44 protein-coding genes and 1 pseudogene (2 of these 45 running past the window's edge) are annotated in these 57,671 nt (G+C 45.3%); 28 read left to right on the top strand and 17 right to left on the bottom strand.

Features of this window, described 5'->3' with window-relative positions; translation table 11 throughout:
* Positions 1-73: the end of a DUF1456 family protein gene (locus HC752_RS11960; protein ID WP_190335350.1), read on the top strand. Its footprint begins 407 nt before the window's first position; only the last 73 of its 480 coding nucleotides appear in the window; the start codon falls outside the window, past its left edge; its stop codon occupies positions 71-73.
* Between the two features lie 122 nt (positions 74-195).
* Here HC752_RS11960 and HC752_RS11955 read toward each other — a convergent pair whose 3' ends face one another.
* The 3 genes from HC752_RS11955 to HC752_RS11945 form a co-directional block, all read right to left on the bottom strand.
* Positions 196-375 (bottom strand): hypothetical protein, encoded by a 180-nt coding sequence (locus HC752_RS11955; RefSeq protein WP_190335349.1) that lies wholly within the window; start codon positions 373-375, stop codon positions 196-198.
* A 1,145-nt stretch (positions 376-1,520) separates the two neighbouring features.
* Entirely contained in the window at positions 1,521-2,180 is a 660-nt protein-coding gene (locus HC752_RS11950) for an HAD family hydrolase (protein WP_190335348.1), read from the bottom strand.
* 100 nt (positions 2,181-2,280) lie between these two features.
* Complete coding sequence (locus tag HC752_RS11945; protein WP_190335347.1) at positions 2,281-2,949, bottom strand: GntR family transcriptional regulator; 669 nt, start codon at positions 2,947-2,949, stop codon at positions 2,281-2,283.
* A 286-nt stretch (positions 2,950-3,235) separates the two neighbouring features.
* Between HC752_RS11945 and HC752_RS11940 the strand changes: the two genes are divergently transcribed.
* The 5 genes from HC752_RS11940 to HC752_RS11920 all read left to right on the top strand — a co-directional run bounded on the left by HC752_RS11940 (position 3,236) and on the right by HC752_RS11920 (position 8,190).
* Complete coding sequence (locus tag HC752_RS11940) at positions 3,236-4,552, top strand: extracellular solute-binding protein (RefSeq protein WP_190335346.1); 1,317 nt, start codon at positions 3,236-3,238, stop codon at positions 4,550-4,552.
* 68 nt (positions 4,553-4,620) lie between these two features.
* Entirely contained in the window at positions 4,621-5,502 is an 882-nt protein-coding gene (locus tag HC752_RS11935; protein WP_190335345.1) for a carbohydrate ABC transporter permease, read from the top strand.
* The gene (locus HC752_RS11930) at positions 5,499-6,314 is read left to right on the top strand and encodes a carbohydrate ABC transporter permease (RefSeq protein WP_190335344.1); all 816 of its coding nucleotides are present in this window, start codon (positions 5,499-5,501) and stop codon (positions 6,312-6,314) included. Before HC752_RS11935 ends, HC752_RS11930 begins: the two co-directional genes overlap by 4 nt.
* 4 nt (positions 6,315-6,318) lie before the next feature.
* On the top strand, positions 6,319-7,041 hold the full coding sequence (locus HC752_RS11925; protein WP_190335343.1) for an N-acetylmannosamine-6-phosphate 2-epimerase: 723 nt from the start codon (positions 6,319-6,321) through the stop codon (positions 7,039-7,041).
* Between the two features lie 45 nt (positions 7,042-7,086).
* On the top strand, positions 7,087-8,190 hold the full coding sequence (locus tag HC752_RS11920; RefSeq protein ID WP_190335342.1) for an ABC transporter ATP-binding protein: 1,104 nt from the start codon (positions 7,087-7,089) through the stop codon (positions 8,188-8,190).
* A gap of 138 nt (positions 8,191-8,328) precedes the next feature.
* On the opposite strand, the gene HC752_RS11915 is transcribed toward HC752_RS11920, so the two are convergent.
* Together HC752_RS11915 and HC752_RS11910 are read right to left on the bottom strand one after the other, a co-directional pair.
* Positions 8,329-9,174, bottom strand: coding sequence for a pirin family protein (locus tag HC752_RS11915; RefSeq protein ID WP_190335341.1), 846 nt, complete (start codon positions 9,172-9,174; stop codon positions 8,329-8,331).
* A gap of 141 nt (positions 9,175-9,315) precedes the next feature.
* Positions 9,316-10,221 carry a DMT family transporter gene (locus tag HC752_RS11910; RefSeq protein ID WP_190335340.1) on the bottom strand — a complete coding sequence of 302 codons (906 nt, stop codon included), beginning with the start codon at positions 10,219-10,221 and terminating at the stop codon, positions 9,316-9,318.
* 467 nt (positions 10,222-10,688) lie between these two features.
* Between HC752_RS11910 and bluB the strand changes: the two genes are divergently transcribed.
* Positions 10,689-11,333, top strand: coding sequence for a 5,6-dimethylbenzimidazole synthase (gene bluB / locus HC752_RS11905; protein ID WP_190335339.1), 645 nt, complete (start codon positions 10,689-10,691; stop codon positions 11,331-11,333).
* 302 nt (positions 11,334-11,635) lie between these two features.
* Here the strand turns inward: bluB and HC752_RS11900 are convergent, their stop codons facing one another.
* Positions 11,636-12,574 (bottom strand): substrate-binding periplasmic protein, encoded by a 939-nt coding sequence (locus HC752_RS11900; protein WP_190335338.1) that lies wholly within the window; start codon positions 12,572-12,574, stop codon positions 11,636-11,638.
* Positions 12,575-12,843: 269 nt separating this feature from the next.
* Here HC752_RS11900 and HC752_RS11895 point away from each other — a divergent pair, with 269 nt between their 5' ends.
* From HC752_RS11895 to HC752_RS11885, 3 genes are all read left to right on the top strand, one after another.
* Positions 12,844-13,293 (top strand): DUF3429 domain-containing protein, encoded by a 450-nt coding sequence (locus HC752_RS11895; RefSeq protein ID WP_190335337.1) that lies wholly within the window; start codon positions 12,844-12,846, stop codon positions 13,291-13,293.
* Between the two features lie 203 nt (positions 13,294-13,496).
* Positions 13,497-14,774 (top strand): condensation domain-containing protein, encoded by a 1,278-nt coding sequence (locus HC752_RS11890; protein ID WP_190335336.1) that lies wholly within the window; start codon positions 13,497-13,499, stop codon positions 14,772-14,774.
* A 457-nt stretch (positions 14,775-15,231) separates the two neighbouring features.
* Positions 15,232-17,310 carry a TonB-dependent receptor domain-containing protein gene (locus tag HC752_RS11885; RefSeq protein ID WP_190335335.1) on the top strand — a complete coding sequence of 693 codons (2,079 nt, stop codon included), beginning with the start codon at positions 15,232-15,234 and terminating at the stop codon, positions 17,308-17,310.
* A 109-nt stretch (positions 17,311-17,419) separates the two neighbouring features.
* Here the strand turns inward: HC752_RS11885 and HC752_RS11880 are convergent, their stop codons facing one another.
* The gene (locus HC752_RS11880) at positions 17,420-17,662 is read right to left on the bottom strand and encodes a phosphopantetheine-binding protein (protein WP_238930503.1); all 243 of its coding nucleotides are present in this window, start codon (positions 17,660-17,662) and stop codon (positions 17,420-17,422) included.
* Between the two features lie 207 nt (positions 17,663-17,869).
* Between HC752_RS11880 and HC752_RS11875 the strand changes: the two genes are divergently transcribed.
* From HC752_RS11875 to HC752_RS11860, 4 genes are all read left to right on the top strand, one after another.
* A complete protein-coding gene (locus tag HC752_RS11875; RefSeq protein WP_190335333.1) occupies positions 17,870-19,525 on the top strand; it encodes a (2,3-dihydroxybenzoyl)adenylate synthase in 1,656 nt (551 codons plus the stop codon).
* Positions 19,526-19,725: 200 nt separating this feature from the next.
* Positions 19,726-20,067 carry an isochorismate lyase gene (locus tag HC752_RS11870; protein WP_190335332.1) on the top strand — a complete coding sequence of 114 codons (342 nt, stop codon included), beginning with the start codon at positions 19,726-19,728 and terminating at the stop codon, positions 20,065-20,067.
* Positions 20,068-20,224: 157 nt separating this feature from the next.
* Complete coding sequence (locus HC752_RS11865) at positions 20,225-21,118, top strand: isochorismatase family protein (protein WP_190335331.1); 894 nt, start codon at positions 20,225-20,227, stop codon at positions 21,116-21,118.
* Positions 21,119-21,173: 55 nt separating this feature from the next.
* Positions 21,174-21,989 carry a siderophore-interacting protein gene (locus tag HC752_RS11860; RefSeq protein ID WP_190335330.1) on the top strand — a complete coding sequence of 272 codons (816 nt, stop codon included), beginning with the start codon at positions 21,174-21,176 and terminating at the stop codon, positions 21,987-21,989.
* Between the two features lie 79 nt (positions 21,990-22,068).
* Here HC752_RS11860 and HC752_RS11855 read toward each other — a convergent pair whose 3' ends face one another.
* Both HC752_RS11855 and HC752_RS11850 read right to left on the bottom strand, forming a co-directional pair.
* Positions 22,069-23,697 carry a (2,3-dihydroxybenzoyl)adenylate synthase gene (locus HC752_RS11855; protein ID WP_190335329.1) on the bottom strand — a complete coding sequence of 543 codons (1,629 nt, stop codon included), beginning with the start codon at positions 23,695-23,697 and terminating at the stop codon, positions 22,069-22,071.
* A gap of 8 nt (positions 23,698-23,705) precedes the next feature.
* Positions 23,706-24,887: an isochorismate synthase gene (locus HC752_RS11850; RefSeq protein ID WP_190335328.1), complete on the bottom strand. Its 1,182-nt coding sequence runs from the start codon at positions 24,885-24,887 to the stop codon at positions 23,706-23,708.
* A 271-nt stretch (positions 24,888-25,158) separates the two neighbouring features.
* Here HC752_RS11850 and HC752_RS11845 point away from each other — a divergent pair, with 271 nt between their 5' ends.
* Entirely contained in the window at positions 25,159-25,944 is a 786-nt protein-coding gene (locus tag HC752_RS11845; RefSeq protein WP_190335327.1) for a 2,3-dihydro-2,3-dihydroxybenzoate dehydrogenase, read from the top strand.
* A gap of 155 nt (positions 25,945-26,099) precedes the next feature.
* Here HC752_RS11845 and HC752_RS11840 read toward each other — a convergent pair whose 3' ends face one another.
* Entirely contained in the window at positions 26,100-27,170 is a 1,071-nt protein-coding gene (locus HC752_RS11840; protein WP_190335326.1) for a 3-deoxy-7-phosphoheptulonate synthase, read from the bottom strand.
* Positions 27,171-27,642: 472 nt separating this feature from the next.
* Here HC752_RS11840 and HC752_RS11835 point away from each other — a divergent pair, with 472 nt between their 5' ends.
* The 5 genes and pseudogenes from HC752_RS11835 (at position 27,643) to HC752_RS11815 (ending at position 38,130) form a co-directional block, all read left to right on the top strand.
* Positions 27,643-32,235: an amino acid adenylation domain-containing protein gene (locus HC752_RS11835; protein WP_194717348.1), complete on the top strand. Its 4,593-nt coding sequence runs from the start codon at positions 27,643-27,645 to the stop codon at positions 32,233-32,235.
* A 416-nt stretch (positions 32,236-32,651) separates the two neighbouring features.
* Positions 32,652-35,867, top strand: coding sequence for a condensation domain-containing protein (locus HC752_RS25440; protein ID WP_190335325.1), 3,216 nt, complete (start codon positions 32,652-32,654; stop codon positions 35,865-35,867).
* Positions 35,868-36,139: 272 nt separating this feature from the next.
* Positions 36,140-36,337, top strand: a pseudogene (locus HC752_RS11825) (ATP-binding cassette domain-containing protein); the annotation flags it as partial.
* A gap of 4 nt (positions 36,338-36,341) precedes the next feature.
* Positions 36,342-37,046, top strand: a complete 705-nt coding sequence (locus HC752_RS11820) for a 4'-phosphopantetheinyl transferase family protein (protein ID WP_190335323.1) — start codon at positions 36,342-36,344, stop codon at positions 37,044-37,046.
* Positions 37,047-37,236: 190 nt separating this feature from the next.
* The gene (locus HC752_RS11815) at positions 37,237-38,130 is read left to right on the top strand and encodes a patatin-like phospholipase family protein (protein WP_190335322.1); all 894 of its coding nucleotides are present in this window, start codon (positions 37,237-37,239) and stop codon (positions 38,128-38,130) included.
* Positions 38,131-38,220: 90 nt separating this feature from the next.
* On the opposite strand, the gene HC752_RS11810 is transcribed toward HC752_RS11815, so the two are convergent.
* Positions 38,221-38,724, bottom strand: a complete 504-nt coding sequence (locus HC752_RS11810; RefSeq protein ID WP_190335321.1) for a GNAT family N-acetyltransferase — start codon at positions 38,722-38,724, stop codon at positions 38,221-38,223.
* Positions 38,725-38,824: 100 nt separating this feature from the next.
* Positions 38,825-39,766, bottom strand: coding sequence for an endonuclease/exonuclease/phosphatase family protein (locus HC752_RS11805; protein WP_190335320.1), 942 nt, complete (start codon positions 39,764-39,766; stop codon positions 38,825-38,827).
* 110 nt (positions 39,767-39,876) lie between these two features.
* Between HC752_RS11805 and HC752_RS11800 the strand changes: the two genes are divergently transcribed.
* A complete protein-coding gene (locus HC752_RS11800; RefSeq protein ID WP_190335319.1) occupies positions 39,877-41,070 on the top strand; it encodes an MFS transporter in 1,194 nt (397 codons plus the stop codon).
* A 305-nt stretch (positions 41,071-41,375) separates the two neighbouring features.
* Here the strand turns inward: HC752_RS11800 and HC752_RS11795 are convergent, their stop codons facing one another.
* A complete protein-coding gene (locus HC752_RS11795) occupies positions 41,376-41,978 on the bottom strand; it encodes a methyltransferase domain-containing protein (RefSeq protein WP_190335318.1) in 603 nt (200 codons plus the stop codon).
* A 285-nt stretch (positions 41,979-42,263) separates the two neighbouring features.
* Between HC752_RS11795 and HC752_RS11790 the strand changes: the two genes are divergently transcribed.
* Positions 42,264-42,446 (top strand): hypothetical protein, encoded by a 183-nt coding sequence (locus tag HC752_RS11790; protein WP_190335317.1) that lies wholly within the window; start codon positions 42,264-42,266, stop codon positions 42,444-42,446.
* Here the strand turns inward: HC752_RS11790 and HC752_RS11785 are convergent.
* On the bottom strand, positions 42,443-43,957 hold the full coding sequence (locus tag HC752_RS11785) for a GGDEF domain-containing protein (RefSeq protein WP_190335316.1): 1,515 nt from the start codon (positions 43,955-43,957) through the stop codon (positions 42,443-42,445). The genes HC752_RS11790 and HC752_RS11785 overlap by 4 nt on opposite strands.
* Positions 43,958-44,269: 312 nt before the next feature.
* Positions 44,270-45,106, bottom strand: a complete 837-nt coding sequence (kduI, locus tag HC752_RS11780; protein WP_190335315.1) for a 5-dehydro-4-deoxy-D-glucuronate isomerase — start codon at positions 45,104-45,106, stop codon at positions 44,270-44,272.
* Between the two features lie 425 nt (positions 45,107-45,531).
* On the opposite strand from kduI, the gene HC752_RS11775 reads away from it, so the two are divergent.
* The 3 genes from HC752_RS11775 to kduD all read left to right on the top strand — a co-directional run bounded on the left by HC752_RS11775 (position 45,532) and on the right by kduD (position 49,300).
* A complete protein-coding gene (locus HC752_RS11775; RefSeq protein WP_190335314.1) occupies positions 45,532-47,196 on the top strand; it encodes a SulP family inorganic anion transporter in 1,665 nt (554 codons plus the stop codon).
* Between the two features lie 21 nt (positions 47,197-47,217).
* Positions 47,218-48,264, top strand: a complete 1,047-nt coding sequence (locus HC752_RS11770) for a UDP-glucose--hexose-1-phosphate uridylyltransferase (RefSeq protein WP_446751439.1) — start codon at positions 47,218-47,220, stop codon at positions 48,262-48,264.
* Positions 48,265-48,538: 274 nt separating this feature from the next.
* Positions 48,539-49,300: a 2-dehydro-3-deoxy-D-gluconate 5-dehydrogenase KduD gene (gene kduD, locus HC752_RS11765; RefSeq protein ID WP_190335312.1), complete on the top strand. Its 762-nt coding sequence runs from the start codon at positions 48,539-48,541 to the stop codon at positions 49,298-49,300.
* A gap of 129 nt (positions 49,301-49,429) precedes the next feature.
* Here the strand turns inward: kduD and HC752_RS11760 are convergent, their stop codons facing one another.
* Positions 49,430-50,302, bottom strand: a complete 873-nt coding sequence (locus HC752_RS11760) for an aldose 1-epimerase (RefSeq protein WP_190335311.1) — start codon at positions 50,300-50,302, stop codon at positions 49,430-49,432.
* Between the two features lie 421 nt (positions 50,303-50,723).
* On the opposite strand from HC752_RS11760, the gene HC752_RS11755 reads away from it, so the two are divergent.
* The 3 genes from HC752_RS11755 to HC752_RS11745 all read left to right on the top strand — a co-directional run bounded on the left by HC752_RS11755 (position 50,724) and on the right by HC752_RS11745 (position 56,737).
* The gene (locus HC752_RS11755; protein ID WP_190335310.1) at positions 50,724-51,893 is read left to right on the top strand and encodes a glycoside hydrolase family 88 protein; all 1,170 of its coding nucleotides are present in this window, start codon (positions 50,724-50,726) and stop codon (positions 51,891-51,893) included.
* A gap of 150 nt (positions 51,894-52,043) precedes the next feature.
* Positions 52,044-54,227 carry a 1,3-beta-galactosyl-N-acetylhexosamine phosphorylase gene (gene gnpA, locus HC752_RS11750; RefSeq protein WP_190335368.1) on the top strand — a complete coding sequence of 728 codons (2,184 nt, stop codon included), beginning with the start codon at positions 52,044-52,046 and terminating at the stop codon, positions 54,225-54,227.
* Positions 54,228-54,661: 434 nt separating this feature from the next.
* Complete coding sequence (locus HC752_RS11745; RefSeq protein WP_190335309.1) at positions 54,662-56,737, top strand: polysaccharide lyase 8 family protein; 2,076 nt, start codon at positions 54,662-54,664, stop codon at positions 56,735-56,737.
* A 137-nt stretch (positions 56,738-56,874) separates the two neighbouring features.
* Here HC752_RS11745 and HC752_RS11740 read toward each other — a convergent pair whose 3' ends face one another.
* Positions 56,875-57,671, bottom strand: partial view of a beta-N-acetylhexosaminidase gene (locus tag HC752_RS11740; protein ID WP_238930502.1) — the end only. Its footprint extends 1,825 nt past the window's final position; the window shows 797 of its 2,622 coding nt (coding positions 1,826-2,622); its start codon lies off the right edge, out of view — the gene reads right to left on this strand; it ends in the stop codon at positions 56,875-56,877.

Here is a 57,671-nt window from a genome sequence, read left to right as displayed (position 1 = left end):
CCAAGTACTTCGAAATTTCTTGCTTGGCCTTCAACGTCAATTGCGCCCAAGTGGTGACGAGCCTGAATCATAACAAACGCTTCAAGCGGACTGCCAACGTGAGGCATTTGTATTGCATTGGCAGCAGCTTAATCGGGCGTTATGAAGCATCTAGAAAAATCCAGTAAAATTATGGGAAATGTTCTTTAATTGAATTTAATGCCTTCGCTGTTTTGAAATGATCTTTGCCAGAAAGTCCGTTGTGTTCTTTTGGTGAAATGCCGTTTTAGGTTCATCGAAAGGCAAATCGGCTGTTTGGTTACTTTTGCCAACTTGCCAACCAATTTTTCTAGCCGCCATTTGCTTTGCCGTTACTTTTTTGGGGCGGTAGGGCATCGAGAAACTCCAAACTTGGTGGGTATTTCAAGTCAACTTGTGGTGGGTTTATCGTGTAGCTGCCAATATTTTGTGAAATGGCTCTGGCCTTCGGCTTCTGTAATTTGCTGGAAAACTGAAGGTGTCGTAAATTCCATCCATAAAAAGTAATTCAAGCAGACCAAAAACACTTGGCATTTGTAGTGATAATTGTGTTTAAATCGTAATGCAGGGGCTTGTTTTTTGTATTGTCTGTGGTTTAAGCGAGCGCAATACGTAGTGAGAGTATGAAGAGATTTTTAATAGTAGCAACACTGCTTCAACTAACTCTACTGAGTTTTTCGAAATATTATGGCTCTATTGCGAATGATTCGCTTAAAAACGCAGTAGAAATGCACGGCTCTAATCTTCTACCTTTACTTGATAAGTTCCAGTATTACAGTAACCTAGATGATTATTTAGGCTATGTTTCCGCAACAATCTGGGTGATGGTGGTAGTGGTTACAAAACTTAAAAATGTACAAAGCACCAATATGGCTAATTTGGTTATTTATTCATCGTTGTTGTTTCATGTGATTTTGATGGGAATTTAGTACCAAGCTGGTGTGATTAAATAATAAGTAGCAATGATCGTGAAATCCAAGGGGAATAACATGGAGTACATACCCAAACTATTAGCTAGTAAATTTAAATGGGCTATTACTTCATCCATACTGAAGTTGTGGTTTATATGTGTCTGTTTTGTTTTTTTGATGCCTTTATTAGCACCAATACTCATACGTATAAGTGATTATTTTGTTTTGTTAATGCTGAGCGCTTATTTGATATTTTTATTAGGAATATTTTCCGCTAAATATTACTCTAGAACATATGTATTGTTAGATACACCGATATCAAAAAATAATAAGCTGCATTTTGTATTCCTAACGGTATTCTATTTGAAGTCAAGCTTTGCTATTCTTTTGGCTATTTCCCCACTTTTTTTTAGTGATTAGGTTTTGGGCAGTCACCTAACAAAAGACTATGGTGTCAATAGCTAATTTTTGGCGCTCGCTTTATCCCATATCGCCTACCTTGGATCATCGGCTTCCCTTTAAGACAAATAGCCGAGCATTAAAGTAAAAGGTGATTTGGCTTGAGAAAGATGCGCTTATACAGACCTGAGGTTATCTGCTCAAGGTTTTTAAATAGGCGAGAACATCGCTCAATGATGGCATGATGTGGTGCCCCATAGCCGTCACTTCCGAGCAAGGCTGTACTAGATCCGGAATTTGGAAAGTATTCATATTGGCTCCAACCGCAGACCGAACACCGTTGTTAGAATCTTCAAATGCGAGACAGTGCCTAGGATCAACGGCGATACGGTTCGCTGCCAATAGGTAAATCTCCGGATCTGGCTTACCATTTTTCACTTCACAGCCTGTCGTGACGCTGTCGAAGTAGGCATCTAATCCCGCCAAACGCAGTTTGATTTGCGCGACTGCTCTGCCCGTCGATGTTGCAACGGCCAACTTAACCCCTTGGCTTTGAAACCACTCTAAAAGGTCAACAACCCCTTCTTTTACGGGAACGGCTTGATGAAGGACAATGTCGTCGTAGCGTTTTTTCCATTCGCCATGCAACTTGCCATATTCGATATATGGGTCATAGGCAGCCCGCAACGTTTGTTCAATACCCGCTGAATTTCGGCCAATGATAGAAGGATAAACATCATCCAGAAACGGTACATTCAATGTGTCACACGTCTGTTTGAAAATGGACATACAGACACGCTCCGTATCGAGAAGGAGCCCATCCATATCGAAGATTGCCGCTTGGTATTTCATATACGATTGAGTTAGCTGGGGTTGTCATCACATTGTGACACATATCAGTACAAAAGTGACACATATCAGTACAAAACATCAGGGATATTTCGATTCATCATTAGCCCGGACGACGTATTTGCACTTCAAACTTGTATTTATCGGCTCGGTAGAGTGTCTTACAAAACTCTATGGGTGTGTGAGTGGCTGCCATCATTCTTCGTTCTATCAGTAAACCAGCGCTGTATGGGGCAACGTTTAACAGAGCCGCTTCTTTAGGTTCTACGACGGTTGCTTCAATAAACTGATCCGCTTGATTGAGGGATAACTGATAGTCGCGCTCCAAAATGGTATAGAGCGATTCGGATGAAAGGCGTTCAGGGTCAAAATTAGGGAGAAGTTGGCAGGGAAGGAAGACCGTCTCCATTGCCATGGGTTGGTCATTCGCATAACGAATTCGCACGATTTTATAGACCAGTTCTGAAGGCGAAACATTGAGCATTTGGCTGGTTTTTGCACCTGCAGACATCGTTTCGGCTGAAATGATTCGGCTTGACGGCTTCAGCCCTTTCGACCGCATTTCTTCCGAGAACGAACGCAGTGATAACTGTTTTGTTTCGGGTCTGTCTGCCACAAAGTTTCCAGCGCCGAGCTTTCGCACAATCCGACCTTCTGCTTCCAGCTCTAACAGGCAGCGCCTTAATGTCTCCCTTGCTACATCGAAACGTTTACTTAGCTCACGCTCGGAAGGCAGCCGCATCCCTGGGGAACTGTCGGCGATAAACTTCATGAGTTCCTTTTTAACCTTCGCTCTTTTTGTCATCATCTTTCCTGAAAATCGGTATAGACCAATAATGCTATCGTAGTGAACATTTGTGCATGCCTCAACCCAATTCAGTCATTATTTTGCGAAAATACTATTTAATGTTTCATTTATGAAACATTAATAAGCTGTAAAGGGATTGTAAAAATAGACCATATGATCTAATTCTATAGATGGCGTATTGAGGGGATGTGTTAAGCAGAGCTCGATATGCAACCTACAATTAGGGTTATGGACGAAAGGGAGAATGGACATGATTCGTCAATCAGTAATGAAAAGCGCCACACTTTCTCTGGCTGTTATGTGGACCAGCCAGGTCGCTGCAACGGTCACAGTGCTGGGATGGCCAGGTGGACCAGAGGAAACGGCGTTAAGAAAAGCCATTGAAATGTATAACGCACAGAACGGCGTGAGTGAAGATGACAAAGTGGAAGCGTTATTCTTCAACCGTGAAGGATTCTGGGATAAGTTGCAATCCGATCTGGCGGCTGGAACAACAGAGTTTGATATTAACCTTACCGCGACCTATTCACTCGGTCGTTACTCACCGTATATGGAACCGATTACGCTGACCAAAAACGAAGCATACGACGATAAAGTCCTTGCAACGATGCAATACGAAGGCAAGCAGTTCGGTGTGCCTACGGATTTATCGCTTCACTTTATGTACTACCGCTCAGACTTAATTGACACCTTGCTTTCGAATGAAAGTTGGAAAGAAAAATATCGAGCACTTGCCAAAGAAGAGTTTGGAAAGGAAATGGATCCTGTTTCACCGCAGGACTGGACGTGGGACGACTATAAAGTCACCGCGCTATTTTTTGCCAAAAGGCAGAATGCTAAGAGCCCAGTTCGCTACGGTACGGTTTTGCAAATGAAAAACTTATTGTTCAACATGATGGTTTGGCATTCCGCAGCAAAAGCGTACGGCGGCGATTGGTTAGACGCCGATGGGAAAGTGGTGGTGAACTCTACAGGGTATCGCAGTGCGCTTGAGCTATACCGAGACCTTTACGATGCAAGTACCTCTCCGAAAGATTCATTGTCTTATGAATACGCAGAAGCCAATGCCGCCTTCGGTGCTGGTCAAGCGGCAACCATGCTCCAATGGAATGCAGCGGCAGGCGATTTAACCGATGCCAGTAAAAACCCAGCCATTGCACGCAAAGTGGGCATTGCTCCACCACCGAAAGGACCCAATGGGCGATTTACCCATGTTCATGGTCTTGGCTTTGGTTTGAACAAAGCCTCCACCAACAAGCCTGGTGCACTGAAGTTCTTGAACTGGCTTGCTACGGCAGAAGCCGCAAAAGCCTACGCGCTGGCAGGGGGGAACCCTGCGCTTAAAGAAAACGTTGTTAACGACATCGCTACGCAAAGACCAGACCTGAAAACTTTGGGTGAATACGCGGGAAGTTACGGCTTTGTCATGAATGGCGGTACATCCGGAAATGCGCTTACGATTTATGAAGTGCAGGCAAGGGAGTTTACGGGGTATTGGGCTGGTCAACAAAGCCTAGATCAAGCGTTAGAGAATACCGAAAAAGCCATGAAAGAGCTGCTTAAGTAAGACCGATAAGTAGCGAAGAATCGGAGGCAGGTCATGTTGCACTGCCTTCAAGAATAAGAGTGGATAGTATGCTTCAAGCCCCTAATCACGATAAACAAAGCCGACTGTTTACGTTGCCTTTGGTGTTGTTCCTGATTTTATTTCTGGGATTTCCTTTGGTTGCCGACCTCGTATACAGCGTGTCGAGAGTCACATTTGAAAACCTTCGTTCCCCCGAATTACAAGGTTTTAAGAATTTTGTTGATGTTGTTAATGATCCGCTGTTTTGGAAGGCAACCCATTTTTCATTCAAGTTTGGCTTTGTCACCGCCTTAATTGAATGCAGTTTAGGTTTATTTCTTGCTGTGTATTTAGCCCCGCTGCTGAAAAAGCACCCTTGGCTAATGGCCGTACTCATGATGCCGATGATGGCGGCGCCTGCTTTAGTTGGCTTGATGTATCGTCTAGTTTTGCATGAGTTTGTTGGTCCCGTTCCGTTTTACCTGTGGGATTGGTTTGGCGACAGCCCAGCATTTTTAGATGCCAACAACGCCATTTACACGTTAATGACGATTGAAATCCTGCAATGGACGCCTTTTGCTGTTCTTCTGTTCCATGTGGCGTATCAAGCCATTCCTGAGGATGTCCGAAAAGCCGCCACATTGGATGGTGCTCATGGTCTGACATTGTTTTGGCATATCGAATTGCCCTTTATGAAGCTTGCGTTGTTTACTGCGTTGTTTGTTCGCTTTATTGACGGGTTTCGGGTGTTCGATAATGTGTATGTGCTAACGGGCAGTGGGGCCGGTGGGTCAACCACTAGCCTCTCTATTTATGTTTATCTTGCGTTCTTTAAGCAAGGCAACATTGGGAAAGCGGTGGCGGCGTCGATGTTGCTGTTGTTTGTGACCTTTGCCGTGCTTTTTGCACTGAACTTCTTCTCTTCGAAGAAGAAAGGAGCGCTGCAATGATAGGTCGTTGGATTGTTTTTATCGTCGCCGCGTTGCTAATGAATTTCCCCGTATTGGTGACCTTGCTGACATCGTTCAAGTCAAATGCAGAAATCGCAAGCAATGCCAGCCTTTGGGTGGAAAGTTGGACATTGGAAAACTACGTTCAGGTGTTTGCCATTTCCGATCGCTTTGATGTGATGGCTTATTTAATGAACAGCGTGGTGGTGGCCACCATTGGGGCGGTACTGCCGTTATTGTTTTGCTTTCCAGCCGCCTACGTAATGGTTCGAAAAGGCTATGGCACCCGTATTCTTATGCCTGCTGTGATTAATCTGAGAGCGGTACCGCTCATTATTTTCGCGATTCCACTTTATATGATGTACCAACCTTTGCACTTGCTCGACAGCAAGTTGGGTTTGGGCTTAATACTGGCGATTGTGAACTTGCCTTTGGCGCTGATGATGTCGATCAATGCCGTTCATGATATTCCAGCCGAACTCGATAAAGCCTCCTTGGTGGATGGGGCAAGTCCGTTTACCTTCCTTAAAAGCGTTGCCATTCCTATGTCTAAGCCTGTACTGGCGACCACGTTAATTTTTGGCTTTATTACGGCATGGAATGAGTTTCTGTTTGGCTTAATGCTAACAACCAAGGATGCCGTGCCATTAACGGTGGGTGCCTCCTTTTTCTTTGCTGCCGGAGGCGGTGGCGTTCAATGGGGAGTGGCCGCGGCGGTTATGGTGATGGGTACTTTGCCTCCAACGCTATTGGGGCTTTTGATTTACAGGCAAATTGGTCAGTCCGTTATGGGCGGCGCAGTGAAAGGATAACAATATGAAAAAGGATCACAAAGAAGCAGTACCTGTTATTAATGCGCTGCGGGGTGGGTTGGTCGTATCTTGTCAGCCAGTTGAAGACAGCCCAATGGATCGCAATGACATTGTGCTTGCCTACGCCGAAACAGCGATCTTGAGTGGGGCGAGTGGGTTGCGAATCGAAGGTGTTAGCCGTCTTGAGTTCGTGCGCCCTCATGTCGAGGTACCTATTATCGGGATTGTTAAACGCGATTTTAAACAGTATCCAGTGAGAATTACCGCATTGGAAGAAGATGTACTTGGTTTGATCAAGGCGGGAGCGGACATCGTTGCGATAGATGCAACATTGCGTGAGCGTCCCGTTCCGTTTGCTGACTTGGTTACGTTAGTTCAATCGCAAGGTAAGTGCGTAATGGCAGATTGCTCAACCTTCGAAGAAGGCGTCATCGCAGCGGAATTGGGGTGTGATCTCATTGGCACCACGTTGTCTGGATACACCACAGACATGGTTCCTCATGACCCCGATATTGCCCTTGTAGAACGGTTGGTAGAGCAAGGGGTTAGAGTGATGGCCGAAGGGCGTTATCACTCTCCTGTTTCGGTTGAAAACGCATTAAAAGCAGGGGCATGGAGTTGCACTGTTGGGACGGCAATTACTCGGCCGGAGCTGGTGACAGAATGGTTTGTTGCGCATGCCCAATCAGGGTTCGAGAAACGATGTAAGCTGTCAAAAATTAGGTAGCCGATAGAACAAGCCGCGAATAAAAAGAAGCAAAAGGAAAACACGATGTCATCACTTCGATTGCAGCAAATAAGAAAAACGTACCCCAACGCCGAGCAGGAAACGCTTAAAGGGATCAACATCGCCATAGAATCGGGGGAGTTTCTTATTCTGGTTGGTCCTTCTGGTTGCGGAAAATCCACCTTGATGAATACGATCGCGGGGTTGGAATCCATCAGCTCTGGCGAAATTTTTATTGATGAGCAGGAAGTGAGTGCGGTTGAGCCGAAAGATCGCGATATTGCCATGGTTTTCCAGTCGTATGCGCTTTATCCCAATATGACGGTGTTTGATAACATTGCGTTCGGGCTCAAAATTCGAAAGTGGGAAAAAAGCCGAATAGAGACCGAAGTTCGACGTGTTGCCGATATGCTGCAAATCGAACATTTGTTGGATCGCAAACCCGCTCATCTCTCGGGCGGGCAGCGTCAACGCGTTGCCATGGGGCGCGCACTCGCACGTAAACCTAAGCTCTATCTCTTCGATGAACCCTTATCAAACCTTGACGCCAAACTTCGTGTTGATATGCGTACGCAAATTAAGCGCTTACATCAGCAGCTTCAAACCACCATCGTGTATGTGACACACGATCAAATTGAGGCCATGACGCTCGCCGATCGCATTGCGGTAATGAAAGACGGCGAAGTACAGCAGTTAGGGACACCTAAGGAAATCTATACGCAACCTAACAACCTCTTTGTGGCTGGGTTTATGGGGTCGCCGTCAATGAACTTTATTGAGATCACGGTAGAACTGGATTCGTCGAATAACCCTTTGTGCAAGCTCAATGGTGCGCAAAGCAGTGACAATCACGTCTCATTGCCTATTGGGCTTCGAAAGTACGATGGAGAAACGCTCATTATGGGTGTGCGCCCTGAGGACATACTGGCTGTGGAATCCGATACCGAAAAGGCGTTATCGCTAAGGGCAGAAGTGCTAGAACCAACAGGCCCCGATGTGTTGGTCACATCTAGGATTAATGAGATGGAAATCATTGCACGTTGTCCAGCGGAAGCGGAATTAGAAATGGGAGGGGTATTTTCCGCCATATTAGATATCAGTAAAGCGGCGTTTTTCGACAAAGCGACTGAATTGAGAATTGAAACCTAAGGGGGCATACGATACGTACCAGTCTCTTGAGCAAGAATGTCCAAGAGACCAGAATAGGTAAAGGGCCAGAATATTCAAGAGCATATTGACGTCTTATCTGCACATGCCTTAGTGCGTACCGAATTCGTGTGTACCGAGTTAGTATGTATCGAACAACCCTGATTGATAATCTCGGATAGTTTGTTCAATTTCGTCCATCGAATTCATCACAAATGGACCATAATGAACAATGGGCTCATCAATAGGTTGCCCTGCAAAAATTAAAGATCCTGTTTGCCCGTCCGAGTGTATTTCCACGGATTCTCCAGCCGACAGCAATGCCATGTCACCTTGTTTAATCAGGCGTTCACCGACAGTAATCCCCCCTTTGTAGGCATAGATCATCATGTTAAATTCAGCCGGTGTTGCCAACGTGACTGAAGCGTGCTGTGGCGCCCGCCAATCTGCTACCGTAGCAGGTACCCCCGTTTTGCTGAGTGGTCCTTGTAAGGTCTCGCCATTCACGATCAAATCTCCAGCAAGTAACCGGATCAAGCTTCCATTTTCGGCATCAAACTCCGTCACCATTTCTGGCTGAAAATCGAAGTATTGCGCGGGCTTCATTTTGTCTTTCGCGGGCTGATTAATCCAAATTTGAAAGCCATGCAAGTTGCCGTCTTCCATTATAGGCATTTCACTGTGAATCACGCCTCTTCCAGCGGCCATCCATTGTGCTCCACCACTTTTAAGCTCACCCACATTACCCATGTGATCTCGATGTTGGAAATGCCCTTCGATCATATAGGTGAGGGTTTCAATGCCTCTGTGTGGATGCGGTGGAAAACCACCAACGTAGTCTTTTTTGTCGTCGGACTGCAATTCATCCACCATCAAAAACGGCGAAAATGCTTGATTGTTGAACCCAGCTACACGGCGAATTTTCACGCCATCGCCATCGGATGTTGCCTTTGAAGATATGATCTGACGGATTTCTCTGGCGGACATATTTCACCTCTCATAAACTGCGATTAATAGATTCAGTATAGGCTGGTGGCACCATCAAGAAGATAGGAAGACTTCGAGAGAGTTGTTCGAAAAATTTGAATGACAAGGGCGTCTTGTCATTCAAAAAGCCTACGCGATGCCTTATTTCTTGTTTATCCGCCACACTGAGAAAACCACCAAACCCATACCGATTGCGTGATAAATCGTAAAGGCTTCGCCAAGTAGAGTGACGGCAAAAAGCGCGGTAATAGAAGGGCCAATGTTGCTGGTGACACTGAGTGTCGAGGGGGTTAAGCGAGCCATGGCTGCTGCCACAAAATAGGAAGGAATTACGGTGCAAAACACCCCTAAGGTGATGCCAAGAGCAATCAGTTCTGAACTGAGTTCGGATAGCGCAATATCTTGGTAGAAATGCTGACCCATAATGGCGATCCCCGCGCTTGCCATACCGACGCTGTTGAAGAGTTGGCTACCCATATTGCTAATGAGTGTTTTGCTCAGGACTAGGTAGATGGCAAAAATTAGGGCTGAACCCGCTGCCATTGCACTGCCCAACCAGACTTGTTCTCCCATGTACTGCATATCGTGCGTTACGATAAATGCGACACCGACGTAACCCAACAAAATAGCGGTGAGTGTTTGCGGCTTAGGTTTCTCCTTCATAAATATCCAGCTGATCGCGACAACAAGCGAGGGGAAAAGGAAAATTACCAAGCGCTCTAGTTGCGCAGAAATGTATTCAAGCGCAAGGATATCTAGCAGGGTGGCAAAGTAGTAGCCAAGTACGCCTACCAGCGCGGCTTGCCAACCAAATTGTCTAAGAGACTGTCTGGAGGTTGGATTACGACACAGCCAGAAAAGAATAACCAGATACAGGGGCAGAGAGCTGAGCGCCCTAAGGCTCATAATGGACGTGGCGTCGCCACCAACATCGTAAGCGAGTTTGATTAAGACCGGTTTTATCGAAAACATGGCGGTACCGGCCAAAGCAAACATAATGCCTTGTCGATACTGGGTGGAGGGTTCTGCTTTTACTGTGGTGCTCATTTCTCTTTCCCTAGTGTAAGAACGTTCCCGAGTATAAGAACGTTGGGCTGTGAGAAATGGCGTTGGATTCCGGCTGCATCACTCACAGCCAGACATAGAAAACACTACCGACTGATTGGCATAAGTGAAAGGAGCCAGAGTGATAGAGTACAAGGGTTCATGGATAACAGACCTGAATAGTGAGTCACTTTTTAACCTACCGAAGCCCACCTGCGATGGCAAGCGTTTTGTTTCCTTCCATCTTTTTTATTTCATCCTATCTCTTTTTATTTATTTCCATCTCTTTTGTTCTACGTCACCGCTAGCCTATTTGTCTTCGACCAACGATAAGCGACAAAGAGACAAACAATGCAAGATAATCAATTTGTTACATGGTAAAGATCCAGCAAAGACCACTGACGCTGTCTTCCTTTCTCGTTACTATAAATCTGCACGCCATATAAATAAAAAAACACAGGTCATTACCGATGAATATAACTCAAGAAGAGCGGGAAGCCGTTTACAAAACCATTTTTTTCCGCCGGGACGTACGCAGAGATTTTAAACCAGATACGATTCCTAACGAGGTGCTCATGCGTGTGCTTACTGCTGCACATCATGCTCCCAGTGTCGGGTTTTCGCAGCCATGGGATTTTGTGTTGGTGACGAACCCAAAAACAAAATCAGCGATAAAGCGCGATTTTGAAGAAGCAAATGCGTATTCGGCGGAGCAGTTTTCTAAAGAGAAGCAGTCGCAATACAAGTCGTTCAAGCTAGAGGGAATCATGGAAGCCCCCATGGGGATATGTGTGACCTGTGATAGAGAGCGAAACGGACCAACAGTGATCGGCAGAACGGTGAAACCTGAAATGGATTTGTATAGCACAGTATGTGCGGTTCAGAACCTCTGGTTAGCGGCGCGAGCTGAAAACTTAGGGGTAGGGTGGGTGAGCATTTTGAATGATGCGGTTTTAAGAGAAACGCTGTGTATTCCAGAAAGAAAGGTCATTGTCGCGTATTTGTGTATCGGTTATGTCAATGAGTTTAAAAAGAAACCTGACTTAGAAGCGGCGGGTTGGTTACCTAGGAGTAGCTTGGAGTCGGTGATTCATCATGAACATTTTGAATGTTAGCTCATCTTTTGCTGTCTGCAATCTAGGAGGCGAGGGCTTCTTACACAACCTGATGGAATAAAGCACGGGAGGCTTTCATGTGTTAGAGGCTTTTGTGCAGTAGAAGCTTTTGTGTAGTAGACGTTTTCGCATATCAAAAGAAGAGTCACCATAGACGGTATTAAACGGCGGACGCCATGTCGCCGTTTTTTAGAGAGGTCATGCCTATCCCGCTCTTTTTGTTATACCACTCACTACCACATCTACCTGGGTGCCTTTGTCCTTCTATCATCATTACTCTTAGAAACCATCGATTACCGCTTCTAGAAACAATCGGTGATAGTGTGGCTGTTCTTAGTGTATAGCTCGTCGTAGTACCGCTTCACGATTTCGTCATACCGACCCGATTGCTTCAAGCTGATCAGCGTTTGATTAATATTCGTGACAAGTTGTTCTGCCCTCGGTGAACGTCTTGATACCAAAAAGTAAAATTTGACATGCTCTTCATTCAGTGTCTGACATGCGATGTTATCGGGGATAGTGATCTCACCAGCGGTGATACTACCAGCGACAATGGGGGCGGGAATTTCCATGATTTCACAGCGACCATGGTTTAGCATCATGAGCATACTATTGAGCCCAGCTTTGTGTAATAAAACGATCTCGTCATCGATATGAGTGTGTTTTTCGATGTAATTTTCAATGACCCGCCCATCTGCCTCACACACTTCGAAATGCTTCATTTCGCGCAGCGTTGTAAGCCTATGCCCTGACATTGGATTAAACAGCCCTTTTGGAAACTCGTCTTTAGAATAGAATATGGCGCGGGAAAGAGAGTAAATGGGGCCAATGAAGTAGAACTCTTTTGCTTTCTCTTCACTGTATGTGGCGTCGGTGGTGATTTCAAACTGGCGCTCGTGACCAAACTTTTGCGAATTGTGAAGGCAGCGCTTATGAGGCATGAGTTTATACTGAAATTGATACTGGTGCTGATTCGCTGCCGCTTCTAATATGTCTATATTGACACCAACGACCTTACTACTGGCTTGTTTGTTTGCATTTTTTGCACTTGGCGTCTGGGGTGCTTCGTAGTAAAAAGGCGCCCAAGATTCGCTGCAAACCTGAACGGGAAGTTGGGTACCTACGGGTAAATCGTTTTCGATGTAATGACCATCCTTCATGCGAATATCTGCATTCGCGACGTTGAAAATGTTCCAAACAGCAAGGTAAATGAAAAAGTAATGCCAAAAATGCCGACGCATTTATTAACCCAATCTCAATAGTGTCATGATAGGAGTATAGTCAACCCTAGAGCTGAACGCGAAATAATCCAAGACCGTGTGCATTAAGGGCAAGGAAATGAAGCATCAAGGGAAAGTGTCGCTTCACAAATATGCCTTACCGCCCCTCTTTACGATCTCAGTGCTCCAAAAATGATTCTAAGTGGAGGCTTAATGCTCTCTTTCTCGTGACTTTCTTCAGGTTTGTCTATTATTGGATCAATTAGAAAATTGACCGAATGGAGTGGATGATGGAACAGACACCGCGACACATTATGATGGGGCTTGGGTATTTGGGGCTTTTGCCCTTTCTTGGTTGTTTGATACTGATAGTGGCGGATATTTCGCTGTTTGGGCATTCCCCGCTGAGGCTTTTTGTAACGTACAGTGCGATTATATTGAGTTTTTTATCCGGCGCTTTGTGGGGAAATGCCATTGATCATTTCTCTCATGCATTGAGCCGAAATGGGATGCTGCTGAGTAACTCTTTCACCTTTATTGCATGGGCTGTTTTGTTGCAATCACCTAATAATGATTGGATCTCTTTGTTTATGTTGGCTTTTGGCTATGTGGCGGTATGGTTTACTGAAGCCACGTTGAGAAAGTCTGAAAATGAAAATAATGCGAAAGGTTACAACGCCCTTAGAACAAGGTTGACCATCGGCGTCGTCGCATTTCATGGCGTAGCATTGGTGATATAAGTAAAATTGAAAATGATTCTCATTGAGTTTTATTGCTGTGTTGGTATTATCTGACGGTTTTTGGTTATATTCAATTAACCTCAGCCAAGGATAAGAAAGCCTAATAGAAAACCTATTGCACTTAAATGAAGTCGTGATATTCGAAGAGAGTGTCGCTGCGCCGCTTATCCCAAACTGAGGTTCATTCAGGTAAGGAAACCACAATGAGCCAAGTTTGGTACCCACTCACCAATGCGCAGCAATCCTATTGGGATGAGTTCTTACATCATCCTGATCGTGCTGGATCTGTCGTTGCCCACCGTATTGAAATTATTGGTCATTGCGATCATAAATTATTGTTGCGTGCTATTCGTCAAGCCGTTAGTGAAGCAGACGTATTGAACTTATCGTTCAAAATGGAGGAAGGTGAATCGTACCCATATCAAGCTGTTACCCCTCCGCCGAGTTCGAATGTAGAAGTGATCGATCTAAGAACAAAGCCAAATAATGAAGACTTGGCTAACGAGATGATGGCAAGTGATGCAAATACACCCATTAACTTGACCAATTCTGCCCTATCTTTGCAAAGGCTGTATCTACTATCGGATGAAAAACGCGTGTGGTATTCGCGAGCGCATCATATTGCCGTAGATGGTTACAGCATGAACTTAATTGAGAATAGGTGTGCAACCCTATATCGCAGCTTTTTAACGGAAGATGCGCCACCTGCGGCATACAAAGGGCTCGATACTTATATCAAAGAAGATCATGATTATCTGACGGGCAAACGTTTTGGTCTAGACGAAGCGTTCTGGCAAGAATATATCGAAAAGTCCACCCTTGAAAAAGTAAAAAGTGATCGTTCATGTTTCGATACAGTCGCAAATACGTTGCTGCTGTCGGACAAATTAGGCACCTCATTGCTCACTTTATCTAAAAAGCTCATGATTGGATGGACGGATATTTTATTGCTCCTCACTTCTGCGTATTTATATTCCTTTTTTCAAAGCACGGAACGACGAAAAGGTGATGTGTTGCCAGTATGGATACCCTTTATGAATAGAATGGGAAACCCTTGCGCGAATACGCCTGCCTTAATGGTCAATGCCATACCTTATAGAGTCTGTGTTAAGCAGACTGAGAGTATTGACGATTATCTTGTAAGATCCGTAAAAGAGTTAAGAAAACTGTACTCTCATGGTCGATACAGGCTAGAGAACAAAAATATATCTGAAGGTGGCCACTATTTCTTGTCACCCTTTATCAACATATTGCCTTTCGACCCACCTAATTTTCACTTATGCCAGACAAAGCACCAAGTCATTGCTGGTGGTATCGCGGATGGGTTTAATATTACCTTTCGATCGTCAAAAGATGCATCCGGCATGAGCTTATTGATTGAGGGAGAATCTGCCTTATACCCTCAGTCCTTAGTCGACACGCACGCCAATGGGCTCAAGGACTTTTTGTGTGCCATATTGTTTCACCGTAATACCAACTGACGTCAGCTATCCACTCTACCTTCATGCATTATTCCACCCTAAAAATGAGGCAGGCGCTCACTCTGCCTAACGTTGCATTGTCTTTATAGGATCCGATGTCCTAGATGAGTCACTAAAATACTAATGATAATTATTACAAATCATAAATGAGAATGCTTTACATTTACGCATGGTATCGATAGAGTACGGAACTGAATTCGTCAAGCAACAGATAGAAAAAAGATAACAACATTTTCTGATGCCACTATCGCTCTATCTGAGAAACGATTTTCGCCGGAATACTCGCATTCAATTACGTCACGTAGTGGTTAATGAAAGTCACAAGGAAGTCTGGTCGAATACTCCGTTAAAGAGTCCATCGCCTTTTCACTCATTTGAATAATCTCCAATTTGGCTTTTTTTGATAAATCGTATTTGGGTGCGCCAATTGTTAATGCTTAGTTAAGGAGAATTTTAGATGACAGCATTACGTCCAGTGCAGATGAATGTAATAGGAAACAAAACATTCAAATTGCGCACCTTATCTGCACTTATTATGGGACTCTGCGTGGGTGGTCAGGCATTTGCAGAAACAAATAATAAAAACGAAGCAAATTCTGAAGAAGGTACTATTTCTGTTGTCACCGTAATTGGTGAAAAAACAGAGCGCTCTATTTACGACACTGGCTCGAGTGTTGAAGTGTATGATGAAGATCGCATCAACACGACACCAGGTGCAACGGAGATCGCGGATTTACTTCAGATCACTCCAAACATTGTGGATACTGGTAAAGGAAATAGCTTACCGACTATTCGTGGTCTCGATGGCTCAGGACCATCTGTTGGAGGCGCAGCAAGTTTTGCAGGTACAGCCCCACGTTTAAACCTTTCTATTGATGGTCGATCTTTAACTTATTCTGAGATTGCATTTGGTCCACGTTCTCTATGGGATATGCAACAAGCTGAGATTTACCTTGGTCCTCAAAGCTATGTTCAAGGGCAAAATGCCTCGGCTGGTGCCATAGTGATGAAATCAAAAGATCCAACGTATCATTTTGAAAGTGCTGTTAAGGGGGCACTAGCTGAACAAAACTATTCCCAAACTGCAGCAATGATTTCTGCCCCTATCCTTGATGATGAGCTTGCGTTCCGTTTGAGTGTTGATCAGCAAAAACGCAAATCCCATTTAGACCTAGCATCTTACGATCCAGCAGGTGATTCACGCCGTGTTGAAACGACAACGGCTCGAGGTAAGTTTCTATTTGAACCTTCAGCGTTAGAAGGATTTAAATCCACTTTAGCCGTGACTTACATGGACACCCGTGCACCTCAGTCAGAAAATGTGGTGGGACCAAATTACCCTGCTGAGCGTCCTATTTACGAAAGTAACAGTGTAAGCACGGCGTGGAATGTATCGTGGAAACTGTCTGACACAACGACGATTGAAAATAACCTTGTATACGCTAAGTTTGGTTATGATCGTGTAACTGACCCTACGGGTCGCCGTGCGGACTTTACGACCAAGGGTAAGGAATTCCATATAGAGCCTTTGGTTAAATACCATTCACTTGATGACAAGATCGTCGCTCTTGCGGGCTTACGTTATTTTGGCTCTAAACAAGACGATCTATTTATTACTACTAGCGAAACGTCAATGGAGGGAAGTACAAAGACTCAATCAGCGTTTGCGGAAGTGACTTATTCTGCAACTGAGCAAGTTGATGTAACCTTTGCTGGTAGGTTTGAGAAAGAGAATAAAGTAAGAGATGTTGATCTTTTATCACTTGATTATGATGAAACTGCGACAGTATTCCTTCCTAAGTTTGATGTAGCGTACAAGCCAGAAAGTACTCAGACTATCGGTTTCAAGGTCGCGAAGGGTTATAACTCTGGTGGGGCTGGTTTGGCATTCAATCCAACTCGTAGAGTACCGATGCTGCCATATAGCTTCAAAAAGGAGGATATGTGGAATTACGAAATTTACACTCGTCACCTTTTGCAGGACAGTACAGTTGAGCTGACTACCAATTTGTTCTACAACGACTTCAATAATATGCAGATTCAACAGTCTAAGCCTGATGGCTACGTATTTGTAGAAAATGTAGATGGAGCCAATTCATATGGTGCCGAGGCTGGAACTCGCTGGCTAGCGACTACCGATTTGGAAGTATTCGCCAATATTGGTTTGCTAAAAACGGAGTATAAAGAGACGGAACTTCAAGGTGGAAAGACTCGAGAATTACCTCGCGCTCCTTCTCTAACTGGAACATTCGGTGCTCTTTATACATTTGGCGATGGGTTTGAGTTGAGTGGTAACGCTAACTATACTGGCTCGTACTTCTCAGACAGAGAGAACAGCGCGGCGCAAAAAATTGCCCCATTCTGGGTGTCAAATGCGCAGCTAGCCTATGTATTTGATGGTGGTCGTGCATCTCTATTCGTGACAAACGTATTGGATTCACAAAAGAAAACACTCGTCACTTATGCACCTGCAGTTGATGAGCCTTTAAAACAAGCACCCCGCCAAATTGGTGCTTCTATAGAATTACACTTCTAATGATTTAGATTGAAACAAAAAACGCCTTGCTCAAATGCAAGGCGTTTTATTTCTAACGAGAAAGTAGCGGAGATGTCTAATCACATCGGCTTAATTGTTAACGCTAGAGTTAGGCAGATACTTCACGGGATGCGACGATTTGTTGCCACGATTCTAATGTTGGCGATTCCATTAACTGCGCAAAGTTAATATCCAACCCCGCATTTCTAAACTGACCGGTGAGACGCATCATACTGATGGAATCCAAACCCAACTCAATGAGGTTGACATCCGGTTTTATTAACTCGGCAGGAACGTCCAAAAGCTGACTAATCGTCGCTAACAAATCAATACTCGCTTCTTGCTTTGACAAAATAATATCCTTTTTTTTCGAAAGCTTACGTAAAACTTCCAATGTGTGATTCAAAATCGTTATACACAATATCATTACTTGATTGCGCTCTTCAAATGATTATTATTACCATTTGAGTTAAATAATCGTTATCAGGCGGAAAGAGTGCGTTAAGTTATTTTTTCTTCTAAACACTCATTTCAACACGAAAAATTTATAGGGAATGACATGGAAACAACGGTCAAGGAGAACGCGAACCAACATAGCTTGCTGTACGGCTTTGTTGATCAACCTGCAAGCCAATCTCAAAAATTTGAAGACGCCAAGATATGGCACAACACACCCTTGTGGGCGATTTTATCTGAGGGCGTGGATAAGCATCCAACCAAAGTTGCAGTGAGTGATTCCAGTGGTGCGCTTTGTTACCAAGAACTGCTGCGTGAAGCGGACAAAATAGCAGCAGGTCTAAAAGAAGATGGTCTAGAAGCAGGAGACAGCGTTGTTTTCCAAGTGTCGAACAGCCTGTATTTTGCGAAAGTGTTTTTCGCGATACAAAGAGCGGGCTTGGTTCCCGTTCTCGCTTTACCTGCACATGGTATTGTTGAGATTCGCCATTTTATGAAGGTTTCTGGTGCCAAAGCTTATATTGGATCTAATCTAGACAATGATAGCAAAGCCATACACATTTCAGACGCTTTATCTGAAGAACTGTCTGGTTTAAAACACCTATATATTGCTGGCGAATCAGGTCAATACCGCTCATTACCGGAAGGTGATGTGAATCAGTTTACACCTGAAGATTTGAATCCAGCCCATCCTGCACTGTTTTTAGTCTCTGGCGGCACAACGGGTCTTCCAAAGCTGATTCCAAGAACTCATAACGACTATCGCTTTAATATTCAACGCTGTTCTGAGGCCGCTGAGTTATCAAGCGAAGAAGTGTACCTTGCCGTTTTACCTGCCGCCCACAATTTCACTTTGGGTTGCCCGGGGCTACTTGGTGTTCTTCATTCTGGGGGGCAAGTTATTTTCAGTTCGAACCCTAGCCCAGACTATTGTTTTGATGTGATTGAACAGCACAAAGTAACGGCAACCGCTCTGGTTCCTGCGCTAGCCCAACTCTGGACGGCAGCGAAAGAATGGGAGAATGCCGATACATCCAGTTTGAGGCTGATGCAAATTGGCGGATCGAAACTGGCGTATTCTGATGCGATTAATGTTCAACAGGCTTTTCCAGGTGCACTCCAGCAAGTTTTCGGTATGGCGGAAGGGTTGATTGCCTGCACTCGCTTTGGCGATGATGAAGAATTAATTGCCACTAAGCAAGGGCGCCCTGTCAGTGATTGGGATGAGGTTCGCGTCGTGAATACAGAGGGGGAGCCCGTTTTGGTTGGTGAGGAAGGGGAGTTGCTTACCCGAGGCCCCTACACCTTAAGGGGCTATTACCGTGCTGAAGAGCACAACGAACGCTCCTTTACTCACGACGGTTTTTATCGAAGTGGGGATCGCGTGGTGGTGGATGAGAGTGGCTACATTGTGGTGACGGGCAGAATTAAAGATGTCGTAAACCGAGCGGGCGAATGCATTGCTACGGATGAATTAGAAGAGCAGTTGCTTGCTCACCCCAACGTTGCGCAAGTCGCGGTGGTTGCGGTACCGGATAAGCATTTAGGGGAAAGAATAGGCGTTGCCATAGTCAAGAAAGGGCGAGTGCCAACGCTTCAAGAATTGCGGGTTTTCCTTCAAGAGCAGGGTATCGCATCATTCAAATTGCCGGATGAACTGAATATTGTGTCCAGCCTCCCTAAAACGGCGGTTGGCAAGATAGACAAAAAGCGCGTTCCAGGTCCCGACGGTAACCCTTGGGTCAGTACGCCACTATGAGTGACATGAGGCTGCGAATGTGCAGCCCAACTTTATCCTAAAAGCGACGGTATTCTGATTGAATATGAATAGATAATAAGATACATTCTCATTTCGATTTAAAGCAAGGAATTTCTATTTTCTCCCTATTCTTCAACAGGTAAGGATTAGCGCGAAAGTAGTAGACGGACAGCAGGGAATGAAATTTAAAGGAATTTAACGTGTCATCTTTAAAGAAGCCAGAAGCTTGCGAAAGTCTTAACGATATCCGAACAGGAATAGACTCCCTTGATAAAGAGATTATTCAACTTCTCTCAAGGCGAATGGGATATGTAAAAGCAGCAGCGCAATTTAAGCCCAATGAAGAAAGTATTCCAGCGCCCGAACGTGTTGTTGTGATGATGGAAGATCGAAAAAAATGGGCAGAAGACGCAGGAATATCAACAGAGTTTGTTGGAGCAATATTCCCTAACATCATCGATTGGTATATCGACCAGCAAATACAACACTGGCGCCATGAAAGAGGGCTTTCAGCAGAAGAGTCTGAAGATACAGCAACTTGATAATGATTTTTGACATTATCAATGAGTAAGCGATTAAAGCACAACACATTATCAATCTCTATGTTTTTACTTTAGTTGCTGAGCGCAAAGGCCGGATGTATCGGGCTATTTAAATAGGAACGTCAGGCGCCAATTAGAGTATTAAGGGCAATCACAAATGGCTATACCTAAAATTGCGAGTTACGACTTGCCAGAACACAATGAATTTCCAGAGAACAAAACGAATTGGAAAATTGACCCTAGTACCGCGGTACTGTTGATTCACGATATGCAGGAATACTTCGTGAATTATTATGAGGTAAACGCCTCACCTATGGTTGATGTTCTAAAAAATATCAATGAACTTAAAAAGAGAGCCAAAGACGCCGGTATTCCCGTTATTTATACCGCTCAACCCGCGAATCAAGCTCCAAAAGACAGGGCTTTGTTATCCGACTTTTGGGGGCCTGGGTTGAATGGCGATCATACCCCAGTTGTTTCTTGTCTCACGCCAGAAAAAGACGACATTGAATACGTCAAATGGCGTTACAGTGCGTTCAAGAAAACACCGTTGCTTGAATACATGCAAGAAAACAACAAAACTCAGCTTATCATCACCGGCATCTATGGTCATATTGGCATTTTGTCTACAGCACTCGATGCGTTTATGTTGGATATTCAGCCTTTTATTGTTGGGGATGCCATTGCGGATTTCTCACGTGAAGATCACGTTCATACGTTGAATTATGTTGCTGGCAGAGCGGGTAGCATCAAAACGCTTGGCAAAGCCATGAGTGAAATACAGACGGACGAAGGTTCTGTACTCAGCCTGAATGTATTGCAGTCTGACGTGGCTGAGACATTAGGGGTTGCGTTGGACGATATTGATGTGAACGAAAACTTAATGTTTATGGGATTGGATTCCATGAGAGCAATGGCCCTTGTTGAAAAGTGGAATAAGCAGGGCGCCAATGTTTCGTTCTCTCAGCTCATTGAAGCGGTGTCACTGCAAGAATGGTGGCAGACTATTGAACCAACCGTCAATCACAAGAAAGAAGAAGTGTCAGCATAATCATGTTCACGTTAGGCAACACTCGCTTCTCCGGTTATACACAAGAGGAAAACCAATGAGCGATAATCCAGAGCGCTTATATCCGATGCTATTAAACTTCGTACGTAAGGAATACGTGTCTAAAAACCTACTCCGAGTGACGGTAACAGGTGAAGACTTAGCAGGGTTTCCTGAAGATCAAGGTGGTAGCCATATAAAAGTATTTTTCCCAAATAGGAAAAGTGGGATATTGCAGCTCCCGTATAGGGAAGGTGAAACGATAGTCTGGCCTGAACACAAGCCAGTTCCTAGAGCGTATTCAGTCAGACAATACCGTGCGAATGTGAACGAACTCGATATCGATTTTGTTACTCATGGTGTCGACTCTCCGGGGGGGGGATGGGCGCTCAAAGCGAAAGAAGGCTCTCAAATTGGGATTGTCGGTCCAGCAGGACCTGATCCGTTGATACAGCCTGCCGACTGGCACATTTTTGCTGGCGATCTTACCGCTGCTCCCGCCATCAGTGCGATTTTGGAAGCGTTACCGTCTGATACGGTAGGCTATGCCTTTATTGAGATTGATGATATTGAAGACAAACACATCATCGAGCATCCGAAAGGTGTGAGTTTGGAGTGGATCCTTCGGGAACCCAAGGGTGGGCATCTTCAATTAAGTCAAGCGATAAGCCGCCTTACCCCTGTGGCGAATACTAAGACCCTTTCTGCTTTCATTGCCGGAGAGAACGAAAGCGTGCTCGCATGTCGAAAAGTACTCAGAGAAGACTATAAACTGACTAAGAAAGACATGTATGCCATTCCTTATTGGAAACGAGGTAAGGATGAAGAGGCTTATCACGCCGAGCGTCACGAAGTAATGGACGAAGAATACTGATTTCTTCAACACACCCTAATCTATCGAAAAAACCGATCTCGATGAGATCGGTTTTTTATTGGTTTTAACGGGTTGGACATCAAGCTTGAGCGTATTTTGCTCTTAGCGTCTTCTTATCAATTTTACCCACTGAAGTTTTTGGTAAAGAATCAACAAACGTAATCAGGTCGGGGATTTTGTAATCTGCCAATCCACATTCGCGCAAAAAGTACTTCAGTTTGATCGGGTTGATTTCGATTCCTTCTGCCTTAACGATAACCGCACAGCTGCGTTCCCCCAGATACTCATCAGGTATAGCAATTAACGCGGCATCATGCACACTGTCATGGCGAAGCAACTGGTTTTCGACTTCTTCTGCCGCAATTTTTTCGCCTCCACGGTTAATTTGGTCTTTATCCCGCCCTGTTACAACGAGGTTGCCATCTTCAGTGAGTTTGACAATGTCTCCGGTGCTGTAAAAACCGTCTGCATCAAACGAGCGTCGATTATGCTCCTCTGCTCTGTAATAGCCACGAATGGTGTATGGGCCTTGAGTCAGAAGGAAACCCTCTTGTCCCACAGGCACAGGGGTTCCATCTTCATCAACCACTTTTACTTGGTCGTGTGCCGAAATGGGGCGACCTTGGGTAGCGGTAATCACCTCAATAGGATCGTCTAGGCGCGTATAGTTAACCAAGCCCTCCGCCATACCAAATACTTGTTGAAGCTGGCAATTCAGTGTGGTCGGCAGCGCTTTCGCTGCGGTCTCGCTAAATTTCGCCCCTCCCACTTGAATCAGTTCAAGGCTCGAAAGATCATGGTGAGTGGATTGAGCGCGATCCATCCACAACAAAGCGAGCGGAGGCACCAAGCCAGACACCGTCACCTTATGATCTTCAATCAGCTTAAACGCCGATTTTGGCGTTGGGTCTTGCGTTAAGACCACGGTTCCACCGGCAAAGAATACGCCTAAAGCGCCTGGAGAACTGAGTGGAAAGTTATGAGCAACAGGCAGTGCACATAAGTAACAAGTGTTCTCGTTAAATTTGCAGATGGCATTACTGCCAATAACACTGTAAGCGTAATCGTTGTGGGTACGGGGAATCAGCTTGGGTGTGCCCGTTGTTCCACCAGACAGTTGAAAGAAGGCTAAGTCCGATGCATCAGCGGTCTGACTGTGATCCGGTGGCCCTTCGATATCGTCCAATGCCGTGAATCTCTGGTCTTTCACTTTTGAAGCCTCACCGCGAACAAGCACGTGCTTCAGCGCATTGTCTTCATCAAACACCTGCTTTGCCAATGCTTGATAGTCAAACCCAGTGTGTTCACCATCGATAATGTACGCTTTCGCCTCAGCATGTTTGCAAAAATACGAGATGTCAGAAAATCGATGAGCGGGGAGGGCTAAAACGGGTCGAATACCTTTCTGCAATAATGCAAAGTAGCAAAGGTAGAATTCCGCTACGTTTGTCATCTGCAATACGACGTTGTCGCCTTTAACCAATCCCAGAGACTGAAACCCCGCTGCCAGTTTGGATATGCGCTCTGCTGCGTCTTGGTAAGTAAGCTGGCGTTCACCGCAGACAAGCGCAATATTGTGGCTAAATCGACTGACTGAGTGTTGGAAATGATCGAAAAGCGTTTTGTCTTCCCAATACCCAAGCTGTTTATATTGCGCGACCAGAGATTCCGGCCACACTGTAAAATCTAAGCAATGATTCGAACTCACAATTCCACCTAAGCCGTCAGCATGTCATTAAGCTGGATACCCGCCGCCGTTAAGATGGTATTCATCTTCGCCCCAGTTTCATCCAGCTCGCTTTGTGGTTGAGATTCATCAACAATACCCGCGCCAGCAAAGACTTTCATTTGGCGTTTCTGTACTTCTGCACAACGGATGGTGACCACCCATTCTCCGTTACCTCTTGAATCACACCAGCCCACCATGCCAGTAAAGTAGCCGCGATCAAACTGTTCCAGCTTTCTGATGGCGTCGTACGCCTTTTCACGCGGATAACCACAAACCGCAGGAGTAGGGTGCAGTTCTGCCGCGACTTTCAATACATTGATTGCTGGGTCATTGACCTGTCCCTCCAGTACAGTGGAAAGGTGTAGCATGGTTTTGGTTTCTATAACCGAAGGAATCATAGGCGTATATAAGTTGTAGCAGTATTTGCTCATAACGCGTTCTACTTCCTCTACAACCAAACCGTGCTCGTGCAGATCTTTGTTTGTATTCAATAGTGAGTTGATGGCGATTTGGTTTTGCTCGTCCGAATCCGATCGTGGGCGGGAGCCAGCAAGGGGATTCGAGAGTAAGTGGCTGCCTTTTTTAGCCACAAGAAGCTCTGGGCTTGCCCCCATCAGTTTTTGACCTTCACGGAGGCTGGCCGCAAAAGTGTAACCCTTCGTATTGATCGACAAAAGGTTACGAAGCAATGCTTGTTGTTGAATATCCGTATCCGTTGCAACTTCAATGGCGCGAGAAAGCACAACCTTGGAAAGTTCAGTGTTAGCAAACATATTGAGCAGGTCGGAAACCCCTTGTTTGTATTGATTGCCACTTGGTGAAGAAATGACTCTTGCGTCGGAAGGTGGCTGAGAGTTTGGTCTGAGTGCTCTGGTGCTGCTCGACACGTACAGTTTTTCTGGAATGATAAACTTGGTTGGATTTTCTTCATTGAATGGCACGACACCAAACAAAACCGGATTATCCGATTCCGACTGCTTTGCTGCCTGAAGCATCTCGCTGGCTTTAGCCGCCAACTGGGTAAATGGAATAGGCTGGTGGAATTCATTCTCGATACCTTTACCCATCATAGTGTTATCTGGGGAAGCGAAGAAAAATGGAGAAGACAACAGCTCACTGTCCAATAGTTCGCTTTCCATTTTTGAATAGCCAATCACTTCACGTTTCATAACAGATCCCTCTTGAAATATAGATCGTGATGACAGGACACCGCACCAAAAAGCCGGAAGTGAGTTTCTGGCTCTGGTTGGGGTATCCTCGTCGGGTTGCTTATTTTGGTCACTAAGATTACAGTTAGGTAAGGTTAAATACTAATGATAATAATTACTATTTAGTTTAGTCCCAATTATTAAACATGGGTCACAATTATCGACTCTCTGTTTACACGTCATGGTAACGAGAGGGCTTGCTTGATTACTTTTCATACGGTTGTTTATAAATATGCCAAAATTTCTTAAAGATCAGCACGTTTTACTAACCGGTGCGGCAAAAGGCATTGGGTTTAGTACACTAGAGTGCTTACTCGGCGCAGGAGCGAAGGTATTCGCAACCGATATAGACGAGCTGTTACTCACCCAAAAATCCGCTTCTCTTTCCACATTATTTCCAGGACAACTTCACATTGCGAAATTGGATCTATCACAACCTGAGTTGGTTAGGGATTGCATTCATGGATGGATAGAAGAACACGGCGATTTCGACCACTTGGTTAGCTGCGCTGGGATTTTGCATCTCGGCGCGTTGTGTGACATGCCTTTCGACAAAATTGAACACACATTTATGGTGAATGCATTTGGTGTGTTGGCGGCCATGCAGGCGGTGTCGGCGAGTATGAAGCAGCGACGCCAAGGCAATATTGTCGTTGTCGGCTCCAATGCCGCAAATACACCAAGAGCAAACATGGGCGCGTATGCGGCATCAAAGTCGGCATTGCATATGTTTGTAAAGTCAGTGGGGATTGAGCTCGCGCCATTAGGGATTCGTTGTAATATTGTAAGCCCAGGTTCCACTCGTACAGAAATGCAATTGCAGCTCTGGAACGAAAGTTATGGAGAAGAGCAGGTGATTGCGGGAGACGCAACGCAGTTTCGGCTGGGCATTCCACTGAATAAGATAGCGGAGCCATCAGATATTGCGCAAACCATTTTGTTCTTGATGTCTGACGCGGCCAATCATATCACCATGCATGATCTCCGCATTGATGGTGGGGCAACGCTTGACCACTAATTTATACCGTGATCAGGCAAGCTTATATCACGATCCGGCAAGCTTATATCACGCTCAGGTAAGGTTCAGAAAAGAAAATGGCGCTTGATGCGCCAATGTTGATACCCGTTTTGTTGATGCCCGTTTTGCCATGGTCATCGATGGCTTATATTGGGCTAGGCGACCGTAGAAAACTGTTTACGCTCGGCTTCTGTTTTTGCATTTGCAAAAATATCGAGAATATCAACCGTATCTTCCCAACTCAGGCATTCGTCAGTGATGGATTGTCCTTTGGTCAGTGGAAAATGACGAATATTCTGTGCCCCACCGACTAGGAAGCTCTCAGACATCACCCCAGCAATGTATTGCTCGCCTTCAATGATTTGCTCTGCAATATCTCGTGCAACATGGAGCTGGTTTTGAGCGACCTTTAGGCTATTTCCATGGCTGCAATCAATAATTAAGTTTGGACTTAAACCGCTCGACTCAAGTTGTTTCGTTACTTTACACACGTGTTCATTGGCATAGTTTGGCGTTTTACCACCTCGTAGAATAAGGTGCCCAGCGGGGTTACCTTGGGTCATGGCAGCGATAGGAGTTTCGCCGAAACCTGAAATGCAAATCAGGTGCGACGATTTAGCCGCATGAATAGCATCAATCGCGATGTTGATATTGCCATCTGTGCCATTTTTAAACCCGATAGGGCAAGGAAGTGCCGAAGCCATCTGTCTATGGGTTTGAGATTCGGTGGTTCTGGCACCAATTGCACCCCAACAAATTAGATCAGAAATGTACGGGTAAACGGTGGTGTCTAAAAATTCGGTTGCAGTAGCCAGTTTTAAATCAATGACGTCTTTTAGGAATTGTCTTGCAACAAACAGCCCTTTTTTCATGTTATGGCTGTTATCCAAATCAGGATCCACAATCAGCCCTTTCCAGCCAACACGAGTTCGAGGTTTTTCAAAATAGGTGCGCATTACGATCAGAAGCTGGTTGCGATATTTGACCTGAATATCCGCCAATTTTCGGGCATATTCTAACCCCGCTTCTGGATCATGGATTGAACAAGGACCAATGATAACCAATAACCGATTATCTTCCCCGTTTAAGATTTGCGAGATCTCCTCTCTCTTCTCACTGATAAACCGCTCACTCTCTGAATCCAATGCGATGTCGTTGACCACATCGGGTATACGTGGCAGCGAACCGATAGGGGTCGAGTTAATCAGTTTTTGTAGCTCGTGCATCCTTCCTCCTACAAGAAGTGTTCCTTGATGCTTTACGTTTAACGACGTTGAGTCCAGCCAGCGAGTTAGCTGGAATGAACTAAATAAATGATAATCATTATCACTTTTGGCGTGATTATTAAGATATCAGCAGTATAATGTCAAGCCTATTATTTAACTTCAGTTTCGGATAACAAAAAGGGAGAAATGCAGTTTCTACTCTAGTCTATTCGATACGTGATGTTGTTTTGTGCCCAAACGCATTATCCAAAGTTAAAGCTGAGGTTACTTCAGTGTGATCCTACCTACGCGCTAAGAAAATCAATGATATGGCAATAAATCAAAGACTCATTACTCTTTGTCGAGGGGCAATTTTCCCCCACAACAGAAATGATAATAATTATTATTTGAGTTTATCACTCACCTCGTGTATTACAGTATTCATTTTGCCTTTAGGCATATTTTAATGGACTAAGAGAGCGTGGAAATAGAAATGAAAGAACTGACGACGATCCAAGCGGCTTATCTAGTGGGTAGACAATCTGGTCAATCGATGGGAGGCGTAGCGGCTCATATTTATGCTGAATTTGATGGGGAAGCCATCCATCAAGAACAATTGGCACTCGCGGTCACCAAACTTTACGCTACTCATCCCATGCTCAGGATGAAAATCACCCCCGACAGACAACAGGTGATTTCTCGTTTGTCTCCCATTCATAGGCTAGTCGTCGACGATATTGAGCACTTAACGCCAGAAGAAGCGGAATCTTTTTTATTGGATAAGCGCACTTCTATGACAGATCAAATGCTCGACTTAGAGAACGGTCAATGTGTAGAAATTAGTGCCACGTTTCATTCAAATGGTCAATGCCGCCTTCATATCGACGTGGATATGATTGCTGTTGATGCGCAGAGTTTTCGAATTTTAATGGAAGAACTTGCGAAATTTTATACAAACGAGCTTAACGCACACGAACCTCACACAGACAGACCTCACACAAACAGACTGTGTGGAAACGACGTGCCAGAACGTGTGTCTTTCTTCGACTATTTAGAGAAACAAGCCGCGGATAAGTATCTTATCTCGAAAAGAAAAGACGACAAAGCATGGTGGCAAGCACGACTGGCAAGTGTCGCAGATGCGCCTGCATTCCCATACATTAGCGAGAGTATTGATCGTCAACAGGGGCACAGTCAGCGATTTACCCATTTGTTCTCACACGATGAGAGAGCCTCCATTGAACATTTGGCGAAAAAGCATCATTTAACGAAGACTCAGCTCTTTTTAACCCTCTTCTCGCAAGCGGTGGGGAGTTCTTGTAACGCGCCGGATTTCCGATTGAATGTGCCCACGTTCCATCGAGGGTTTTATACCGAGGATGTCGACGCCATCATTGGTGATTTCTCCAATTTGCTGATTTACAGCGCCAGTTTGAAAGCGCAAGAATCTACGCTTAACCATTGTCGTCGCACAGCCAATCAGCTTAACCAGTTACTGAGTCATGAGCACTATTCCGGTGTTGCGCTGATGCGTGATCTCTCTCGTCATCACGGCACGGTGCAAGCGTCGCCAGTGGTATTTACTTCGGGTCTGGATGTTGATGGAGATAACCTGTTCACGGACGCTGTCACCAAGGCGTTTGGTAAGATGAATTGGGTGATTTCTCAAGGTGCTCAGGTGACGTTGGATGCCCAAATTGCCCCTGCATACGATGGAATCTTCGTGAACTGGGATGTGCGGATGGATGTCTTCCCAGAAGGTTTTGTTCAAACACTCTTCGATAAGTTTATCGCCATCGTACGATCGTTAGCAGCCAATCCAGAGAGCATCCATCTCTCATTGGAACAGACGTTGACAAATCTAGGCTTTGATTGTCCTTCATTACCACTGGAAGGTGCGTCAGCTAAGCCGTTGACTGAACTTCAAAAGTCCTACCTACTCGGTCGCTCTACTCAGATTCCAATGGGCGGCACGGCGATGCATGAATTCAGGGAATACCGAGGCAAGATCGACTCAAGCGTTGTGGGATCCCGCTTGGAAGCGTTAGTGAAAAAATACGACGCACTTCGCACACACATCGATGAGCTTAAATTGCTCCAACATGTTTCCCCTAAGGTTGTGCTTAACTTCCACTCTCACGATTTTCGACGCCTTTCCATCGAGCAATCACTGGAAAAAGTAGAAGCCATTCGCATGGCAAGTGATCATGCAATGCACGATCTCTCAAGATCGCCTTGGTCGGTAACGGTTATCCAATTGCCAGAATCTGATTTAGCGTATCAAACGGTTGTATTCACGAGTTTCGATGCGTTAATCGTTGATGGAAGAACACACTCTCTGATTCTTTCTGAGTTACTGAAAAAGAACAGTGACCAATTGCAAGACAGCAGCACGAATCATGGACCTCTCTCATACCAAGAGAGTGAAAAAGACAACGCTAAAAAGCTTGCAGATGAATCCTATTGGGAGAACAAACTGAGTCCCGAATGCGCGCCGCCTTCACTTCCTTGGAAGCAACGCATAGAAAACATTAAAGCCTCGCGTTACCAGCGAGAAAGCATCGTCATCGAGAAGTCGGTGGTCGCTCAGTTGACGATGGCGAGTGCCGCGAACAGCTTGTTCTTAAACTCAGCCCTTTCAGCCCTAATCTTGGAAGGGATGTCTTATTGGACGACCGAGCAAGAGATGAGGGTCGGTTTTCCAGTCGCTATCCCGCAAAATGATCGTCCATTGGGTAACGACTCTACGTTTGTTATTTTGGAATACCGCAAAAATGAAGGCACCTTATTAGAGCGTGCTCAAGGCATGCAGAGCGACATGCTTGAAGCACTCGACCATCTGGATTTCTCTGGGGTTGATATTAATCGTCAACTCATGAGTACCCGTTCGACAGCACTGGCTTTACCTGTAGTGGTGACCAATGGGCTGGCGTGGGAGACCTTGTCGGAGGAAGACGATTTAGTGTTCTTTTCCGGTGTGACTCAAACCCCTCAAGTTGCCCTCGATATTCGCCTTAACTTCGATGAAAGTAAAAACCTGATTTTGAGTTTCGACTACGCTGTGGATGCGTTGGACAAACAGGTTGTTGTTTCGATACTCGCGTCAATAGAGCGCCATGTGCAATCGTTGTGTGAGACCAACAACTTCGATATTCCTTCCCACAAAGTCGTTAACCTAGATCACTATAAGTTGAACGGCGACGAGTCGGAGTTTGAATGCTCGAAGTTTTTAGCCAAAATTGCCAAAAACTTGGGTGAGGACGCGTCGAATAACATCGCGGTGATTTGTGGCGACGAGCAGATAAGCTACAAAGCCTTTGGGGAAGATGTCCATAAAGTGATGCAGCATATTGCGCACCTTGGTTTGAAACAAGGCGATGTATTGGCGATCTGTTTGCCAAAGAGCCCTGAACACCTCGTCATGACCATTGCGTGTTCGCTGTCCGGAATCATTTGGGTGCCGATTGATGCTTCTTCACCAGAAGAGCGGTTGGACTATCTATTAAGTAACTGTAACGCCAACTTGGTGGTGATTGGTCAACCATCCGATCGAGCACATTCCGTGACTTATGAGTCGCTTTTACAGCCCGTGGGTGAAACCTACGCTTTGCTTTCTAACGACGAGCTAGAGGCGCTGAGTAAAAGTGAACACGGCTCCTACTATTTGTATACCTCTGGAACGACAGGGAAGCCCAAATGCGTGGTGGTGAACAGCAGAGCGACTTCCAATGTGATGGGGGAAACTTGCAAGGCGTGGGAAATAACATCTGACGACGTTTTGATGTGTGTGACGCCTTTCCATCACGATCTTTCTGTGTTCGATATTTACGCGTCATTCATGACGGGAGCAACCCTTGTATTGCCTGCTGCGGGAGAAGAAAAAGACGCGATCAGGTGGAACCAATTGGTAGAGCAACATGGTATTACCATTTGGCAATCGGTGCCTGCCCTTATGGAAATGCTCTTATCTTGTATGCAGGGCGAGAAGCTGAAATCTCTGCGTTTAGTTTGCCAAGGTGGCGATTACGTTAAGCCTAAAACTATCCAAGAACTTCGAGCACTGGAACAAGATATCCGCATGGTATCCATTGGCGGACCAACGGAAACCACCATCTGGAGTGTATGGCACTTCGTGACAGACGAGGACATCACGGTCATTCCATACGGTAGACCATTCCCAGCAAACCAGTACTTCATTATGGATGGATTAAGGAAGCATGTTCCACAAGGCGTTGTTGGTCGAATCATGACCGTTGGGGTGAACCTTGCTTCCGGATACCTCGAAGACGGTGAGCTGAAACAAACGGACTTTGTGACGATTGTGGATGATAAAGGCAACGAAGCCAGAGCATTTAGAACAGGGGATCTAGGGTATTACCGTGAGGATGGAAACATCATCTTTGCTGGGCGCGTCAATGGATACGTTAAGGTGAGGGGGGTGCGTGTCTCGCTTCCAGACGTTGAGAAAGAACTCAATCGATGCCCTGTGATTGAGCAAGTTTTGATCGTTGATTACACGGAGCGTAACGGCGACATTGCGTTGGGCGCGATTTATACCGTTGCCGAAGGTCAATTGGCTAGCGCGGTTGATATCCGTGATTTTGCCCAGCAGTGCTTACCAAACTCTCATGTTCCTTCCCAGCTACTGGAATTGGACAAGCTTCCACTTTCGCGAAACGGAAAGTTCGATCGTAATCAGGCAAGGGAGCAACTGGTTCGTTCGATGGGGCAAGCAGACTTAAATCAGCAATCAGTAGTAAGTTCGTTTTCGGCTATCCAAAGCTCGTCTAACAAGAGCTCGGCTAACAAGAGCTCGGCTAACAAGAGTTCGTCTAACAAGAGTAGCCAATTCGTTGCTGCGGCTTGGCCAGATTTTGTGAAGATCATTGAAGCGTATGAACACGCAATAGGGAAGCGAATGGAAGGTTTTGACGAAAACAGCGCGTTCCTAGCGCTCGGGCTAAAGCCTTCTCATCTAAAGGGTGTGTCGACTCAACTTAGCCAAGCATACGGACGTAAAGTGTTCGCGCGAAGTTTAATTAAGTGTAGAAACGCGAAAGAGGTGCACGAGGTCATATCGAGCTAACGTGCACCGAGCGACATACGCTGCACATCATCAGTGTATCAGTGCGTTTGTTTTCCTCAGCGCTTATGGGGGCATTACGGGCCTTAGCGGCGGATAGATTGATCCAGTGGCTACCATTTCAAGCCAGTGTATCTATAGGACGGATGACGAGTAGTGTAAGTGGTCTCTCACGGATTTTTTACTTGCTCGGTCTCGTCAGTTTTGATGCTCGGTGCTAGCAATCATATTGCAGTTAACACAAATGAGAATGCTTTACATTAAGTTTTATTGGGAATAAAGTAACCCACTGATTTATATATACCCAAGTGACCTCAAGAATTTAAGGCCTCATCGAGCAGTATTTTTGCCTGTAACTATGTGGCTTTGGCTCCCTTAAAGGACAACTCTGGGCTTATCTCAGAGTAGGAGAATGGAACATGACAAATAACAAGCACCACTTGCAGGAAAAGAGTGGGCGTGGCAACTCAGTAACGGAATTTGAAGAACGAGTTTGGATGCACCATCAACACAACGAAGATGGAACAAGTCAATACTCTGCGGCTTACCATCTCATCGGAAAAACCAATATAGGTAGGTTGGTTTCTTCATTAAGTAAACTTCCCCAGTTTGTACCATCCCTTAATGTTTGCTATCAATTTGATGAAGACGCTGGACTACTGAAATTGGAAGGTAACGCTGCTTCGCAATCCATCAATATCGAAGCGGTTGACTCCGTTCAAGAGGCGATTTTTCATCTTCAAAGCCAGCAATCTACCCCAATAGCGCTGGAAACTCAGTCACCAATCCAATTCACCGTGTATATCTGTGAAGAAAGTGACGTTGTATTGGGCGTGATTTCACACCAAATACTGAACGGAGAAATCTCTTGGAAAGAAATGTTCGACGTGCTGAGTGCCCTATACAACCATGGTCTATCGGCAATACAGAACCTAAGCCAGACTCCTCGCCGAGTGGGTTTTACTCCTTTATCAAAATTACACGATCTTTCTGAATCCCGCTTGCCATGGATTAAACGATCCACGCAAGGCATTGATCTGGTGCAAACGGGGGTTAGTGCGGATGTGTCGTCTTATCTGCAAGCAGCAGTGGCAAGAAAATATTCAACGTCGATCCAAAGAAACCGTTACGAGAAGCAATTCGGTAGAACGATGAGTGAGGTAGAAATCCTTGCTGCAACAGCGGTGCTTTTTGCCCGTTATATCTCGGAATCGAATGGTTTAGACAATTTGGATGTGTTTGTTCCCGCAGACATTAACCAAAAAGATCATGAGATCAATGGATCCATGATTGAGTCTGGTTTGACTCACCTGACATTAGGTGACAGGAACGTCAGTCTTAGTGATGCGATTTCGGAAGTGGTGGCGCACCTAAATTTGGAGCATCAATCCAGTACTAGCTATGAGGCATTCACTGAATCTGCTGCTTTGGTGACGTGGCTTGTTGATCCCGCAGAGTACATTTCGATGGACGACGTCGAAGCGAAAAAGCTGCCTGTTGCTCCGCTTCACCCTAAATTTGAAATTTCTTTGGGTGTGGGTGTTGATCAACAAGGTGAACTTGGTTTTGAGCTTGTTACTGGTGCGTCCGTTTCTCCTCACATCGGTGCGTATTTGTTCGAGCAATTTATTGCCTACATTGATGGCGAAGGAGTGGCTAAGCCCGTCGCACAGGTGCAGAGCACGGCCTCAAAAGACGCGATGAAGCCAGTCAATACGCCAACTCGTTCCATTTCTGATGTGATTCTAGCCGAGTTCCGCGAGGCACTGGCTTCGGATGACATGACCAAAAACGATGACTTTTTTGACTTTGGCGGGCACTCGCTGATTGCGACCAGAGTGATTGGTCGCCTGCTGACGAATCATGGAATCGAAGTGCATATTAACGATTTGTTCAGCAACCCGACTGCGGAAGAGTTAGCGACACTCGCCAAAGGTAACGATGACATTGATTCGATAGAGACAACGGCAGCACACGCTGACCCGACGAAAAGATCCAATGTCGAGCTCATTTTGGCTGAATTTAAAGAAGCGTTGGCTGCTGATTCAATGACAGCGACAGATGATTTCTTCGATTTTGGTGGGCATTCGTTGATCGCAACTCGGGTCATTGGTCGCTTACTGACACAGTATAATCTAGAGATCAATATTAACGACCTGTTCAGTTACCCAACAGCGCAATCATTGGCTGAACATGCCGTGTCTCGTGCCTCAGCGCAAGAGGAAAGTCAGGGGGCTAGTTCAGAGGTGGGTGCTTCGAGCGCACCACTGTCGTTTGCTCAAAATTCGCTTTGGAAAGCGATCACCAAGTACTCCAAATTTGGTTTAGACAGTATTTTCAACTTACCATTCGCACTGCGTTTCCTTGACGAAGTCGATGAAGTGGTATTCGGAGAAGCATACCGAGACATTCTTATTCGCCACACAGGGTTAAGAACTCAGTTTTTTCATAACAATGGCAACCCCATTCAGACAGTGGTTGACGCTAAAGACATCGACAATTACAAGTGGTTCTGGACGTCAGACGAATGTGAGAGTGAAGACAGAGACGAGCTTCTCAAACAAGAGGCGAGTTATGCCTTCGATTTAGAGAATGAATTGCCTCTCAGAATGCGCTTTATTCGTTGCAAAGCGTCCGGTTTGCAATTTCTGTCCATCTTATTCCACCATATTGTTCTAGACGAATGGTCGGTAAATTTGATGATGGATGAGCTGGTACACGCCTACAAACAGCGATTGCAAGGTAAGTCCCCAGTTTGGAGAAGCGAACCGCTGCCATTCCATGAGTTTGCTCGCCAACAGAGAGCCTCAGGTGTTAACCAGGCGCATTTGGATTACTGGCTAAACAACCTGAGAGGTGTGCCTTGGGCGACGCCTATTTTCCCGAAGGATCATCCTCTGAGTAATAAAGATGAAACGTCTTCTGGAGAAGGCGGGTGGGTGGAAATCCAAATTGAGAAAGAGGTAAGGGAAGGGCTGTATGCGCTTGCTAAATCTCAAAGTGCGTCGTTATTTAACGTTGTCTATGCGTCAATTGCGACGTCGTTGCACTTTTTAGGTGCCCCAGAAAAACTCATTATAGGCACGCCATCGGCTGGGCGACTGGACGCAGAGTACTTTGATACTATTGGGTATTTCACCACGATTGTGGTTCATTTGGTTAAGTTTGCTGGCGTTAAGACGGTCGCGGAATTGATCGCCCAAGTGAAACACAACATCAATGAGTCGATGTCCTACACAGACATTCCGATCGACCTCATCGAAGAGGGGCTTGTTGAAGGTGAACCGGATGTTGATGGCCACATGTTTGAAGTGTTCATTCAGCTTCATGCTAAGAACAAGTTTAATGGTGCGCTTGAGCTGCCAAATGGCGATCGACTGGATTTCCAGCAAGTTGACCCGGATAAAAGTGAATCTGGTTTAGGGCTGCAATTTGAAGTGTTAGAAGAGATGGTTAACGGTGAACAAGTCCTGCGTGTAATGATGAGTTACATGTCAAATAACTACAGTCCAGCGCAGGTTGCACTTCTGTCTGACACGGTAAGCGCTCTGTTTGCCGAGTTTGCAAAGTCCGCAAAAGGCGACCAGTCGCTCGAAGCCATTAAAGGTCGCGTTATCGAAGCTGAAACTGTGTAGCGTTGGTTGCACATTGGTAATGACAGAGCAACAAATCGTTGCGTTTGAGCAGCATTGAGGGGAAGATACCGTCAATGCTGCTTTGTTGTTTAAATATCGTTAAATCAGGAAGTTATGATCCCTTACACCGCGCCTCCTTCAAATGCACCGTCACGGCTGAACGGTAAGAGCCTTAAGCTGCCCTATGAAAATCGAGTTATCGGTGAAGATCTTGAGCTCAGTATTCCAGATGGGGCATTTACCGCGATTGTCGGACGGAATGGATGCGACAAGTGGATGCGCTGTCGGGTGATCAGAAACAGCGAGTATGGATTGCCATGGTGTTGACCCAGAAAACACCCATCGTATTGCTCGATGAACCCCAAGCCTTGATCGATGCAGCGCTAGTGAAACATGTCTTTGGTTTGGATAGCGTGATTATTGATGATCCTGTAAGCTATACCCCATTAATCGTGCCTCTTGGAAAGTAACATCATGTCATTTCTTTCAGAATTGGAGATCCGTACTCTTGGATCGCAGAAAATCTGGCAACGTCGTTTTGATGTAAACGCGTATTCCGACCTTCATTCCCAAACACTTAACGTTACCTTACCCCATGACATGAAGCGTGCGGTCGCAAAACGAAAAGCAGAATTTGTAGCAGGAAGAACGGTGGCGCGGGCAGCACTTCAAAGCCTCGGCTGTACGTGTGTTGAGTTGCCTATTGGTGAGCATCGAGCCCCTGTTTGGCCAAAAGGATGGATTGGCAGCATTTCCCACACCGATGACATGGCGTTAGCGGTGGTCGGCTTATCCGGCGAAGTCAGTATGCTGGGGCTGGATGTGGAAAATCTGATTGCTGAAACTCAATTGGATTCACTCATGCCAATGTTTGTGAGCGCTAAAGAGCTCGAATTGCTGCCAACGACGACACTGTCACGGCAAGCCTTTGCGACACTGGTGTTTTCGGCAAAAGAGAGCGTGTTTAAAGCCATTTACCCTTATGTGAAGACGTATCTAGAGTTTACCGATTCCATGCTAACCCGAGTCGATATGACAAAAGGGGAGGCGTACTTTACGTTGTGTGCACAAGGCGAAGCGGAGTTCGGAGACGCATTGGCATTGCGTGTGTCTTTCCTCTTCGAAGATAACAAAGTCTATACCCTCGTATGCGATCATAGAAAATATCTGCGATCATAGAAAATATCTACAGTCATAGAAAATATCCACGGTTATAGAAAATATCTTCGCTCACAGAAAGTTTCTGCGGTCATAGAAAACATCGATTGATTCGATAGAAAAGACCGAATTTATTCCTATACCTCGCGGCTGTACTCTAATGGTATCCCTATTACACAAATCACACGGGTTCATTAGAAAGGTACTGGGTATGACAACACAAAACGACCTATTAGGGCATCGAGCGCTTATTGTTGAAGGCGGGGCGATGCGTGGTATTTTTGCAAGTGGTGTTTTGGATGCTTTTCTGACTCAGAACTTTCAGCCGTATGATTTTGCTATCGGCGTCTCTGCTGGTGCCTCCAACCTTATCGGTTATCTTTCTAAAAACCCAAAGCGCAGCCAAAGAGTGATCGTTGAATTGGCGACGCAGAAGCGATTTTTCAATCCAACTCGATTTGTCCGAGGTGGTGACTTGGTGGATGTAAAATGGTTGTGGGAACAGGCAAATGCTCTGTATCCCATTGATGAAGATACGTTATTTTCCTCCATCCCCATGTTTGCTGCCGTCACTAATGCCATCACCGGTAACGCCGATTATTACCGAGTCAAACCCAGTAATATTGCGCATGTTATGGAAGCAACGTCTGCACTGCCCATTGCTTATCGAACAACGCCGTGTTTTTCCGGAGGTTGCTATACCGATGGTGGCGTGGCAGATTCCATCCCTGTCAGAGAAGCATACAGACGTGGGGCACGAGAGATGACGGTGATTCTATCGCACCCTCTTTCTTACACCATGCCAGAAATGAAATTCCCCCGTTTGATGGATCAACTGCTGAAACGTTATCCCAATATGGCCAAAGCCATGAAGCAGCGTGCTCAAAACTATAATGAGTCGCTAGATTTTATTCGCAATCCTCCTAAAGGTTGCGTTATCAGGGTTATTGCCCCTGATGAACAGTTTAAAGTCGGGCGATTTACCATGAAGCAAAGTACGCTCTTGTCTGGGTATGAGAAAGGCATTGATGCAGGGATAACCCATATAGAAAGATTATCAGGTACATATGGGCTAACGGAAGAGGACTGTCATTTCTGCGTGTGAGATTGAGTATACAGACGGTTGATCAAAAAAAGCGGCACTTGCCGCTTTTTTATGTGCAGAAGTACATTCATGCAGAAAGCTAAAGCGACCCTAATTTTTGTGGTTTGGGTTAATTCGAGCCATGTGAAGAACATTAACAAACTCGCCGTCTCGAAACGCGCCATCGACCGCTTCGCCCTCAACGTTAAAACCAAACTTTCGATACAAAGCCAACGCTGCCTCATTATCGCAATTCACCTCTAATTCGATGCGTCTAAGATTCAGCCATTTGTCGGCTAAATGGACAACCGTTTCGAGTAACTTACTGCCAACTCCCATGCCATGATAATCATCATGAATACCTAGCCCGAATCGACCCACATGCTTTAAGCGAGGCCGCTGCATGTGCTCAAAGCCAATATTGCCAACGACTTTCCCATCGACTTCCGCCACATACGTGTATACGTGTTCTGGAATGTTACTAATCCGGTTATGCCACATTTGAGGTGAAGGTAAAGGGAGCTGTAGGGTTTCTCTGTGCGCTTTGGGCTGAGTATAAATCTCGCACAGTGCGTCTACGTCTTTTAATTCTGTCGGTCGGATAATTATTTCCATACGGCTCTCCTATTACTTTCGTCAGTTCATTTTGTCATGTTGGTTTTTGTGGGTGAATGTTAAAAGTAACGGAAAAAGTTTATTAAAATCAATGATTAATTTAATTATTAATTGAAGCAACAACAATGCCATGATCGCTGCTCATCGAATCTTCATCATAATTTGGTTGGACAAGATGCTTATCGAGGGTTTTATGCTGGACTAAATAAGAGGAAAACTCCTGAGACAGCAGAATATAATCAAGGGTATTGCCTTGTTCGCCGTAATAATGGGAAGGTTTTCTAGAGGAAGTTGGTGAAGAGAGCTGCCAGCTGTCGGAAAGATAGAGCTTTTTACGTTCAACCTGTGTCTGCTCTGTTAATGATGGTTCGACCAAGCATTGTATCGACGGGCTGGTCAGGTTCTGATTCATGTCACCCATTAAAATCATCGGGCGATCAAACCGCGACTTTATTTGCCTTAATTGATGGCGCAAAGCCATGGCTTCTTCGTTTCGTTGTTGGCTGGATTTTAAAGAGCCAATAAACTCATCGGAGTACCTTGAATAGTGATTTTCAGGGTTATCGACATCCATCGGGCGTTGTGATTTCAAATGAACAACGACAACGTCTATCGTGCCAAGTGTTGGTGTTTTGACCACCGCGTGAAGTGGCATACGGGAATAGTTGAATGCTGAGGGTAAACCCAATGCAAGCCGCGTGTGCTTCTCTACCACTAAGCCTTGGCTTCGTAGGATAGGGTGTTTTGATGCCAATCCAGTCACAGGCTTGAAATGGACATAATCACTCTCAATGCTAGGTTGTTCCACTGTCGTGAAGTTCACTAGACCCGATGCGTGACAGATTTTTTCCAGCGCTCGCGAACTGAAAATTTCTTGAAAACCCACGATGTCTGCTTGAATACGTTGAAGTTGGTTAACAGTCCAAGTGCATTTTTTCTGCCACTCTGAGTCAGTATAAATATTATCGAATTCGTAAAACGCGTTTGGCGGTTCGATAAAGTTAAACAGATTAAACGTCGCAACTTTTAACGTATGATTCATGAGTAATGAGAGAACCTATTTTTAAAAATGACATGAGTGATAACCTAAGGTTAAACTAAATCTAACAATTAGGTTCAACAGAATCTAACGGCTTCTAACCTAGGCTATTTATGGAACATTCTAACCCGCGCAACAGAAAATCGACCACATGGAAAACGCCTCATAATTTTTTGATACTCATATCCATTGTTGTGCCTATCGCCTTTTCAAGCTGGCAGGCGCTGTTAAATAACTTCGTGATAGAAAGGGCAAACTTTGACGGATCTGACATAGGTTTGCTGCAAAGTGTGCGCGAAATTCCTGGTTTTCTCGCGTTTACTGCGGTTTTTGTTTTGCTGTTTCTCCGAGAGCAACGTTTCATTATTCTATCTTTGGTTATGTTAGCCGTGGGCACCGCCATTACTGGTTTTTTTCCATCAGTGGCGGGCTTACTTTGTACTACGTTGTTAATGTCGATTGGGTTTCATTATTTCGAAACCTTGAAACAATCCCTATCGCTTCAATGGTTAACAAAAGACGAAGCGCCAGAGTTTCTTGGTAAGCTTATTTCCTTAGGTTCGTTGGCAGCACTCTGCACCTATGGTGGTTTGTGGGTTGTGTTAGAACTGTTCAAAATGGATTTTAAGTGGGTGTATTTATTAGCGGGTGGCTCCGCTTTTGCCATTGTCCTTTTTATTGCAATGTCATTCCCTCAGTTTGAATCTCGTACTCCACAGAATAAGTCTTTGGTTCTGCGAAAGCGTTACTGGCTCTATTATGCTTTAACCTTCATGAGCGGTGCTCGTCGTCAGATATTTGTGGTGTTTGCCGGTTTTCTCATGGTTGAAAAATTTGGCTACAGTGCCGCAGACATTACGCTGTTGTTTCTGATTAATTATTTGTTCAACTGGTTGTTTGCAAAGAAAATTGGTCGGTTAATTGGTCAGTTTGGTGAGCGTAATGCGCTGCTGTTCGAATACGTGGGGCTAATCTGCGTTTTTGTCGGATACGCCTTTGTGGATTCTGCGCAGTGGGCAGCTGCGCTTTATGTTGTTGATCATTTGTTTTTCGCCTTTGCTTTAGCCATTAAGACCTATTTTCAAAAAATTGCCGATCCGGCTGACATGGCTTCTACAGCGGGGGTGGCGTTTACGATCAACCACATTGCTGCTGTTGTGATTCCTGTCTCCTTCGGCTTTTTATGGCTGGTGTCTCCATCAAGCGTCTTTATGGTCGGGGCTGCATTGGCGCTGGTGTCTGGCATTCTTTCATTGAATGTGCCAGCGCGTCCAGAAGAAGGAAACGAAGTACGTTGGGGGGTGTGACCTTTTTGATGAATAGGAATATCGCCGCTGTGATCTAGCCATTATCTACGCTTTAGCCGTTATCTATGCTTTAGCCGTCATCTATGTTTTAGCGCCTTGTGCCATGTCGCCAGTTACTTGATGGATGAATGTCGGAATTTGGTTCGTCGATGGAGAAATCTTAGATCTGGCGATACTTAGACCTGGTGATAGTTAGACCTAGTGATAGCGCCTAGGATGCATAAGTGCTAAGTACTAAGTGCTAATGCGGTAAGGGGGAACGTTGACTGCTAGGCCAACCATCATGGTCGGAATCAACCAAACCATCATGACTTTCTTAGAATAATGGTGAAGTCTTCTGGCATGTAATCGTCGATCACTTGTACCTTGTCGGTCAGTTGACGACATATTGAAATGACATCGCTTAGGTGGTGTGCTTTTAGTAGCCTATCCTCTCGAAAAAACTCACTATTTAGCAAATTGAAACCAAACGCTTCATTGCTTGCTTTATATCCGACAAGGATGGCTTTTTGAAGGTAATGCTTATCGCTGCTTTGGTAGTTGAGCGATCCTGACGCAATGACAATATCGTGCTTTGGTAACTTCATTTGGGAAAAATTACCATGTTGGAAGTGCATGGTGTTACTGGCTCCTAATCTGGCTTGCTTAATAAAGCTTTTATGAAAGTCGACGCCAGTATAGTGCCGTAAGCGTTGCCTCACATTCAGAAAGTGGGCTAGATCCCCGTAACCACATCCCAAGTCCAGCACGGACTTGTTTTCAAAATCTAATTCGCGTTCAAATACAGTAAACCGCATAAATTGAGATTGTTCGCTACTCCACCCCAAAATCCTTGCAGGATCATGATGCCATTGTTTTTCACGATCAGAGTGATAAAAATACACATTTAAGCGTTCAAGAAAATTCACGTATGTTAGACCAAGTATTGTAAGTGGCGTTTAACCCTCCCGTTGCAAACGGAATGGCAGTTCTTAAGCCAATCTGTGAAGCCGATGGAGCGAGCGTAGGGGTATCCTAGCATTCCAAGATTCTTTGGGTATAGCTGTTTTTCGCTTGTAAAGCAACGTGGGAAATTGAGGAAAGGAATCGTAACTTATTGACATGGAAGTATTCACACTACGTATTGTCACGAGAAGTCATAAGTTAACGCTGTTCCAGCACAGCGACACTGGAATGGAAGCGAAGTATTAAGCATGGGTGTTGCATGCTCAGCCTTTGCCGCAATGCGATGGCAATGTGGGCTAACCGGATTGCACCACACCAAATCAGACCAAACCAAATCAGACCAAACCAAACCAAATCATGCTGTGATTGATGATGGTGGCTTAATGATCTCGATTGCTGAGTTTATGCCACTCTATTGGATTGAACGTTAAAGCAAGCGGTAAGTCACGCAATTTTTCCCTTTCGTTTTTGATTCGTACAATGCGGTGTCGGCTTCCTCGAAAAGCGCTTGGTAAGTGATGGTATTTGGTTTGCTTACGTGAATCATGCCTATGCTCAATGTGAGCTTGTCCGCATCAAGTATGTTTTTTTGAGCGAAGTGGCTTCTCAGTCGTTCTGCAAATGCACAAGCGTCCTGAGGCGATATTTCAGGACATAGTATGGCAAACTCATCGCCACCCCAGCGTCCAACCAAATCATATTCTCGGGTGTGATTTCCTAAGAATAATGCTGTCTCACACAATGCCAGATCCCCTGCCGAGTGTCCCATATTGTCGTTTATCCACTTAAAGCTATCGATGTCAATCATCAGAAGGGCGAGTTGATGGTGAGCTCTTTGTGCTCGGCTTATTCCTTTTTGTGCAGCCTGTTCAAAAAAACGTCGATTATGCAGGCCGGTGAGATCATCATGTTCAGCACATTTTTTGAGAGTATTGTAGGCTTCCATATCTCTAAAAATACATACGGTGCGTTGTTTTCCTCCTATTTCACCCGTGGACATCGTCACCTTGAGATCTAAGCTATCGCCTTCAGTATTTTTTCCTTGAAGAGAAAGAACAAAAGGCAACAGCTTATTGGTATGCTCTGATTGAACGTTTTGTGAGTGGAATGTTTTGAAATCTAAGCGGTCTCCATCTGCGATCAGATCGTAGATGGATGGTTGGTTTATCTGTTTGTGTGGCAAGCGAAATAGCGTACAAGCTTTCTTATTGGTATTCAGGATATGCCCATTTGGGTCCACGTACACTATTGCGTCAGGCGACAAATCCATAATGTGTGCCAGTTCTTTTGCTTGCGTTTGCTGTTGCCTGAGTAATCGGATAATAAAGATACTTACGGTGATACTTATAGGGACAAATCCCAAGCTAAATAACCATATATAAATGCCTAGTCGAGTGAGGTGTTGTTTTGTCGTTTGATTGATTTCTATTATTGGTTCGCGAAGCATTCGACGCAAATGAGAAAGGGCTATACCCGCATCTTGATCATTGACTTTAACAAACTCATCCAACTCACTGACACTCAGATCTGGATGAAGCGATCGAGCCGATTCGAGCTTTTGGTAATAGGTATCTAAGGTTTCTTCCAGTATCTGTACTTGGGAACTCAAGCTAGGATTATGATTTGCTTGCTTAAATTCTCGTATGGCTTGTGTTGCGTTTTGATACGACTCTTCCGCGCTCAGGTAGTACCTGTTCTCTCTCCGGATAACATAGTTTTTGAAATGATGGATAAACCCCAAATACCCCGTTAGCCTTTCGATTTCCGTCAGTTTGTTCGACAGAGTAAAGTAGGTCGCGGATTTGGAAAGCACGATATCCTCAAGCTTTCTTAAATATATGCTTTGCTCGTAAGCAAGAAAAACAGTGGATAGGTTTAAAAAAATAGAAATTAGTATGATTACTGCTAATGTGCTTTTTGCTCGTTCTGCTTTAATCTTCATGTACTGACCCTGATTGTTAGGGTTTGGTGTAAAAATACATAACACTACGTTACTAATACAGTATGCATGTGAATGCTTATCATCAAGTATAGAAGAGATGCTGATAATCGAACTTAAGTTTCCATGAACTTTTAGGCGGGATTATACAAATTTTGATAGGGCTCTGATTTTTGCGTTCAGATAGGGTAGGAAATCCGTGTTTTTCTGGCTTCTGTATTGTCTTCGTTCTTAAAAAAAGCCTGACTATGGCGAGGTCAGGCGAAAAAGGGGAAATATCAAGAAGGATTATTTAGAAACTCTGTGCAGGCTGCGTTATTTGATGTCTTCCACAGCGATATGATCCATGTCGGTAAACGTTTGGTTTTCTCCGACCATTCCCCAAATGAAAGTATAAGCTTGAGTGCCTACACCTGAATGGATCGACCAACTCGGCGAAATGACCGCTTGCTCATTGTGAATCAGCAAGTGACGCGTTTCTTGTGGCTCGCCCATGAAATGGAAAACCGCCGCGTCTTTATCCATATTGAAGTAGAAATACACTTCCATACGACGGTCGTGAGTGTGGCATGGCATCGTATTCCATAAGCTGCCGTCTTCAAGCTTTGTTAAACCCATTAGCAGCTGGCACGTTGGAAGTACGTCCGGCACGATGTATTTGTAAATAGTACGTTTGTTACTGGTTGCAGCGTCACCAAGCGTTACCGGAGCGGCTTCTTCTAGCGTGATTTTTTTGTTTGGATAATGCGTATGTGCTGGGGCGCAGTTGTAGTAAAACTTGGCTGGGTTTGCTGCATCTGCGCTAGAAAAGGTCACGGCTTTTGCGCCTTGCCCAATATATAACGCTTCTTGGTGATTAATGTTGTAGCTTTCACCGTCTACAACAATAACGCCATCGCCGCCAACGTTGATTAGCCCTAACTCTCTACGCTGAAGAAAGTAGTCCACACCGACTTGTTCACCTAATGCTGGATCGAGCACAACCTCTTTATCGACTGGCTGAACACCACCAAAGATTATTCTATCGATGTGGCTATAGGTCATCGTCAATTGATCCGCCACGAAGATGTTTTCAACTAAAAATTCGTCACGCAACTGCTGTGTTCCTAGTGTTTTTGCGTGTTCACTGTGAATAGCTTGACGTACTTCCATCTCTACTTCTCTCTTGTTTCGATTGAAAGGAAGGTCATGCCTCCCTTGAAGAACACCACCTTATCACTGAGTTATCTATGAATAAATTTTTGAAACGCCATTTTATAATCACTGTCACATAATTTAACTTGTTTATCAAAAATAAATGAAACGGCTTTTTAAAAATGTTGTTGATGAGGCTTTTCTTCGTATAATGAATGGAAGAATCCGAGATACTAAATGATAGAAACCCAGCAAGAAGATAGGCGGAGTATGAATGTGTTGAGCCACTTAAGTGACAGCAAAATGCAGCAGCAAAAGTGAAAATACAGCAGCAAAAGTGAAAATACAGTAGCAAAAGTGAAAATATAGTAGCAAAAGTGAAAATACAGTAGCAAAAGTGAAAATACAGCAGCGAAAGCAAAAATGAGGCAGCGAAAGCGAAAATGAACAGTTTAGCTTGGTTAATTCAGAAGTGTTGCCCATTCTTAGCATGGGGCAGGGAAGTTACGCTCTCTACACTCAAAGCAGATTTTTGGGCTGGCATAACGGGCGCCATCATTGTGCTGCCACAGGGCGTCGCTTACGCCATGATTGCCGGTCTTCCACCGGAATATGGGCTTTATACAGCCATTATTCCGGCGATTATTGCAGCGTTATTTGGCTCATCTCACCACCTTATTTCAGGTCCAACGGCGGCGCTTTCGGTCATCGTGTTCACCACCATTAGCCAGTTTGCGGTACCTGGAAGCGATATGTACATTCAACTGGTTATTACGCTCACCTTATGCGCGGGTATCCTTCAGCTCGCGTTTGGGTTACTTCGCTTCGGAGCGGTCGTTAATTTTGTTTCACACTCTGTGGTGTTGGGGTTTACTGCCGGTGCCGCTGTTGTCATCAGCGCGAGCCAAATCAAATACCTATTAGGGGTAAACTATGCGTCGGGCTCAACAGCGATAGAAAACCTCACTCTGGGCATTCAGCATGCCCCCGATTTCCACTTAGCGTCTTTACTTGTCGGTCTTGTCACCATTTTAACTTGTGTGGTCTTGAAAGAATTGTGGTCAAAACTCCCATACATGTTGATCGCCATGCTGGTTTCTATGGGGCTGGCGTGCAGTATGAACCACGCGGGATTCGAGATTCAGCTCGTGGGCGAGGTGTCATCTGGGTTGCCTGTCTTTTCTCTTCCAAATGTCAATCATGTGCCATTCGAATCCATGTTGAGCGGTATTGTTGCGGTGGCACTGCTTGGGCTGGTTGAAGCCATATCCATTGCCCGTTCGGTTGCGCTCAAATCCAAACAACACATAGACAGTAATCAAGAATTCATCGGGCAGGGTGTATCCAATATTGCGGGGGCATTTTTCTCTTGTTATGTCTCGTCAGGTTCCTTTACTCGCAGTGGTGTGAATTACAGCAGCGGCGCCAAGACACCTTTGGCCGCGGTGTTTGCGGGTATTTCTCTTGCGGCAATCATGGTGTTTTTTGCTCAATACGCCGCCTACATCCCCATTGCGGGTATGGCAGGCATCCTATTGGTTGTTGCCTTCAATCTTATTGATGTTACCCATATCGCCGACATCATCCGTCACGATAAAAAAGAAGCGGTTGTTTTGTTGTTAACGTGTTTGTCGGCGATGACCATGCACTTGGAGCTGTCCATTTATGTGGGTGTCAGTGCCTCCTTGTTTTTTTATTTGCGCAGGACTTCGCGCCCGGTTGTGGACTATTTGGATAACGACGATCTGGCCATGGATAAGGACGTCTTGGGTTTGGTGCAAGTTGTCCGCATTAACGGGTCCATATTTTTTGGCAGTGTTCAGCATCTTCACAGCGAGCTGCAAAGCATCACTGCGCCTAATGTGATCATTTTAGGGCGAGGGATCAATTTTATTGACCATTTAGGCGTCAGGATGCTCGCAGAGTTTACTCAAACGTCAGGGAAGCAAGTGTTCTTCTGTCGTTTTAAAAATGCGCCTCGGGAGCACCTTCTAAAAGGGGATACAGTGTTCTCTGAACGTCAGTTCTATCCAAGTTTGACTCGATTACTATCTGAATTCTCTTCAATTATTGACTCGTCTCATCGACATAAACAGGTTCACATTTAAATGGAAGCAGTAATGAGCGATATGTTCTCTGAATTTGATGCTACCGAGCATCCGCACCGACGTTTTAACCCATTAACGCAAGAGTGGGTACTGGTTTCTCCTCACCGAGCTAAGCGCCCATGGCAAGGGCAGCAGGAAGAACAAAGCAAGGAAAGGTTGCCGAGTTATGAAGCTGAGTGCTTTCTTTGCCCTACTAACGTGCGGATAAGTGGTGACAAGAATCCAGACTACAAAGGAACATTTGTATTTAAGAACGATTTTGCGGCGTTAACACGGGCTGTACCTTTCGCAGATACAACGAACGATCCGCTGTTTAAATTGCAAAGTGCGACGGGTGAGAGCCGAGTGATTTGCTTTTCACCAGACCACAGCAAAACGTTGCCTGAGCTCTCTGAAAAAGCAATTGTAAACATCATTGATACGTGGAATGAGCAATTGAAAGAGTTAGGCAAAACCTATGCTTGGGTGCAAGTTTTCGAGAACAAAGGAGCAACGATGGGCTGCTCTCAGCCACATCCACATGGTCAGGTTTGGGCGAACAGTTTCATTCCAACTTATGTGATGAAAAAAGAACAATCTCAGCGAGAGTATTTCACGCAATACGGCTCTGTAATGCTTCACGACTATGTTCATCGTGAACGGGTAGCAAAAGAACGCATTGTGGTTGAAACCGAACATTGGGTGGGGTTAGTACCCTACTGGGCAGCGTGGCCATTTGAAACCATGTTATTGCCGAAGGCGATAACCCATCGTCTGACCGCCATTTCTCAAGAACAAAAAGAAGACTTGGCGATAGCGATAAAAGAACTAACCACCCGATACGACAACTTATTTCAGTGTTCGTTTCCCTATTCGATGGGGTGGCACGGTGCGCCAGAACAATCTGTGAACCCTGATCACTGGCAAGTGCACGCGCTATTTTACCCACCGTTGCTGCGAAGTGCATCGGTAAGAAAATTTATGGTGGGGTACGAAATGATGGCCGAAAGCCAACGTGATTTAACGCCAGAGCAAGCGGCTGAAAAATTAAGATCAGTGAGTGCGACGCATTATTTAGCCAGAGCCTAATTTAGCTAAAGCTCAGTTTAACCAGAGCTCAATATAACCAGAGCTCATCTTAATCAGAACCAAGGTAAGCGAATTCATTCACGCACATGGCTTACCGATTACGATCTCTAGCGTGTTTGATAGAGAAGACTTAAAAATTTAATCACATATCCGTTATTTATATTTTTTTGCCTAAAAATTCGAATGAAACGTTGTTTCAATATGAAATCTTCCCAATTCATTTGTTTTTATGAATGTATGAGAATCGGATAACTATAAAAATAGGAAGAAGAAAATGGTGTTAGATACCTTTAGCCTGAAAGGCAAAGTTGCCCTAGTTACGGGCTGTAATACAGGTTTAGGGCAAGGTATGGCCGTTGCATTAGCGCAAGCAGGTTGCGATATCGTTGGCGTGAATTATTCCGACCCCGAGAATACGCCCGCGTTGGTCGAAGAGACTGGGCAAAAATTTTATTCAATCATTGCGGATCTAAGTAACAGCGGTGTTATTACGCAAGTCGTGGATAAAGCGATCAGTATGGCTGGTCGGATTGATGTACTGGTCAACAATGCAGGCATTATCCGCCGAAATGATGCATTAGATTTTACGGAAGCGGACTGGGACGACGTGATGAACTTGAACATCAAGAGTGTTTTCTTTATGTCTCAAGCGGTAGCTAGACAGTTTTTGGCGCAAGGGGAAGGAGGCAAAATCATTAATATTGCTTCTATGCTTTCTTTCCAAGGGGGAATCCGTGTTCCTTCTTATACGGCGTCGAAAAGTGCGGTGATGGGCGTAACTAAGCTGCTGGCAAATGAATGGGCCTCGAAAGGGATTAACGTGAATGCCATCGCTCCGGGGTACATGGCGACCAACAACACCGCTGCATTGCGAGCAGACCAAGAGAGAAACCAAGAAATCCTAGACAGAATCCCTGCCCAGCGCTGGGGGCTGCCCAAAGACTTAGCTGGGCCTGCGGTGTTTCTTGCGTCTCAGGCTTCTGACTACGTCAATGGATGCACGCTTGCCGTTGATGGTGGCTGGTTAGCGCGGTAAATCAGAAATTAGCCAGAGCACTGATGATCCAAAGGAACCGATGATCAAAAGAACTGATGATCAAAGAACTGACGATCAAAGAACTGACGATCAAAAGAACCCATGGCACAAAAACTCAGTGCTCTGGCTTTAGCCCTCAACGCACTGAATGCTCATCATAGCGTTCATTTTTTCCCCTTTAGCGAGGTTAATTAGCCCAGGCTTTTTAGGCAGGTTGAATGCGTCAACAGCGTGAGAGACAGGTTCAAGACAGAAAAATTCGGCTTCTTTGTTGGGGGAATACAGAATCAAATAAGACAAAGGTTCGCTCCCCCGCAGTGTGATAATCAGCCCGTCTTCTGGCTGAACAATGGTGGCGGAACCCGCCCACTGAACATAGGCATTGTTTACCCAGTTTTCTGGCAAATGTCTAAGCGATGCAAAGTTCCAAGTCGGATTATCCAAAACGTTCAAAAGGGTAGTGGGGAGATGTTGGTGATCCTCTAGCCACACGCCTTGCGAATCAAAGCGAACTTGTGTGTCGTTATGGCGATAAAACCAAGGGTGAAAACCCAATCCGAAGGGTAACGTGATCTCACTGGTGTTGGTCACCGTCAGTTCGCAATGAAGTGTATTGCCTTCCAATGTGTATTGAAGTTCTGCGTTATACCGAAAAGGTGAACATAACGCCTCAAGCAATTGATAAGTCATGTGCGAATCCGACTGATCTTTTAGGGTCCACTGGGATTGCCACGCGTTGCCATGAATAGGGAATGCCTCGGCATCCACGTTTCTTTTTACGCTATGGCGAACACCATCGTAGCTAAAACCCCCCGTTGACATTCGATTGGAGAATGGCACAAGTACATACATGCCCATGGGGTTAATTTTTCCACTTTGTGGTTGATTAGAATAAAGAAACGGAACCCATTGCCCATTAATCTTCGCATGTGCTTGAGCAATCGATGCCCCTTGATTTGCGACAAAATCCAATCGAAGAAAATCGTTTTCCAAGTGTTCCATTCAGTCCATCCGCCATCTATGCCAATATTTTTCCCGTCATCATACTAGCGCAGCCGGAACACAAAAAGGCGACCAAATGTGCGACAGATTCAGGATGGATGCGAAGGTTTACCCATTACCTGTTGAGCCCCCTCAAGCCATTATTAATATTTAATGCGGTTTGTATGACGGCGATGATGTCCATCATTCCCTTGATTGACCCTATTGTCACCCCCTAACGATCCCTCATCAATATATGCAAAATGCCTTAGATGGTTGTCCTTTCCTGCTATATTTTATTTTTAAATAAAAAATTGAAACGTTGTTTTGAAAATGTGAGCGAGCTGCATTTTTCTTTCCTTGAACTCAAGTACTATTCGAACTATCAAAAACATCGCCATTGGGCGCTGTGTAAAGAGAAAGAGAAGAGAGTAGTAACTTCATGACTAACAACGTTATTTTGCCAGAGCTGCCGGCCACACTGGATGAGCAACGCGTGTTGAATCATCTCCCGGTTGTGGTAGACGCCATCAAAAGAAACATTCCTAAAATTGGCGAGCGAAACCCTAAAATCGGTACAGAAGACAACCAATGGCAGTACTGCGATCAGTTTGACTGGGTGTCGTCTTTCTGGACGGGCGAGCTTTGGCTTTGTTATCAGATGACCGCGCAAGAGCCATTTAAAAATAGCGCCAAATTGCGTAAGTCTTATTTTGCCGACATGCTGCTTGACCCGTTTTGGCTCGATCATGACTTAGGGTTTCAGTACAGCTTAAGCTGCGTTGCGGATTACAATCTAACAGGCGATGAAGAATCCAAGATGATGGCCATTCGTGCCGCAGACCACTTAATTCACCGTTTTAGAAAGATTGGTGGTTACATTGTGGCATGGAACGATACGCACCCATTGGGGCCAGAAATTACGCAAGGCAAGTCGATCATCGATTCATTGCAGAATACGGCATTGCTGTTCTGGGCTTCAAAGGTGACAGGGTCACCTGTATATGCGCACGCGGCGAAACGTCACAGCGAAACGTTGGCTAAATACATTGTCCGTGACGATTACTCCACTTATCACTCCTACAATTTCCACCCGGTGACGCAGGAGCCGATGAAAGGCGAAACGTTCCAAGGATACGCAGACGAATCATGCTGGGCTCGTGGTCAATCATGGGCGATTCATGGGTTTGCGCAAACCTATTTGTATACAGGTGAAACGCATTTCTTAGCGTTGGCGAAAAAGCTGGCTAAATACGCGGTAGAGCATATAACGCCAGACGGCGTACCCGTTTGGGATTACTCTTTGCCAGCGCATGAAATCCAATATAAAGACAGCTCTGCTGGAGCCATTACAGCGGCTGGCTTATTGTTGATTGCGCAATGTATGGAGGATAAGGAAGAAGCCAAGCCTTACCGAGATTGGGGTATGTTCATGCTTCAAGGTTTGATGGACAGCTGTGATTTAACGGCAGACCACAACGCACTTGGTTTGCTGGCGCACGGCGCTTCGTTTGTAAAAGTCGGGTTGTGCGACAACATGCTTCCTTATGGTGACTACTATTACCTTGAAGCCTTAATGCGGGCAAACGGATATCAAAAATTCTTTTGGTAACAGAGTCCTTTGTTAACAGAGTTCTTTGGTAACAGAGATCTTTGGTAAAGAGTCTAAAGTGGGCGACACCAGCCCCTTTTGTAAGCGGTTTTCTATCAAGTTCTGATTGAGCTTATATCCAGAGTTTATCCGATAGTTTTGGAGCCTATGATGACAACACATGCCTCTCGTAAAGGTCATATGACCCTGCCTGTTGAAACCGGTCAGGAAGACGTAGTTTTGGATTTATTTCAGCGTTGGCAGGCAGATGCCCTTCGCGATAGTGATGGCACTACGATGCCAGAGTCTTTAGCACAGCAAGACAGCGACATTTATTCTGTGATGTGTTTGGTACGAGCGGATCAAGAATTTGCTCAACAGCATCCAGAATACCTTCATCGTAAATATTTGATGTCGTTTCCTGTAACCGCGATGTCCGAAGACGTCGTTATTCAGCCGCTCGATGGTTACAGCAAAGACAAATATGAACTTGATGACGACAGCGATCCTAAAACGTGGTGGGAGGTGCGAAACCGCACGACTAATGAGGTCGTCAATCCCCATTTCTGGACGTTTGATGCGCCGAAGCAGCAGGTTACGGTGAGTGAGGCAACGCCTTACCATGAATATACGGTAACGTTCATGGCTCGCCAAGTGTGGGACAGCGTGTCCATGTATAACGCCCTAACAAACGACTGGAAAGGTCCGAGAATTAAAAGCCTAGATCCGTATCACCCCGAGTGCCGAGCACACTTGATTAACCATTTTGCCCGTTGGCTTGAGACACACCCGAACACGTCAGTTGTTCGCTTTACGACGTTCGCATTTTTGTTTGTGATTGATACTGGTGAAAAGAATCAGGACATTTATCGAGACTGGACGGGTTATGGCGAAACGGTCAGCCCAAGAGCGTTGCAAGATTTTGAAAAGCGCTTTGGTTACGCATTGACGCCAGAAGATTTTGTCGATGCCGGTTACTATAACGGGACGTACAAAGTCCCTTCAACGCGTTACCAAGACTGGATGACTTTTGTGCAGGATTTTGTGGTCGACTTTGCTGGGGAGCTGGTGGACATGGCGCATCAAGCAGGCAAAAGAGCGGCCATGTTTCAAGGGGATCACTGGATAGGTACGGAACCTTTCCTAGAGAGTTACCAGAAGATTGGATTGGATATCAATATTGGTGCGGTTGAAGATGGGGTGGCATTGCGTCGTCTTACGGATTCTGTTGGCGATCAGACTCGAGAAGCGCGATTCTATCCGTACTTCTTCCCAGATGTGTTTCGCGAAGGCAACGATCCGGTTATTGAATCGATGTCCAACTGGACCAAAATTCGTCGTGCCATGTTGCAAAAACCGCTAGACAGAATTGGCTATGGCGGTTACCTGTCGCTTGCAAACCAGTTCCCACGCTTCATCGATCATGTCACGGAGGTTTCGGCGCAATTTGGGGAATACCTAGAACATACTCAGCGAACCGAATCACAAAAACTTCCGGGCAAAATTGCCGTACTCAGCGCATGGGGTAAAACACGCAGCTGGCTGCAAAACCAAGCGAGAGACCAGCGATTTTACGTTCCGCCTCGCCCCGATGTGATGGAATTTGTTGGCAATAACTTATTGGAATGTTTGTCTGGTTTGCCGTTCGAAGTGGAATTCATCAGCTTTGATGATATGGCGGAAAAAGGCATCTCTGATGACATCAAAGTCATCATTAATACGGGGGATGCAAATTCAGCATGGAGTGGCGGAGAACACTGGGATAAACCTGAAATGTTGGTGGCGTTACGTAAATTTGTGGCACAAGGTGGTGGACTATTGGGGGTGTGTGACCCTTCCGCGTACCAGAAAAACGGGCGTTATTTTCAACTTGGTGATGTGTTCGGACTGGAAAAGGAAACGGCACTGACAATGGGACGTGTTGCCTTGCCCGTTCAAGTGAACCGAGATCATTACTTGTTTAAGCAGTTAAACGGCAATATAGATTTTGGTAACCCAAGTTATGTGTACCCTCAAGCAGAAGACATTGATGTGATCGCGGCTCAGGGGCAGCATTTGGCGTTAGCTGCCCGTTCTTATGGACAAGGTCGCTCGGTGTACCTTGGTAATCTCCCTTTTTCAACAGATAATGCTCGCTTACTTCAGCATATTCTCATTTGGTTGGGTAAAAATGAGAATGAGGATCATCCATGGTTGTCTTCACACCCAGACGTTGATTGTGCTTACTTCCCAGAAACGGGGAAAGCCACCGCTGTGAATTTCAGTCATGAAAGCCAATCAGTAGAAGTGCGAGATCATTTGGGTAACCTTCGGTCAATTCAGCTTAAACCTTATGAGTGGTGTTGGTTTTCGTAAGTCACTTTATAATTAAAATGCCGAAATAGAGTTAAAAACACCTCAAGATGCCTGAAAATTAAGCCATTGTTGCTGAAATTCGTATCTTGAGGCTGTTTGGGTATATACCGCCTTCTTAAGCCGGCTCTAACCTGAGTTTGCTTATTCGATCCCCTTAAAAACTCATCTCAAAGCGTCGATAGAACATGTCTCATATATGAGATGCGTTACATCGCAAAACTCAACTCGATCAAGATCGGAATTCCATTTTTTATATTTTGAAATGGTGTTTCTTTATTGTGTTTGGTACGGTCTCAATTGAACTCAAGCCAGCAACTTTGGCATGAGATAATAATACGATAACGTCATAATTTTAAATCGAACTAAGTTGGCTTCTAACGCTGATTTTCTTTGGAATTTCAGTATCAATGTACCCTACAAATCAGGAAGCACTAATGATAAATACACTCGCCTCCAAGTACATAAAACGCATTTGTATCGTGCCTGTTTTACTGGCTAGTCAGCTGGCACTTGCTAATGATATTTCTACGTTAAAACAACGTGTCGCACCCAATTACGCTGAGCAGGAAGCGGCCTCCGCGACCAGTAAAGGTGAAACACTATCGGGTATAGTCCAACAGTACATTTCAACCCAAAACAGTGATGGCAGTTGGCCCGATATTGATTACAACGCAATGGCAGTGAATGAAAAGCCGATTCGTGATCATTTAGATCGGTTAAAAGCACTCGCCGCGGCACACTATCTGGATATGAACCCACAAGCATTTCAAGCTGTGATTAATGGCTTAAACCATTGGTACGCCGTGAGTCCTGAGAGTAACAATTGGTGGTGGAACGAAATTGGTAAACAACTTCGTCTGGGACCTATTGCCATGATGCTTGGTGATCAACTTCCTTCAGATCTTACTACAAAGATCGCTCAAGACATGCCAGATAACCCAAGTCGAACAGGTGCAAACCGTACCGACCTTTCTAAAGGCGTGATTTGGGGCGGATTGTTAAACGGCGACACTGCCCAAGTAGGTCGAGGGTTAGATGGCATTGAAGAAACCATCGTGGTTACCAGCGATGAGGGTATTCAAGCCGATTTCTCTTTCCAGCAGCACGGACCGCAACTTTACACACGCGGCTACGGAGAGGTGTTCTTTGATGCGGCGTCTTTTTGGGCATATCAGGTTCGCGATCTTTCTTGGAAATTCATGCCTCAGAGCCATGAGCTATTAGCCAACTATTTTCTTGAAGGTGTGCGTTGGTCAAACAGCAAAGGTACGCTCGATTACAATGCAATGGGACGTGGGATCGCACGAAAAGTGACTCCGAATACGTCCAATTTGATTAAACAAGCAGACTATATTGCCGCTTTAACCCCGCAACGAGCGGCAGAAACTCAGGCATTTAAGCAACATATTCAAGGTGGTCATTCGGGGCTGAACGGTTTCAAATCGTTTTGGCGATCCGATTACGCGACGAAGGTTGGTGCAAATCATTTCATTGGAATTAAGATGAATTCTGCACGCACTGAACCGACAGAGGAGGGCAATGATGAAAACCTACTGGGCTATTGGCTCGGTTTTGGTAGTACGTTCATCATGCAGAGTGGTGATGAGTATCATAACCTATTTCCAGTGTGGGATTGGGGACGTATTCCAGGGGTTACGGCACCCTATGTAACACTTCGGCCTAAGAGATGGGGAGGAATTGAACAGAAAACCACATTTGTTGGTGGTGTTTCTGATGGCAAATATGGTGTTGCTGTTATGGATATGGACATCCAAAGCACTCAAGCTAAAAAGGCGTGGTTTAGCTTTGACGATGAACTTGTTGCCCTTGGGGCAGGCATTTCCTCTACTCACAAAAACTACGTGAGTACAACAATCAACCAGACGCGTCTAAGAGGGGCTGTTACGGTGGACGGAACCGTCTATACACAAGGCAGTCGTGAATTGGTGGAATCGAGCTGGGTACATCACGATAATGTCGGTTATGTTTTCCCAGCACGCTGGTACGGTCACATGGATAATCAGGCTAGGTCAGGTAACTGGCGTACCATTAGCGCAGGGCAAGAAGACAAAGAGATCACAGATAATGTGTTCATGCTGCGCATTGGTCACAGTGTGCAACCAACTAACGCGACCTATCAATATATTATCACACCTAATAAAACGGTGGCTCAAACCGAGCAATACGCATCTGCGATTCCTGTTTCGGTATTGAGTAATACATCGTCGATTCAAGCGGTGCGCCACAACGGACTAAATGTCACAGGGATTGTCTTCCACAATGCGGGATCACTGGAATTGACCAATGGCTCTACTGTATCGGTGACAAAACCCAGTGTTGTACTGGTTGATCAATCTGGTTCTGTTGAAAAAATCACTCTGTCTACTCCGGGAACCGGCACGGCAGTTGGTATTACCTTCAACAATGGTACGTCTTCCAAATCCACCACGGTTAACACCTCTGAGAGTGCAAATCAGCTAGGAGAAAGTGTGGGCGTGAGTTTCCCATAATTCGACCTACAGAAGCGAAAGCTTGAGAGTAACCTCTGCTCTAACCGAAACACAAAAGCCCCTAAAACGAGAACGTTCAGGGGCTTTTTTATCAGTCCATTAATGCTTGCGCGTCAATGGACGGTTTTCTTTGTTACTTACTTTACTTCTACAGAGCGACCAACACGGCCATTTGTTGCAACAGTGCGAACTTTAACGCCTGCAGTGACCGTAGGCTGGTTAGAAGCATCGTACTCAGCCCATGTTGTACCATCCACAGAGTATTGGATAGTTAGACCAGGGAAGCTAGAGTTAGCAACCAATTTGCCTGCTTCAATTTTTGCACCTGGTACAGGTAGGCGGTAGTAGACGCCTGCTTGATCCAGTTTCGCCAGTTCTTTGTAGCCCAATGCGTTTGCAAATGCTTCCCACTCAGCATCACGTGTTGCTGTATCTACGTGAGTTGTCCCTACAAACCCGTCAACGTTAGACTTGAAAGTGGCCGATGCATCGTAATCCAATTCCCAATCCGCTTTAGACCATGCGCGTTCAGCCATCGCAAGAACACGAGGGAATGCCATGTAATCTTGTTGACGTGCTGTACGGATAGTTTCAGACCATAGGTGACCTTGGATACCTTTGAAGCTTCTGTTCAATGCAACACCGCCTGCAGCGTACTCCATAGGTGCGCCCATACGGTCGAGCATGGTTTCAGAGTTTGCTGGTAGGTTTTCTGGCATGAACCCAAATACTTCACGAGTATCAGTTTCACGAGAACCCCAGTAATATCCTGGCTCCGCAGGGTCTACTTCGTACGGGAAGTCGAAGTAAGTGGTATCTGGAGAGGCCACAACCACTTCGTAGCCTGTGTTAGCAATGGTGTGTGTTTCGTTTGCACCACCCCAGAACAATGTGCCCCATGCGTAAGCCGACGTTCCTTCACCTGCTAGGGTGT

The organism is Vibrio sp. S9_S30 (assembly GCF_014694455.1).
Taxonomy (GTDB): domain Bacteria; phylum Pseudomonadota; class Gammaproteobacteria; order Enterobacterales; family Vibrionaceae; genus Vibrio.
Note: the sequence above shows the minus strand (reverse complement) of the source record. Positions and strands in the feature narration are given on the sequence as shown.

Excerpts from the sequence above, each read along its gene's own strand:
- HC752_RS11940 (WP_190335346.1), top strand. The coding sequence starts at position 3,236 with ATGATTCGTCAATCAGTAATGAAAAGCGCCACACTTTCTCTGGCTGTT.
- HC752_RS11810 (WP_190335321.1), bottom strand. The coding sequence starts at position 38,724 with ATGGAAATAATTATCCGACCGACAGAATTAAAAGACGTAGACGCACTG.
- HC752_RS11790 (WP_190335317.1), top strand. The coding sequence starts at position 42,264 with ATGGGTGTTGCATGCTCAGCCTTTGCCGCAATGCGATGGCAATGTGGG.
- HC752_RS11805 (WP_190335320.1), bottom strand. The coding sequence starts at position 39,766 with ATGAATCATACGTTAAAAGTTGCGACGTTTAATCTGTTTAACTTTATC.
- HC752_RS25440 (WP_190335325.1), top strand. The coding sequence starts at position 32,652 with ATGACAAATAACAAGCACCACTTGCAGGAAAAGAGTGGGCGTGGCAAC.
- HC752_RS11885 (WP_190335335.1), top strand. The coding sequence starts at position 15,232 with ATGACAGCATTACGTCCAGTGCAGATGAATGTAATAGGAAACAAAACA.
- bluB (WP_190335339.1), top strand. The coding sequence starts at position 10,689 with ATGAATATAACTCAAGAAGAGCGGGAAGCCGTTTACAAAACCATTTTT.
- HC752_RS11895 (WP_190335337.1), top strand. The coding sequence starts at position 12,844 with ATGGAACAGACACCGCGACACATTATGATGGGGCTTGGGTATTTGGGG.
- HC752_RS11860 (WP_190335330.1), top strand. The coding sequence starts at position 21,174 with ATGAGCGATAATCCAGAGCGCTTATATCCGATGCTATTAAACTTCGTA.
- HC752_RS11865 (WP_190335331.1), top strand. The coding sequence starts at position 20,225 with ATGGCTATACCTAAAATTGCGAGTTACGACTTGCCAGAACACAATGAA.
- HC752_RS11785 (WP_190335316.1), bottom strand. The coding sequence starts at position 43,957 with ATGAAGATTAAAGCAGAACGAGCAAAAAGCACATTAGCAGTAATCATA.
- HC752_RS11935 (WP_190335345.1), top strand. The coding sequence starts at position 4,621 with ATGCTTCAAGCCCCTAATCACGATAAACAAAGCCGACTGTTTACGTTG.
- HC752_RS11915 (WP_190335341.1), bottom strand. The coding sequence starts at position 9,174 with ATGTCCGCCAGAGAAATCCGTCAGATCATATCTTCAAAGGCAACATCC.
- HC752_RS11745 (WP_190335309.1), top strand. The coding sequence starts at position 54,662 with ATGATAAATACACTCGCCTCCAAGTACATAAAACGCATTTGTATCGTG.
- HC752_RS11760 (WP_190335311.1), bottom strand. The coding sequence starts at position 50,302 with ATGGAACACTTGGAAAACGATTTTCTTCGATTGGATTTTGTCGCAAAT.
- HC752_RS11755 (WP_190335310.1), top strand. The coding sequence starts at position 50,724 with ATGACTAACAACGTTATTTTGCCAGAGCTGCCGGCCACACTGGATGAG.
- gnpA (WP_190335368.1), top strand. The coding sequence starts at position 52,044 with ATGACAACACATGCCTCTCGTAAAGGTCATATGACCCTGCCTGTTGAA.
- kduD (WP_190335312.1), top strand. The coding sequence starts at position 48,539 with ATGGTGTTAGATACCTTTAGCCTGAAAGGCAAAGTTGCCCTAGTTACG.
- HC752_RS11925 (WP_190335343.1), top strand. The coding sequence starts at position 6,319 with ATGAAAAAGGATCACAAAGAAGCAGTACCTGTTATTAATGCGCTGCGG.
- HC752_RS11850 (WP_190335328.1), bottom strand. The coding sequence starts at position 24,887 with ATGAAACGTGAAGTGATTGGCTATTCAAAAATGGAAAGCGAACTATTG.
- kduI (WP_190335315.1), bottom strand. The coding sequence starts at position 45,106 with ATGGAAGTACGTCAAGCTATTCACAGTGAACACGCAAAAACACTAGGA.
- HC752_RS11955 (WP_190335349.1), bottom strand. The coding sequence starts at position 375 with ATGCCCTACCGCCCCAAAAAAGTAACGGCAAAGCAAATGGCGGCTAGA.
- HC752_RS11920 (WP_190335342.1), top strand. The coding sequence starts at position 7,087 with ATGTCATCACTTCGATTGCAGCAAATAAGAAAAACGTACCCCAACGCC.
- HC752_RS11930 (WP_190335344.1), top strand. The coding sequence starts at position 5,499 with ATGATAGGTCGTTGGATTGTTTTTATCGTCGCCGCGTTGCTAATGAAT.
- HC752_RS11900 (WP_190335338.1), bottom strand. The coding sequence starts at position 12,574 with ATGCGTCGGCATTTTTGGCATTACTTTTTCATTTACCTTGCTGTTTGG.
- HC752_RS11875 (WP_190335333.1), top strand. The coding sequence starts at position 17,870 with ATGGAAACAACGGTCAAGGAGAACGCGAACCAACATAGCTTGCTGTAC.
- HC752_RS11950 (WP_190335348.1), bottom strand. The coding sequence starts at position 2,180 with ATGAAATACCAAGCGGCAATCTTCGATATGGATGGGCTCCTTCTCGAT.
- HC752_RS11890 (WP_190335336.1), top strand. The coding sequence starts at position 13,497 with ATGAGCCAAGTTTGGTACCCACTCACCAATGCGCAGCAATCCTATTGG.
- HC752_RS11945 (WP_190335347.1), bottom strand. The coding sequence starts at position 2,949 with ATGAAGTTTATCGCCGACAGTTCCCCAGGGATGCGGCTGCCTTCCGAG.
- HC752_RS11770 (WP_446751439.1), top strand. The coding sequence starts at position 47,218 with ATGTTCTCTGAATTTGATGCTACCGAGCATCCGCACCGACGTTTTAAC.
- HC752_RS11800 (WP_190335319.1), top strand. The coding sequence starts at position 39,877 with ATGGAACATTCTAACCCGCGCAACAGAAAATCGACCACATGGAAAACG.
- HC752_RS11910 (WP_190335340.1), bottom strand. The coding sequence starts at position 10,221 with ATGAGCACCACAGTAAAAGCAGAACCCTCCACCCAGTATCGACAAGGC.
- HC752_RS11815 (WP_190335322.1), top strand. The coding sequence starts at position 37,237 with ATGACAACACAAAACGACCTATTAGGGCATCGAGCGCTTATTGTTGAA.
- HC752_RS11845 (WP_190335327.1), top strand. The coding sequence starts at position 25,159 with ATGCCAAAATTTCTTAAAGATCAGCACGTTTTACTAACCGGTGCGGCA.
- HC752_RS11820 (WP_190335323.1), top strand. The coding sequence starts at position 36,342 with ATGTCATTTCTTTCAGAATTGGAGATCCGTACTCTTGGATCGCAGAAA.
- HC752_RS11840 (WP_190335326.1), bottom strand. The coding sequence starts at position 27,170 with ATGCACGAGCTACAAAAACTGATTAACTCGACCCCTATCGGTTCGCTG.
- HC752_RS11775 (WP_190335314.1), top strand. The coding sequence starts at position 45,532 with ATGAACAGTTTAGCTTGGTTAATTCAGAAGTGTTGCCCATTCTTAGCA.
- HC752_RS11835 (WP_194717348.1), top strand. The coding sequence starts at position 27,643 with ATGAAAGAACTGACGACGATCCAAGCGGCTTATCTAGTGGGTAGACAA.